Annotated in this window: 32 protein-coding genes; 8 read left to right on the top strand and 24 right to left on the bottom strand. The window is 57.2% G+C overall.

The features are described from left to right. From IHN22_RS03565 to dpaL, 10 genes are all read right to left on the bottom strand, one after another. The coding region (locus IHN22_RS03565) for a lectin-like protein (protein ID WP_300985357.1) at nucleotides 1-608 on the bottom strand (608 nt) is incomplete at its 3' end. 336 nt (nucleotides 609-944) lie between these two features. Then, entirely contained in the window at nucleotides 945-1,109 is a 165-nt protein-coding gene (locus IHN22_RS03560) for a hypothetical protein (RefSeq protein WP_191433504.1), read from the bottom strand. A 1-nt stretch (nucleotide 1,110) separates the two neighbouring features. Continuing rightward, complete coding sequence (locus IHN22_RS03555; protein WP_191433502.1) at nucleotides 1,111-2,397, bottom strand: cytosine permease; 1,287 nt, start codon at nucleotides 2,395-2,397, stop codon at nucleotides 1,111-1,113. Between the two features lie 17 nt (nucleotides 2,398-2,414). Then, nucleotides 2,415-3,719 carry an amidohydrolase family protein gene (locus IHN22_RS03550; RefSeq protein ID WP_191433500.1) on the bottom strand — a complete coding sequence of 435 codons (1,305 nt, stop codon included), beginning with the start codon at nucleotides 3,717-3,719 and terminating at the stop codon, nucleotides 2,415-2,417. Between the two features lie 3 nt (nucleotides 3,720-3,722). Continuing rightward, on the bottom strand, nucleotides 3,723-4,220 hold the full coding sequence (locus tag IHN22_RS03545; RefSeq protein WP_191433498.1) for a nucleoside deaminase: 498 nt from the start codon (nucleotides 4,218-4,220) through the stop codon (nucleotides 3,723-3,725). Nucleotides 4,221-4,411: 191 nt separating this feature from the next. After that, nucleotides 4,412-5,344, bottom strand: a complete 933-nt coding sequence (gene arcC, locus IHN22_RS03540) for a carbamate kinase (RefSeq protein ID WP_191433496.1) — start codon at nucleotides 5,342-5,344, stop codon at nucleotides 4,412-4,414. Between the two features lie 12 nt (nucleotides 5,345-5,356). Beyond that, nucleotides 5,357-6,565: a YgeY family selenium metabolism-linked hydrolase gene (locus tag IHN22_RS03535; protein ID WP_191433494.1), complete on the bottom strand. Its 1,209-nt coding sequence runs from the start codon at nucleotides 6,563-6,565 to the stop codon at nucleotides 5,357-5,359. Between the two features lie 28 nt (nucleotides 6,566-6,593). Further along, entirely contained in the window at nucleotides 6,594-7,688 is a 1,095-nt protein-coding gene (locus tag IHN22_RS03530; protein ID WP_191433493.1) for a dihydroorotate dehydrogenase, read from the bottom strand. A 17-nt stretch (nucleotides 7,689-7,705) separates the two neighbouring features. Beyond that, on the bottom strand, nucleotides 7,706-8,740 hold the full coding sequence (locus IHN22_RS03525) for an ornithine carbamoyltransferase (protein WP_087399592.1): 1,035 nt from the start codon (nucleotides 8,738-8,740) through the stop codon (nucleotides 7,706-7,708). A 175-nt stretch (nucleotides 8,741-8,915) separates the two neighbouring features. Next, nucleotides 8,916-10,130, bottom strand: coding sequence for a diaminopropionate ammonia-lyase (dpaL, locus tag IHN22_RS03520; protein ID WP_207733067.1), 1,215 nt, complete (start codon nucleotides 10,128-10,130; stop codon nucleotides 8,916-8,918). 157 nt (nucleotides 10,131-10,287) lie between these two features. Between dpaL and IHN22_RS03515 the strand changes: the two genes are divergently transcribed. Beyond that, nucleotides 10,288-10,887 carry a TetR/AcrR family transcriptional regulator gene (locus IHN22_RS03515; protein WP_158098636.1) on the top strand — a complete coding sequence of 200 codons (600 nt, stop codon included), beginning with the start codon at nucleotides 10,288-10,290 and terminating at the stop codon, nucleotides 10,885-10,887. A 57-nt stretch (nucleotides 10,888-10,944) separates the two neighbouring features. On the opposite strand, the gene IHN22_RS03510 is transcribed toward IHN22_RS03515, so the two are convergent. The 7 genes from IHN22_RS03510 to IHN22_RS03480 all read right to left on the bottom strand — a co-directional run bounded on the left by IHN22_RS03510 (nucleotide 10,945) and on the right by IHN22_RS03480 (nucleotide 26,433). Beyond that, entirely contained in the window at nucleotides 10,945-11,535 is a 591-nt protein-coding gene (locus IHN22_RS03510) for a TetR/AcrR family transcriptional regulator (RefSeq protein WP_087187474.1), read from the bottom strand. Nucleotides 11,536-11,658: 123 nt separating this feature from the next. After that, nucleotides 11,659-13,005, bottom strand: a complete 1,347-nt coding sequence (locus IHN22_RS03505; protein ID WP_191433489.1) for a transglutaminase-like domain-containing protein — start codon at nucleotides 13,003-13,005, stop codon at nucleotides 11,659-11,661. Between the two features lie 15 nt (nucleotides 13,006-13,020). Continuing rightward, nucleotides 13,021-13,512: a hypothetical protein gene (locus IHN22_RS03500; RefSeq protein ID WP_191433488.1), complete on the bottom strand. Its 492-nt coding sequence runs from the start codon at nucleotides 13,510-13,512 to the stop codon at nucleotides 13,021-13,023. Between the two features lie 148 nt (nucleotides 13,513-13,660). Continuing rightward, the gene (locus tag IHN22_RS03495) at nucleotides 13,661-18,187 is read right to left on the bottom strand and encodes a hypothetical protein (RefSeq protein ID WP_191433486.1); all 4,527 of its coding nucleotides are present in this window, start codon (nucleotides 18,185-18,187) and stop codon (nucleotides 13,661-13,663) included. Continuing rightward, entirely contained in the window at nucleotides 18,180-20,165 is a 1,986-nt protein-coding gene (locus IHN22_RS03490) for a hypothetical protein (RefSeq protein ID WP_191433485.1), read from the bottom strand. Before IHN22_RS03490 ends, IHN22_RS03495 begins: the two co-directional genes overlap by 8 nt. Nucleotides 20,166-20,220: 55 nt before the next feature. Beyond that, entirely contained in the window at nucleotides 20,221-23,772 is a 3,552-nt protein-coding gene (locus tag IHN22_RS03485; RefSeq protein ID WP_191433483.1) for a tubulin-like doman-containing protein, read from the bottom strand. 72 nt (nucleotides 23,773-23,844) lie between these two features. Further along, on the bottom strand, nucleotides 23,845-26,433 hold the full coding sequence (locus IHN22_RS03480; protein WP_191433482.1) for a vWA domain-containing protein: 2,589 nt from the start codon (nucleotides 26,431-26,433) through the stop codon (nucleotides 23,845-23,847). A gap of 341 nt (nucleotides 26,434-26,774) precedes the next feature. On the opposite strand from IHN22_RS03480, the gene IHN22_RS03475 reads away from it, so the two are divergent. From IHN22_RS03475 to IHN22_RS03460, 4 genes are all read left to right on the top strand, one after another. Next, a complete protein-coding gene (locus IHN22_RS03475) occupies nucleotides 26,775-28,133 on the top strand; it encodes an NCS2 family permease (protein WP_191433480.1) in 1,359 nt (452 codons plus the stop codon). A 96-nt stretch (nucleotides 28,134-28,229) separates the two neighbouring features. Next, nucleotides 28,230-28,859: a TetR/AcrR family transcriptional regulator gene (locus IHN22_RS03470; protein ID WP_087188728.1), complete on the top strand. Its 630-nt coding sequence runs from the start codon at nucleotides 28,230-28,232 to the stop codon at nucleotides 28,857-28,859. 148 nt (nucleotides 28,860-29,007) lie between these two features. After that, entirely contained in the window at nucleotides 29,008-29,493 is a 486-nt protein-coding gene (locus tag IHN22_RS03465; protein ID WP_191433479.1) for a hypothetical protein, read from the top strand. Between the two features lie 8 nt (nucleotides 29,494-29,501). Next, the gene (locus tag IHN22_RS03460) at nucleotides 29,502-29,684 is read left to right on the top strand and encodes a hypothetical protein (protein ID WP_087391235.1); all 183 of its coding nucleotides are present in this window, start codon (nucleotides 29,502-29,504) and stop codon (nucleotides 29,682-29,684) included. A gap of 208 nt (nucleotides 29,685-29,892) precedes the next feature. Here the strand turns inward: IHN22_RS03460 and IHN22_RS03455 are convergent, their stop codons facing one another. The 7 genes from IHN22_RS03455 to IHN22_RS03425 all read right to left on the bottom strand — a co-directional run bounded on the left by IHN22_RS03455 (nucleotide 29,893) and on the right by IHN22_RS03425 (nucleotide 35,727). Further along, a complete protein-coding gene (locus IHN22_RS03455; RefSeq protein ID WP_191433477.1) occupies nucleotides 29,893-30,726 on the bottom strand; it encodes a hypothetical protein in 834 nt (277 codons plus the stop codon). A gap of 116 nt (nucleotides 30,727-30,842) precedes the next feature. Beyond that, a complete protein-coding gene (locus IHN22_RS03450; protein WP_087188724.1) occupies nucleotides 30,843-31,493 on the bottom strand; it encodes a TIGR01906 family membrane protein in 651 nt (216 codons plus the stop codon). 4 nt (nucleotides 31,494-31,497) lie between these two features. Next, nucleotides 31,498-32,148: a lysoplasmalogenase family protein gene (locus tag IHN22_RS03445; protein ID WP_191433475.1), complete on the bottom strand. Its 651-nt coding sequence runs from the start codon at nucleotides 32,146-32,148 to the stop codon at nucleotides 31,498-31,500. Further along, complete coding sequence (locus IHN22_RS03440) at nucleotides 32,145-32,825, bottom strand: TVP38/TMEM64 family protein (protein WP_300985344.1); 681 nt, start codon at nucleotides 32,823-32,825, stop codon at nucleotides 32,145-32,147. Before IHN22_RS03440 ends, IHN22_RS03445 begins: the two co-directional genes overlap by 4 nt. A gap of 366 nt (nucleotides 32,826-33,191) precedes the next feature. Beyond that, entirely contained in the window at nucleotides 33,192-34,040 is an 849-nt protein-coding gene (locus tag IHN22_RS03435; RefSeq protein WP_087188721.1) for a metal ABC transporter permease, read from the bottom strand. After that, on the bottom strand, nucleotides 34,040-34,810 hold the full coding sequence (locus IHN22_RS03430; RefSeq protein ID WP_191433472.1) for a metal ABC transporter ATP-binding protein: 771 nt from the start codon (nucleotides 34,808-34,810) through the stop codon (nucleotides 34,040-34,042). Before IHN22_RS03430 ends, IHN22_RS03435 begins: the two co-directional genes overlap by 1 nt. Beyond that, the gene (locus tag IHN22_RS03425) at nucleotides 34,807-35,727 is read right to left on the bottom strand and encodes a metal ABC transporter substrate-binding protein (protein WP_191433470.1); all 921 of its coding nucleotides are present in this window, start codon (nucleotides 35,725-35,727) and stop codon (nucleotides 34,807-34,809) included. Before IHN22_RS03425 ends, IHN22_RS03430 begins: the two co-directional genes overlap by 4 nt. A 225-nt stretch (nucleotides 35,728-35,952) precedes the next feature. Here IHN22_RS03425 and glgB point away from each other — a divergent pair, with 225 nt between their 5' ends. The 3 genes from glgB to argH all read left to right on the top strand — a co-directional run. Then, on the top strand, nucleotides 35,953-37,728 hold the full coding sequence (glgB, locus tag IHN22_RS03420; RefSeq protein ID WP_191433469.1) for a 1,4-alpha-glucan branching protein GlgB: 1,776 nt from the start codon (nucleotides 35,953-35,955) through the stop codon (nucleotides 37,726-37,728). Nucleotides 37,729-37,869: 141 nt separating this feature from the next. Then, entirely contained in the window at nucleotides 37,870-39,090 is a 1,221-nt protein-coding gene (locus IHN22_RS03415) for an argininosuccinate synthase (protein ID WP_087188717.1), read from the top strand. A gap of 94 nt (nucleotides 39,091-39,184) precedes the next feature. Beyond that, nucleotides 39,185-40,492: argininosuccinate lyase (gene argH / locus IHN22_RS03410; protein WP_191433467.1), on the top strand; the 1,308-nt coding region annotated here is incomplete at its 3' end.

The following is a 40,492-nucleotide window of genomic DNA, read 5'->3' as shown; positions in this document are numbered from 1 at the left end:
ACAGATATTTGATATGTACCATTGTTCAATATATCGTCTACATAGTACCCGACAAATACTTCAAATGTGGTGTTTTTAGGGATACAATTAACAGTTTTATCTGATATAAACCGAAATTCCCCAGTGCTGCTGTTGTCCCATTCGCAAATAAATGTGCCATTATTAAATTTACCGTCATTCCATGTCCCATCTTTAAATTTATAGTAGAACATGGCATAGTCCTCTTTGCTGTTTTCCGCGTTAGGCTCTCCGGGGTGCCAATTTGTATAGGTGACAGATTCTCCTGTAACCCAAACCCATTCCCCCTCTTTTGCACTGTCAGTTAGTCCGAAATAGGCGCTGCTGTATCCTGAATCAATAAGAAGATTATATAAAAAGTTATTCTCATCCGCAGATGAGATTGTAGCAAGATGTCCGCCAAGAGATATGCAATACGCTTGGGCTTCTTCCCATGTTTCGCAGATCCCGTCAAAAACTTGATAGGAGTGTCCTTGAAACTCATTCTTCTGGCCCTGCAAATTGGCTGCAGCGCTGGTTGGATAAGGAATTATTAATGTCAATAGACAAAGGGAAAGAAAACTACTGAGTATCTGCTTTGCTTGCTTCATGTACATCTCTCCTTTAGTGTCATTGGTATTGGAATGCCTTCCTAAAACTATACTTCCTGTAAAAATTACCATATATTGATATATAGTTCAAGGATAATCTAAATTAAATATGGCAATAGGAAGATGCTGACTAAGATGAGTCAGAGGCTTCGATTCATAGTATGAGAGTATCCTGTGTGAAGGGTGCTAAACGTATGAGTGCCATTCCTGTCATATATGTATTACGGCAACTAAGTGCACAGTTAAATGTTTGGTAAAGAAATTCCTTCTGTTCGAAGTTTAGATGCAAAAAAGCCCAGGGGGCATTTGCACCCTGGGCTTTTTGTAATATAAGGATTAAGGCCTCCAGAAATAAAACGCATAAGACATAATGACAATGCTGATTACCAGCAAAATGCTTCCGGCCAGCAGCATATTAGAGGAAGTTCCCAGACAGGCCATGAAGGAGCTGATTCCCATCAACACGGTTCCAAAGAATGCAATCCATTTATATTTTGTCATTTTAGTTGCCCTCCTTGATTTCGGCCTTTGCAGGCTTGAGCTTCATGAGGATGACATAGAGAATCATGGAGATTACGATACCATTGACGGACGGCTGTCCAAAGGGCAGAAGGTACACAAGAGCCACGGAAATTGCCCAGGTGATCCAGGCCATGATGTTCCAGTCCTTGATGTCAGCCTTGGCCAGTTCTTCGTAATGCCCACGCTTGACAATGTAGTAATCGGCGAAGATGATGCCGGCCAGCGGAGGAACCACGTTGCCCAACACATCAAGGAAGGTGAACAGGAAGGTGATTTCATAGGGCTTCAGCATGGTCAGAAGGGCGCAGATCACCAGGATAACGGTCAGCATCTTCTTGCGGCCCATGTTGAATGCGTTGGACAGGTTCAAAGAGGTAGAATACAAATTTGCGGCGTTGGTGGTAAAGATGTTGGTGGTCATCAAAATGATGCTGGGCAGCACCAGACCCATGGAGAGCAGAGCGGAGGTCAGGTCGCTGTTGTTCAGGGCGATGGCGGTGATGGCGCCGCAGATAACCAGAAGGCTGTTGCCGCCTACCAGACCGGTGACGCCGCTGAGCACAGCCTCCTTGGTGGTGCGGGCATAGCGCATGATGTCCGCAATGCACGCGACTGTGCCGAATACCCAGGTTCCGATGATGAGGGTAACACCCTCAACAATGGTAATGGGATCTTTGGGGACGTAATTCACGATCATGGAGAAGTCGCCGGTTACCACAACGGCTTTTACCGAAGCTGCAATAGAGAGGAAGATAACCGCGGGAATGGCCACGTAGCCCAGAATGGAGATGGCGTCAAAGCCGAACAGGGCGAAAATGCCCATGACAAGGGCGCTGAGCATCATGCAGATGATCTCTCCAACGCCGCCCAAATTAAACACCTGGGCGATAAGATGACCGTAGGTGGCGGACTGAATGGTGTACCACCCGATGTTGACGATGGGAACGAAAAGCGAGGTGATCTTGGAGCCCTTCCGACCGAAGCTGTGCCGTGTCAGCAGAGCGAAGGTAAGGCCGGTGCGGCTGGCAATGATACTGACCAGAATGGCCAGAACGCTTAAAAAGACATTTCCCAGGATGGTGGCCAGAATGATTTCGCGGAAGGTCAGACCGGCAGCCAAGCCGCCGCCTGCCACCATGCTGGTGATGAGGAATACATAGCCGGTCCAAATAATGGTGATGCTGGCGAAACTCTTTCGTTTGTCCCGTGGAACCTCACACAGTTCGTAGTCGTTGTCTGCTGCCTTGACTTTTTCCTTTTCCTTCATGAATGACGCCCCTTTCATCATTTCTGCTGGGAAATACGTGCCCATACCTTCTGAGCACTTGCGCGGCTCTTTTGGCAGATCTCAGATTCATCAAACTGTACCTGGTAATTTCTCATCTTTGCTTCACCGGCACACCAGACGTCGCTGGGCCGGTAGCTGTTGAATATGCCGTCCAGGATGTGTGCCCAAACATTTTCCTGAGTGATGGGGGTAGGCGGAAGATAGGGTGCAAGGGCAAAATCGGCTTCACAGCCGGCTTCCAGCCGGCCAAGTTGGATATGCAGCAGCCGGGAGGCAAATTCATAACCGCTGCGGATGCAGTCCAGCAGCATACTGTAGTCAAACCACCAGGGATTCTTGGTACGCAGGTGCATCCCGAACATGGTGTTGCGCAGATCCGCAGCGATGTTGGTACCCAGTGTATCGTTTCCTACCATGACGGGTACGCCATACCGGCGGAAGAGGCGAAAATCAGGGATACCGTTTCCGGTGTTCAGGTTTGAGGTCACATTGATGGCTGCTGTGGCGCCGTATTCAGCCATCAGTGCCGCCTCCCGAGCATTGATGTTGACACAGTGGGCGAAGATGCTGTTGGGGGTAATCAGGCCGTGATCCGCAAAGCGCTCCACGATCCGTTTTCCGTAACGGGCTACCGACTCCTCTTCGTCCTCCAGACTTTCGCCCACATGGACGTGCAGCGGGATATTGCCGATTGCCTGAGCGACCCGGTCCAGCGTGCGTTCGCTGAGTGACAGGGAGGCGTGCATACCAAACATAGCCCCGTGCATTTCACTGCTACCTTTTTGGGCAAAGGACAGGTTTTCACGGATACAGGCCTCCACATCAAATCGATCGCTGGTTTCAAAACAGAAGAGGCCGCGCAGTCCGCTTTCGTCCACCCAGGCCTGCTTGAGTGCATCCAGCGTGCCCTCTATCTGGGTTCCGCTGGCGTGGTGGTCAAAAATGGTGGTCACGCCGCAGCGGATGTGGTCCAGAGCCAGTGTCTTTGCGCTCCAGTAGGAGCTTTCCACATCAAGAGCACCATCCACCGTCCAGTAGAGCTGCTCCAGCTGTTCCCGGAAGCAGGTGGAGCGGATGGGCGGCAGGGGACAGCCTCTCATATAGGCGCCGTACAGATGGGCGTGGCAGCTCAGCAGACCGGGCAGCAGAAACGCACCCTTTGCGTCGATCACTTCGCAGTTCTCTGGCTTATGCCACTGACTCATGGGGCTGGTTTCGGTGATTTTACGGTCAAATATGAGATAGCTGTCTGGACGGTAGGAGTAGAAGTCGTAAATATTGGCATGAATGATGGCTTTCATGGCTTAGACTCCCTCGGGCGGGATACCGGGAATCCCCAGGGAGCAGACCCAATCCCGAATGATCTTGTTTGCCGGAGGGAAGGGAGCGCCGCTTTCCGAAATCATGGGTTTGGGGCTCCGGGCTGCAAATTCCTCGCTGTGGATCTCCAGACCGCCGGGCAGGAGCTTGTTCAGATCTGCCTCGGACATGGCGTATTTGACCTTGGGGATCCCAGCCCAGAACAGAGCGCCCATACACATGACGCAGGGCTCCATCAGGGCGTAGACCGTACATTTGGCCAGAAATTCCTGCGGATATGCCTGTACCGCCCGCTGGGCCAGGACAATGGTATCGTGGGCGGTGGGATCGTTCCGGGTGTGAGCCAGATTTCCCTGTTCCATCACGATTTCTCCATTCTCATCCACCAGGATACTGGCAAAACCGTCGTCTCCCCGGTCCATGGCTTCTCGGGCAAGTTCGGCGGTTCGCTGAAAGTAAAATTCGTCCGCTTTCCACTTCATGCTGCGAAACCTCCCTTCGGAATTGCCTATATTTTATCGATTAGTCAGTCTGTGGTCAATTCACGAAGTGACCGCATTTTTGAGATAAAAATTGTGCAATATATACAATAAAGTATGATAATTATTATTGAAAACGACGAATAAACCATGCTTCATTCAGCACGGCTTATTCGTCGTCATACGATGGCTTTTTATTGGGCGATCACAGTGCCGGTCAGACCGTTCAGTGCGTCACCTGCTTTTTCCAGAAGGGTGATCAATGCTCTGCGTCCCGGTTTGGAGGCAGCAAAATCCATGGCGGCCTGTACCTTGGGCAGCATGGAACCGGCAGCAAATTCTCCGTCGGCCACGTATTTGGCAGCCTGATCCGGTGTCAGGCGATCCAGCCAGACCTGATCCGGCTTTCCAAAGTGGATGGCAACTTTTTCTACGGCGGTGAAAATAATCAGCTCGTCGGCGTCCAGGGACTTTGCCAGCACGCAGCTGGCAAAGTCCTTGTCCACAACAGCGCCCACACCCCGCAGATAACATCCCTGACGGACAACAGGGATACCGCCGCCGCCTGCTGCGACAACCACCTGTCCGGCCTGAAGAAGGGTGCGGATGGTGTCGATCTCCATGATCTCCTGGGGCTTGGGGGAGGCAACCACTCGCCGATAGCCCCGGCCGGCATCCTCCATAAAGCGATAGCCCTCTTTTTCCAGTTCTTTGGCCTCCTCCAGAGACAGAAAGCGTCCAATCGGTTTGGTGGGGTGCTGGAAGGCGGGATCGTCGGGGTCTACCCGGGTCTGGGTGATCACAGTGGTGACCGGCTTATCGATGCCCCGCTTCAGCAGTTCCGCATGGAGAAAGCTCTGAAGATCATAACCGATGTATCCCTGGCTCATGGCCACACAGACGGACATGGGAATGATGGACTGTCTGGGATCGGCCCGATGGAGTTCCGACATAGCCAGATTGATCATACCCACCTGGGGCCCGTTGCCGTGGAAAATCACGATTTCGTTTCCCTCTGCGATCAGGTCAGCCAGAATGCGGGAGGTATATTTGACCGCCTCCAGCTGTTCAGGCAGGGTATTTCCCAGGGCGTTTCCACCCAGGGCCACCACAATGCGCTTTTTCATCTGTCCAGCTCCTTACTTCAGGATGTAGGGCAGCATGGTGTAGAAGGCGCTGCAGGTGACCAGATCGTTGACGCGGGTGGTCTCATTGGGTTTGTGGCAGGCCTCCACATCACCAGGCCCCATAATAACGGTGGGAATGTGATGGCGGCCGCAGAAGGCCACGGCGTTGGTGGAGTACACACAGGGACCGGGCACCAGATCCTTGCCGTAAAGCTCCTGGAACGCCTTGCGGGAGGCTACCACCAGCTCATGGTTCTCCTCGGTCTTCCAGGTGGGGAAGTAGAGCTCCTGGGTAAAGTCGGTGTTCTTGTAGCCGCGCTTGGCATAGGAGGGCATATAGACCTTGTAGGGAGGCTCGCCCAGAGCCTTGGTGATGTAGTCCACCACCTGGCCGATGGCGATCTCCTCGTTCTCACCCCAGGTCAGGCGGCGGTCCAGATAGAGCTTGGCCTCGTCAGGAACGGAGCACTGGGAGGGGCCCTTGACCTCCATGGAGGAGACCACCACGGAGCCCTTGCCCAGGAAGTTGTCCTCATCGGGCTGCAGGTCCTCGTTCAGCTGCTCCATAGCCAGGGCGGCGCGGGCGGCCTTGTAGGCGGCGCTGACGCCGTTGTGGGGCAGGGAACCGTGAGAGGAGATGCCCTTGAGGAGGATCTCAATCTCCATACGGCCCCGCTGGCCACGGAACAGACGGCAGGCGGTAGGCTCACTGGACACGATATAGTCGGGCTTCAGACCTTCCTTCTCGATCTCATAGAGCCAGCACAGGCCGTCACAGTCCTCTTCCATAACAGTAAAGGTATAGTAGATGGTGAACTCGCCGTCGTAGCCCAGTTCCTTCAGCATCCGGGCGGAGGCGATCATGCAGGCGGCGCCGCCCAGCTGATCGGAAGCGCCCAGGCCGTACACCAGACCGTCCTCAGTGACTTCGCCGCAGAAGGGGTCCTTGTTCCACTGGGTCCGGTCACCCACCTCAACGGTGTCGATGTGGGCGTCAAAGGCCAGCTTCTTGGGACCATGGCCAACCCGGCCCACCACGCTGCCCAGACCGTCGATGTGGACCTCGTCAAAGCCGGCCTCCTGGCACAGCTGAACGATCAGCTCGCAGCGGTCCTTCTCGCGGCCGGAAAAGCCGGGGACCCGGATCATCTTGCCCAGCAGCTCCGCAGTATAGGCTCTGTACTTCTCACTGAGCTCACGAATGCGTTCGGTCGGTACCATGATAATAAATCTCCTTTACAAACAATCTTCAGATTTCGCTGATGACATTGGTAATGGCGTGAGTGGGACATCTGCTCTGACACAGGCCGCAGCCGAAGCACTTGGACTGGTCCACCACAGGTTTGCCCTGTTCCATATGGAGCGCAAAGTAGGGGCAGCAGCGCTCACACAGACAGCAGCCGGTACAGGTATCCTGATCAAAGTGGGGGAAGGATGGGGTGTTGCTGGGAGCGGTGGTAGTCAGGCAGGTGGCTTTGACATCCTCCACGCTGGTAAAATGATAGCGCTCCAGGGCGGCGGGCAGATCCGCCAGAATCTTGCCGTACAGATCCCGGCCCTTCCGCATGGCCTCGGACAACATCTGTACCGCGTCGGCTCCCGCCAGCAGGAACTCGATCACGTCCTCAGCGGTGGCGCAGCCGCCGCTGGCAATGACCGACAGGTCGGGGAAGGCCTGTTTGATCATGTGAACGTAGGCCAGCGCCAGCGGTTTGATGGCGGGGCCGGAAGTCCAGACATAGCCGTCGGCCGTACCGATCAGGGGACGGCGGTGCTCAATGTCGATGACCATATTGGGCCCCAGAGAGGTAATGGCCACGATTCCGTCTGCTCCGCTCTCCCGGCAGGAGGCGGCAAAGCCTACGGGATCAGAAATATTGGCGTTCATTTTGACCCAGACGGGCTTTTTGGTGAGGCCCCGCAGCACTGCCACGATCCGCTTGACCTCGTCGAAGTCCTTGCCCACATACCGGGGAATGTACTCATATCCGGCCACCAGCGGCTCCAGCTGAGGGACCATCTGCTTCAGGTCTTCGTCGTCGTACCCCACACTGGCAATGATGGGCGTGTCACACTGATTGCGTACCTCGGGGAGGTATTCCCCGATCCATTGGGATGCGGGATGCTCCGACCAGGCTTCGGAATTGAAGATCATGGTCCGGTTGCCTGCGATACAGGGGCGGCCCACCTCCGCTGCTTCAGGGGCAATGGTCTTTGTTACGATGGCGCCCAGTCCCTGCCGGGCCAGATAGAGAATCCGTTCGGCGTCTCCAGTCAATGGGCCCGAGCCGGGGAGCAGGGGAGAAGAGAGCTTCAGCCCGGCGGCATTCGTGGAGATATCCATGAAAACTCCTCCTTTACTCAGCGTCTGCCACCCATGGTCAGATCCATAACAGCCTTGACTGTATGCAGTCTGTTTTCGGCCTCCTGATAGATGATGGAGTGAGGACCGTCAATGACGGAGTCCTCTACCTCGTTGACCCGGTCGGCGGGCAGCGCGTGCATATAGATGCTGTTCTCAGAAGTGAGATCCATCAGCTCCTGGGTGCACTTCCAGGACTTATTCTTTGCCAGACGCTCCAGCTCCTCCTGGGTCAGGGTGGTGTTGCCCTCGCGCTTCTCATCGGTGGGAGCCTTCTTGCTGTCGGCGTACCAGCTGCCCCAGTTCTTGGGGATCACCACATCGGCCCCCTCAAAGGCCTCACGGATGTTGTGGGTGATGCGGATGGTGCCGCCGTTCTTCCGGGCGTTCTCCTCCGCCTGAGCGATCACCCAGTCGGGCAGCTCGTAGCCCTCGGGATAGGCCAGGGTGACCTCCATCCCGTAGCGGGGGAAGAGCAGCGCCTGGGTGACGGGCACAGAGATGGGCTTTTTGTGGGTAGTGGCGTAGCACCAGATGATGGAGACCTTCAGGCCCTGGGTTTTGGTGCGGCCAAAATGCTCCTGAATGGTCATCAGGTCGGCCAGACCCTGCATGGGGTGGTACAGGTCGCACTGGAGATTCAGAACGGGCACTCTGGAATACTTGGCCATCTCACGGATGTAGGCGTTGCCCACGCCCCAGCCGCAGTGACGGCAGGCAATGGCGTGACCGTAGCTGGAGAGGATCATTGCCGTATCCTTGGCGGAATCGCCGTGCTGGATCTGCATCTTGCTGGCATCCAGGAAGTGGGCGTGGGCGCCCAGCTGGGTGGCGCCGGCCTCGGTGGAGTTGCGGGTACGGGTGGACTCGTCAAAGAACATCATAAATACGGTCTCGTCCCGCAGGCTTGCGTGGGGAATCTTCCGAGCGAATTTCAGTTTCAGATCATAAGCTGTGTCCAGGCAGGTATCGATTTCTTCGTTGGTCCATTCCTGCAGAGTGATCAGGTGCTTGCCGCCCATAGAAGTTACCATAATATTTCCCTCCGTTTTAGACTGACTGATTGATCAAATTTGAGGCCATTTAAAACGAGCCTGTGGCTCGCATTAGTTTGATTAGTCAGTCAGATTTCCTGCGCTTATTATATGACAAAGCTCTTTTTGTGTCAATCTTCTATTATGGACAAAAAATCAAAAGAAATTTAGACATTCAGACGGAGATATCGGCCCCGTTCCATACGATATCGCGATAACGCTGGGGATCAGTGTCGCCCTCGGTAGAAAAGAGAAGTACGCTGGAGGTTTCATCAAGGCCGATCGCCTCCCGCAACTCGCGGTACTCCGCGTTCTCCATCAAAGTGGCCAGCAGGCCCATTCCCACTGCGCCGCTTTCTCCGGAAACCACCTGGGGATCGCCTTTGCAGGGGGCGGACAGCATTCTCATACCTTTGGCAGCCACCCAGTCCGGGCAGGAGACAAAGAAGGAAGCGTGATTGCGCAGAATGTCCCAGGAAATTGTATTAGGTTCTCCGCAGGCCAGGCCCGCCATAATGGTTTGCAGATCGCCGTCCACGGTACGTAGCTGTCCGTCACCTGCCACGGCACCCCGGTAGAGGCAGTCGGCGGCCTGGGCTTCCATGATGATGGTTTTTGGGGAATTTTCGGGAAAGAGATTGTGGAAGAAGCCTACCACTGCACCAGCCAGGGAGCCTACCCCCGCCTGCGCAAAAATGTGGGTGGGACGGGCGGCGCCAAGGGACTTGAGCTGCTCGGCGGCCTCCATAGCCATGGTTCCGTAGCCCTGCATGATCCAGGCAGGGATTTCTTCGTAGCCATCCCAGGCGGTGTCCTGCACTACGACGCCGCGCTGGGTTTCCGCAGCCTCGGCGTCGGCAATACGTACACATTCATCATAGTTGACCTCCTCAATGGTGACCTTGCCACCTTCCCGGGCAATGTTGTCAAAGCGGGACTTGCTGCTGCCCTTGGGCATATGGACAACGGCCTTTTGTCCCAGGCGGTTGGCAGCCCACGCCACACCGCGGCCATGGTTGCCGTCTGTGGCGGTAAAGAAGGTGGCCTGTCCAAATTCTTGCTTGAGCTGGTCACTGGTCAGGTAATCATAGCTCATCTCGTCTACAGATTTACCAAGCTCTTTGGCGATGTACCGGGCCATGGCAAAAGAACCGCCCAGGACTTTAAAGGCATTCAGGCCAAAGCGATAGGACTCATCCTTGACAAACACATCCTTCAGCCCCAGATGTCCGGCCATACGGGAAAGCCTGGCAAGAGGGGTAACAGCGTATTGGGGAAAACTCTGGTGAAATCTGCGGGCCCGCTGCACCTCATCCAGAGCCATGACGCTCAGCTGCTGGTCCCCGCTTTTGGGCATTTTGTTGGCGCTCCACTTGATGACTTCCATAATGATCCTCCATTTCTGACGGCTTTGTGCCGGTGTATGGCAAATATATCACATCCCAGAAAAAAATCAACTAGTCAGTCAGCTTAATGGATTTGATTTTTTACGACCGGTTTGATATACTGATGATACGAAATGGATGGCAGAAAAGAGGATGCCGATCATGGAATATAATCCTATGGAAGAAACGATCCTGGCTGCGGCGTTTGAGGTGGTAGACAGGGAAACACTCAACGGGACCCGTATGCGTTTGATCGCAGAGGAGGCCGGAGTGGTGCAGTCCAATCTCCACTACTATTTCAAGACAAAACGGGACTTGCTGCTGGCCCTGCTGCGTTATATCCAGAAAAACTTTTCAGAAAAGCGAGAGGCGGTACTCAACCAACACTCCAATACCCTGGCAGATAAGTTGGCTGGTTTCTTTGAGCAGAAAAAGCAGATTATTGAGGAAGAACCTCAATATGACAGAACACAGTTTGACTATTGGTGCATGGGACGGGTGGATCCTGAGATCAACGAGGAGTTCTATCAGTCTTATGAGATCTGGAGAAAGCATATTGCAGAAACCATTCGTCTGTATGATCCTGCAGTAGAAGCAGAAACGGCCGCCCTTCTGGCTCATATCATGGTTTCCATGATGATGGGAGAGTCCCTTCAGGTGCTGAATTCCAAGCTGACAGTAGATTTGGACCTGTATGCGTCCCTCTGCTGCGATATGCTCATGGAATACCTTCACACCGCTCCATCAACTGTACAGGCATGATAAAAAGCGCCCCCGGAAAGAATCTCTTTCCAGGGGCGCTTTCTGTGTAGGAACCAATCAACCTGCTTGATGCAGCTTGTTTAGCTCCAGAAGGATCAATTTTGTGCATACCTCAAAATAGCGATCCAAATCAAAGTCGGCACGATTCATGATCTGCATGACGGCGCCTACGAACATGGATACCATAATATAGCCCAGTGCCCGCTGGGTTTCGGCGGGAATTTCGGGATAAGCCTGCGCGATCAGGCGGATGGCCTGTTCCCGCCAGCCCTCATAACTCTCGTCAAACAACTCCTGCATCTCCGGCTCTGTATGAGCATACAGCCAGAAATCGATCTGTACCGTTTCATAGCGCCAGTCTTCGTCCAACAGGCGTCTGGGCTCCTGGAAGAAATGCGCGATCTGACTTTCAACGGGTGTGTCCGGATCCACAGCATCCTGCTTGCGACGCTCTGTAAACGTATCCTGAATCATGCAGAAGAGTGCCTTCATCAGTGCATCTTTTGTTTTAAAGTGATAGTGCAGATTGGACTGGGACATCCTAGCTTCTTCAGCGATCAGGTGCATCCTGGTTCGGCTGATGGTTTCCCTTGCTACGACCTCCAGGGCCGCGTCCAATATGGTTTTTTCCTGTGGTGTAACCTTCATCTTTCCCACGCCTTAGTTCCTTTTTTTATCATTTTATCGTTTTAGGTGAAGCCTGTCAAGGAGCGGGGCCCTGGTTACAATGGCCCGGAAGGTCGGATGAGTCCTCCGACAGTAGGATGCCTATCAGGTTTCTCCGGGCAGCAGCTCAAACTCCAGAAGCTCCTGGCTGGTCTCCCGCTCCGAGGCATCCAGTCCCCGGCCGCCCACCATCATTTCGCCTACCTGATTGTCATAGGGGTCCTGCCGCCAATCCTGCATGGGCGGTGTCAGAGGCGCCTGGAAGGCGCTGTTTGCCACCATACGCCAGGGGTCCAGACTGCCGAAGTAGTGCCGGCGGCGCTCGGTCTCTCCATTGCGCCGGGCCGAGGAGCCAAAGGAGCAGTCTGCCCACAGCCAGCCATGGGGCGCCAGATAGAACATGGCCCAGTCGTGGGGGCCAACACTGTCCGGCCGGACGGCCAGGCCGCTCTGCCAACGAGCGGGGATGCCGGAGATGCGGCACAGGGTGATAAAGAGCAGGGCAAATACGCCGCAGTCTCCCCGCAGGGTCTTGGCGCACTGGTCGGCGATACAGTCCAGTTGGAGGTAGGCGGGTTGGTAGCGGTAGTCCACTTGGCCGGTCACATAGTCATAGATAGCCCGGGCTTTTTCTGCCGGTGTGGAGCACCCCCGGCAGATGTCTTTTGCCAGTGCCCGCAGGTAGGGGGTAAAGACGATGTGGGGAGCTTGCTCCTCCAGATCGAAGGTGGGCTGAACAGGGTCCAGCGGCAGTGTCATGGGGTCGGTATACTGGGCCCGAATGAGATAGCGGTAAGTTACGGAGAATGTATCCACCCCCTGTGTCCGCCACCACATGGTGCGCTGAGGGGCACATTCCGGAGCGGCTATGCCCCCGGGTGTGTGGTCCAGAATCTGAATCTGGCTCTGCTGGGGACAGGCGGCGGGGATGGGCAGCCAGGCCTGAACCTCTTGCCCGGTTACCGGCGCCAGGGAGCGGATGGTGGCCCGCAGCGTGATGCGGGCAGTAAGGGCACCCTCAGCCTCCATCCTAGCCAACACGGCGTCCCGGGCGGAGTGATCCTGGGGCTCCTGTATGAGACCGGGGGCTTCTTTGGGGTATATACGAAGGGACTCCAGGAACCGCTCCTGACACCGCAATTCTCCGTCGATCATGCGCCAGTCAATGCGCCCGTGGTCCACCAGAGTGTCAAACTGTTCCTCCGTGCACTGGGGCCACTCTGCGCGGATCATAGCCAGGGCCTCGGCACGGGAGTAGGGGTAGTCGTGAGGCAGACGGGTCAGCCGCAGCCGCTCCGCCTCCAGGCGGAGAGCCAGAAGAGGCTGGGTGCGGCTGGCCAAACGCTGGTCGATGAGCCGGATGGCGCCTGCCACGTCGCCCATCTCCTTCCGGCGGGCGATGTCTGCCGGCAGCGGATCGTTCAGGTGCAGAAAAGCATCGTTTTTGGTCATATGACAGGCCTCCATTTACGAATCCTTGGTGAGTTCCAGACCCTGTGCTCCAATGTCTACAGAGCCGTCCTTCAAAGAGATGAAGGGGGAAAACTCTGCCGTCTCGTCCTCGTAGGTCAGACGGATGGTTGCGTCGGCGAAGATATCGCTGGCGTTGCACTGGAGGATAAAGGGCTGGCAATCCGGGTCCTGGTAGATCAGAATGGGTTGGGAGGTCTCCAGATCGTTGCGGTACAGGGACAGCTCCATACCCGTATATCTGGGGATCACCAGATAGCAGTCTCCGGCGGAGAGATAGTGAACAGGCAGGCTGTCATGATCCAGATAATGCTCCACATAGTAGTCCAGATCATCGATTTGCTGATATCCCAGGTAGGCCACGGCATAGTACTGTCCGTCCTCAAAGGGAATGGTATCCTGTTTGGAAGCCTCAGGCTGAGAGGTACAGCCGGAGAGAAGGCCCAGGCAAAGGAGAAGAGCGGAGAGGCCACAGGTCATTTTTTTCATAGCGCATCCTCCAAATCTGCCAGCTGGCGGCATCATTCTGATTGATGTGGGCAAAGCCATTATAGCAGGAAAAACAGCGCTTTACAATGATAAAGAAACACACCCCCTGTACAGCAAATTGCCGTACAGGGGGCGTATTTTCACTACCTTAAAGGGGCTTTTGCTTGTCGGTGAAAGGAGTTTGACCGGGCAGCTGCACGTCGGTGGAGAGCGGATACCGGGCCAGATATTTGTTGAAGCCGCGGCCATACTCGTCATCCCGCATACGGGTGAGCAGCTCCTCACGCTTGCCCAGAGCCCGTTCGCCGATGAGGTAGGCATATTGGATCTCGCCCCATTTTGCCATGCCCTCATAGATCTCGATTTCCTGGGCTTTGCCGTACAGTTTCAGGATGGCTTTGCTGTCCCAGTTGAGGTATTGCCAAATGTGGATCAGCTCATGGGCGATTGTCATGGTGGACTGCATCCGGGGCGCGCCGTTTTCCACCAGTATGGTATAGCCCTTTTTGTCCCGGATGGCTACGCCCAGCACCCTGCCGTCGCTCTTTCCGGTGGGAACAAAGCGTTTGCCCAGCCGCCGATGGAGCTTTTGCGCGTTGACCATCTCCACCCGGACCGACGCCGAAATTTTAGCGCCGTAGAAGATCTCCAGGTTTTGCACCACGGTTTGGTAGATGGCCCGGAATTCCTCCTCGGTTTTCACTGCCGTTCTGCTGCAGGTAATACAGCGGTCTCGGCCGTCCGAGAGGATCTCGTACTCGGTTCCGGTCAGCTCTACGCCGCAGAAGTCGCAGCAGCGGCTGCCGTCCCGCAGGATATCCTGGCCGATCCGTTCGGCGGTGTCCCGGCCCGCCCGGGCCTGCTTGAGCTCGCTGTTGCCGAAGCCCAGGGCCTCCAGATAATCTCTGGTGCCCTGTACGTCGATCTGTTCCGGCACCTGGGTGCCGCCGTAGAGCAGATAGCAGCGCAGGTGGTAGGGCTTGCGGGAAATGGGGCTTCCGCCGCCGGCCTGTACCTGCTCCGGCTCAAAGTGAAGGGTGTCCTGTTCGGTCGGGGCAGGAATTTCCTGAGCAGGAGCCGGGGTGCCGGTTTCAGCATCTTCGGCAATTTCCTCGGCAGGAACATCCTGGCCGGAACCTTCTTCGTCGGTATTCTCCTCATCGATATCAACATCAGGAGCAGTGGGTTCCTCCTCGGCGGGCGGTTCCTCTGGAAGGGGAGGGGTGGATTCCGGTTCAGCAGCAGGAACATCCTGGTCGGAAACCACTTCGTCGGAGCTCTCCTCGATGGCAGCATCAGGAACAGCGGCTTCCGCCTCGGCGGGGTGGTCAGCGGACGGCTCCTCTGGAAGGGGAGAGGTGGGTTCTGGCTGTTTTGTCACAGAGGTATCGTCGGGAGGTGGGGCTTCGGTACCCAAGCCTCCCGGAGCGGTGCTCATGAGAGGCGGCATGGTGTTTTCCTTGGGCTTGCGGTGGAACAGCTTCCGGAAGAAGTTGCCGATCTTCTGGAACAGCCGTCTGAAGAAGCCCTTTTTCGGCTGCGGCTCTTCCTCGGCGGGAGGTGCGGTAAAGTCGGGGGGCTCCTGGGCGGGAGGGGGATTCATACTCAGTTCCATTGCCTCCATGTGCCAGTCCAGATAATCGCAGAGTATGGAGAAGATACGGTTGAGGCTGCGCTGTACCGTGACCAGAAGGCCCAGGTCCAGCTGACTGTCCTCAATGATGTAGATGCACCCGTCCTCCAGCTCCGTCCCGTTTTCACCCTGAAGGCTGTAGGTGGTGGGAGCAGCAGCTTCACCGGGCATGACTGCAGCGATGTAGGGCTGATTTTCCGCGAAGAGGGTGCGGAAGATCTCGTTGAAGAGGAGCGCCACCGTGCCGCAGATCTCCTTGGTCAGCATACCATCCCGGTCCGGCAGGGTAATCCGCAGCAGCTGCTTGGCCTGATAGACCCGGTTGGGCACGCCGTTGATAGAGACCACGCTTCCCCCGGCGAAGTTGTTGTATTGATCCAGCTTCCAGTAGGCCGGGGTTTCCACCCGAATGTCGGCGTACTGCCGGACGATGTGCATCCCGGCGATGTCCATCTGGTCGCCCATGGCCTCGGAATCCACCACGTTGGAGAGGTAGTAATTCCGAATCTGGCGGTAAGCGGGACGGCCAGTGATGTGGTCGGCGGCGCGGCGTACCAGCACCTGACCGGCGCTGGTGACCCGGAGCATTTCGTAGTACTTGCCGCCGAAGGTGAAGAACTGGCCGGGCAGGTACTTTTGGAACACATGGCCCCGCAGCTCCGCGCCCAGGTAGTGCTTCTCGCCCTTTTCGTCCTCGGCGATGTAGCCGGCGTTGCGGAGATCGCCCAGCACGATGGAGATAAACTTGGGATCTGTGATGGAGTACAGCAATTCCATCCGGCCCTGCTCCAGGGAGTATTTCTTTTTGACCTGCAGGGTATCGATCCCAAAGACGGTTTCAGCCTCTCCGTGGGAGAAGACCAGACATTCGTTGCCAGCTTTGTCAGTGCGGCTGATACCGCGGCTGCCGCAGTACAGGCAGATGTTATGCCACAGGCTGTGGGGCAGTTCTCCTTGGTCCATGTCTCCCAGTATCAGCTCCTGCTGGATGTCCGCCTCTTTGACCGGCCCGGTGCTCATCCGCAGGCAGAGCCGCAGGATGATATTGCGCTGGGTGGAGGCATAGTCGGCCACCATATAGGGGATGGCCTTGGGGTCAGCGTTGAAAATGCCGTCATTCTCCAGCATATAGTCCTTGAGCAAATACTCCGGCGAGATGATGTTGACAAAGCCCTGGTTGCGGGCCCGGGTGGAGAAGAGCCGCTTCATCTCGAACATATTGTTCCCCTCATCCTCTACGGTGAGGAAGTGGTTCTCCCGGATCCGGGCATTCCACAGGTTGGGGGTGGTCTGGAAGTATTCGTCCATGGCCTCCTGGGAGGTGGGCAGCTCCGCATAGTGCAGCAGATCATAGTAGTACTGCTTGGCGATCCAGTGGATATCCACCACCGGGAAGCTGTCGCCGCCATACCACTCGGTTACAGGCACCTGGTTTTTCAGCGCGGCGAAGGACAGCTCGGTGCCTACGCCCAGATAGCGGGAGAGGTTGGGCAGCAGGCGGTGCTGCAAGTGGTCGCCATCTCCGTCCCAGCACATATAGGAGGAGACCCCCTTGTGGTGCTCTGTGGCGGACACCTCGGTGAAGCTGGACAGCAGGATATGGGACAGGGCATCTACCAGGCCGTCGCAGTTTTTATCGGTGGAGCAGAAGGTGATCTGCTTTCCGTCCTGGCGGCAGCGGCGCATGATGGAGTTCAGACCGATCTGGGCAGTGGTCACTAGCTTGGAGGGTTCCACCACCACCACGAACTCCACGTCCTGGAAGAAGGCGTCGTTGGCCTCATGGAGAGCCAGGTCGTGGACGCTGGAGCGGCTGATGATGCCCACATCCAGCGCCTGGGGGGCGTCGGAGAGCGCGCCGATGTTCCACATACCCGGAATGTTGGAGATGGAGGCCAGACCCTCCTGGCACCAGGCAATGATGTCGTCCTCCACAGAGTGGCGGCCCAAAATAATGAGTACCTTCTTGCGGCGGAGCATGACCCGGTTCATGGGGTAGAACACATAGGGGATAAGATCGTAGTAGAAGGGATTGTTGAACAGGATACTGCGCTCCTGCAGCAGCTCCAGACCGGAGGCCAGGTAGTTGTGGTCCAGCTGAAGGCCGCTGTGCACCTTCTTCCGCATAAAGCGGCCGTAGGCCTCCACCTTGGGGTCGTCGCTCTGCTCCAGCTGCTGGAGCAGGGCGTCGTTGGTCCGGGCTGCCAGCAGACCGGAGTCCACCGTGGTATTTTCCGCCCCCAGCTTGTCTCCAAACAGCTTGGAGAGCACCTTCCGGAGCAGGACATAGTTGGTAACGCTGTTGGCGTGGTCCGCCTCGCCGGTAAGGTAGCTGGTCAGCTCCTGGCGGTCCAGTCCATCCGCGAAGAAGTAGATCTCGCCCACAATGAGCAGGCCGAACACGGGATAGAAGGGGACAGAGAGCAGGTCGTTGCGATAGAGCTCGCAGGAGAAGAGCACCAGTGCGGCGGACAGGGTCATGGCGGCATAGTACATGGTTTTCAGATAGGTGCGGGCCTGGCCGAAGTGGCTGCGGACATACCAGAAGGAACTCTCCTCGTCCTGCTCATAAAAGAGCTCCGCGCACAGGTCGTGGAGACTACCGCCGGATTTGAAGACCACCTGGAAGATGGAGATCAGGATCCGTTTCAGCAGGATGTGGACCAACAGGATCAGGGTATTGCCCACAAAGAGCAGAATATAGGCGGGGTCCACCGTGTCCAGCAGGTGGGCCAGGGCCGCACCCATATTTTGCAGCAGTTCGCCCAGCCAGCTCAAGGCGCCGTCCAGAGCCTGAGTCAGCTCCGTTCCGGCGCTGCTCAGGAATCCGGCCAGCAGTTCCATCAGCGTGAGGAGCCACTGATTGATCCACCCAAGGAAGATGATAAGCAGGACGCAATATACCAGTGTCAGCACCGGCATGGGGAACTGCCGGTCCCGAACGGCACGTTTCAGATTAGCCTTTTTATTCAGAAGGGCCAGCAGGAGGAAGGGAAGCAGTACCAGCAGAAGCCATACCAGCCGAATGATGGTCTCAATCATACAGCTCCTCCCTTCTGATGGTGATGCGAGTGATAAAGTCCACCGGCACCTGGATGGTGCTGCCGGGCTGGAGGAACTCGATCTGACGGCGCATACCCTCGGTGTAGGGCACGGGATAGGAGAAATCCACCGTCCGGGTAAAGTCATAGGTATATGCGCCCACCTGCTCCGCCTCGCCGACGGTCCAGCTGTCCACGTATACGCCGAACACTTCCCGCAGCTCCTCCCGGATCCGCCGGATGTCCGTCATGTGCTTTTTCAGGACACGGACCTTCTGACTGTCCGGATCGCCGCTTTGGTTGCGGAAATTCAGGACCTGGAAGCCCCGCATCATGTTGCAGGCGTGGCTGAGATAGTGGGAGTACTGGGCCGTGGAGTGGTCCAGATCCATAGAGATCCGGCCCATCAGATCGTTGTAGTCCCGAAAACGCTTCCGGAGTGCGCTCCGCAGGCAGAACAGGCAGATCACGCCCACCACCACCAGGGCAGCGGCGGCGCCGCCCATGAGGATGAGGGTCCAGAAGCGGCTCTCATCCTCAGAGAAATTGGACAGCAGCAGGGGCAGAAAGCCCAGCAGATATAGGACCAGCACAGTCAGACCCAGCGCAACGGTGGTTCCCTTGGTCATACGGGTCTCGATCTTGCGGTGGATGGCCTTGCTGTGTTCCTCCATCTCCCCCTCATATTTGTCCATGTGGAAAAAATCTGGGGTGTCGGTGGTCACCATGTTCAGTTCCTCTTCGTGGGTGTATTCCTGAACATCCTCCACCTGAAATTCATTCAGGTTCCAGGCCCGGTCCAGATCCACCTGGTTGAGCCTGCGCAGGTCGGTCACCGCGCTCTTCAGGGCACGCCGGGGCTGCTTGAGCAGCCGCTGCAGGGTGCGCCGGGAGGTCATATAGGTGCCGGTCCATTTGCTGGCCTCGTCCTCCGGACAGTCGGTGGCCAGGCCCAGCTCCTCTGGCTTGGAATAGAGGTCGGTGCGGTCGATCTCCTGGGAGAACAGCACCGGCACGTTGATGTTGGCGCAGAAGATCTGCTTGGCGTCCCGGTCACTGAGCCGGGCCTTTTCCGTGGACTGGATCTGCTGGATGTGCTGGGTCAGCAGATCGCTGGTGTTGGCCAGCTTGGCATCGTACTGAGCCAGCAGCATCCGAAGGGCCTGTTCGTTGTTTTCACAGCCCAGGCGAAAGACCCGATTGGGCTTGAGGGCACCGGAGGGGGTCTCATTGCAGGAGAAGATCAGCAGGACATACAGGAACTTGATATACTCAAACCCGTAATCCCGGTGCTCCTTGGGCAGAATGTCAAAGAACAGGTAGCGCATTTTGTCAAAGTACAGGTTCCAGTCGTAGAACCTGGAATACTGGATGTCCTCGTTGGGCGTCCAGGCGGTGGTGATATCGCTTTCCTGAGGACAGTAGGTGCGTTTTGCGATACAGATTACTTCCTGTGGCCGGGAAAAATTCAGCTTTTCCTCTCCGATGATCTGCTGGCGCAGTTCCTGCTTGCGGATACTCTCGGCGAGATACTCGGCAAATTCAGGGTCGTCGGAGGCGTTGTTTTTTCCCCGGGTCACCAGGGGACTTTCGCACAGGTGGGTCATAAGACGGGTCAGCGGCTGCCGGGCGGCCTGTTCAAAGGCCTGGAATTTGGCCTGACGGAGCCGATCCAGATAGGTGTGCTGCGGCGCGTCCTCCTCCGGCCCGCCGGGGTCGTAGGGGGGCATCTGGAAGGGAACGATATCAAAGGGGTTTTTATGGTCCAACCCCTGCTCGTCACACACCACAACGGCGCGCCACTCCTGGTGTCCGGCCACACACTGGGCCAGTTTGGGAACGGAGTCGGCCAGCGTGGTCTCTTCCGGAAACCAGGGACAGAGCGACAGACGCGTCTCGTCGATAAACGGCTGGAGGAATACACGGCACTTTTTGATGTTGTCGATGTGCTCCTGTTCCGCGATCACGACTGTGAACAAATCCTCTCACCTCCGTTTACCAAGCTTTTGTTCAGTCGGTGTCACGCAAAAGCTGTTAACGGAGGCGGGCTCTCATTTCTTCCAGAGCCTGCTCATAGTCGTCGGGCTCGGGAGCGGTGGAGAAGCTGGCCCGCACCCGCCGGTAGATGATGTCGATTACCGGATTCTCCGACACCTTGCCGCCACGGTTCAGGGTCTCATACTGCTCAAAGTTGTCCACCATGAGCATGAACTGCTTCTTCAGCAGGTCGCAGAGCAGGAACTTGGCGTCGTTGGGGTTCTCCCACTGAGCCAGCTCGTCCTTAAAGGTCTGGATGACCGCATTGACCAAGCCGGAGATCTCATTGACAAAGCGCAGGCTGCTGGGCAGGGAGTTGTAGTAGGCGATGGGGATCTCAAAGAGGCTGGTCTCCCCATCGTGGAGAATGTCCAGATGGAACTCCGCCAGGTCCTTGGCAAAGGTGGTGCCGGCGTAGTTGGAGTTGCGCACCTTATCCCGGGCCCGCTTCTTCTCCTTGATCTTCTCCATATCCTCCACCACAGCGGGGCTGATGTACAGAGAGTCCAGGATCTCGTAGAACTCATCGCACAGGGTGCCGTTGGAGACGATCATATCCACATAGCGCTCGTCGGAGTTTTCGTACTTGTAAACCTTCTTGCCGCCGGCGGCGGTGGAGATGAAGCGATAGGTGATGACTTTGTGGATCAGACCATAGATCAGCGCCTGGTGGATCTTCATCATCTGCCGCTCCTGGAAGCCAAAGTCCAGCTCGGGCATGGCGGACAGGGAGTCCCAACGCTTGTCGATGTGGGTGGAGATGAGGGAGTTCTTGGTGGAGTCGGGGCCGATATTCCGGGAATAGGTCACATAGGCGTTGTGGTACAGTCCCGCGTTCTTCACGCCGGTCTCCGACTCGCTGTAGCAGGAGAACTTGCTCAGCTTATCGGGGGTCAGGTTGTACAGGGCGTTGAAGAAGTGCAGCTCATAGCGGGAGATGGTGTCCACCGCCGAGCCCTTGGGCAGAAGGTCAGTGATGCGGTAGGCCCGCATATCCAGCAGGGACTTGTTGTAGGCGCTGAGCTTGACCTCGCGGGCCTCCTCGTTGCGCAGACGCTGGATGCTGGGGGCGGCCAGCCGCTCGCCCATGGCGATGACCTCGCAGATATGGCGGACGTTGTCCTCGTTGGTTACCTTGTCGATGAGCTTCTTGCTGCTGTCCTGCATCTCCTCACGCATTTTCAGGCGGGACAGAAGCCGGTTCTCCAGAGCGATGGCCTCGATGATGTTCACGTCGATGGCGTCGCACCGGCGGCGTACATCCTTCTTGAAGTAGCCCAGCAGGATGTCGTCAAAAATATCGATGCTCCGGTCGTTCTCCACGATGTCGGCGTTGCGGATCTCACGATCAAAGGACACGTTGGACTTGACAGCGTCGAAGATCTGACCGTTGAGATCGGACTCCAGCATGGAGCCCTCCTCGCTCTGGTGGGCGGTGGAGCGGACCAGCTCATTGAGCAGGTCACGGGTGGCGCAGACATTGTAGGTGGAGTCGCCCTTGCGGAACTTCAGAGCGTCCACCATATCGTCCTGCCGGCGCTCCAGGGCCTGCACCTTATCGCCAAAGGAGAAGAAGAAGCTCTCATACATCTTGCACAGGTCGTCCAGGTACTCCGAACCGAAGGTATAGGCCTCCAGCTTGGCGGTGCACTCACCGAATTCCCGGATGTGCTTGTGATAGTCGGGGAAGAGTTCGTTGAGCTTTTCATAGAACTTGTTATCCCCGCCGGAGAACAGGGGGATGGCCTTGCGCTTGTCGGGGTCCTGCTCCGCCGAGCACAGATCGTCCAGGTTGGCCTCCACCCGCTTGGTCTTTTCGTGATCGAACATACCGGTGTCGTAGGCGTCGGGGGCGTACAGCTCCAGCCGGGGCAGGATCACATTGTGCAGGGTGGAGGTGGTGGTGCGCACCCGCTTGTCCATCTCGATCTTGGCCTGGTAGAGCATATAGCGGGCGGCGTTGGGGTGACACACTTCGCCGAAGGCGTTCTTCAGCAGGAACTCCAGAGTGCAGGGGCGCTTTTCGTTGATGGTCTTGTTCTCGTTCATGAACAGGGCCTCGGCGGCGTTGGCGGCCACCTTCTTGGCCCGGGAGCGCAGCATGGCCTCATAGTTGCGCAGCTTGTCCTTGTTCTCCACCGCGTGGCCCCGGTTATTTTCGTCTTCATAGTCGATCTCGGTGGCCAGGGCATTGGCGGCGTCCCGGGTGGCCCGGATGGCGGAGTCGGTGGACAGGGAGGCGATCATCTCCTCATCCACGGCCTTAAAGAAGTTTTTGATCCGCTTGTCCGCATCGCTGAGGAAACGGGCGTTCAGATCCTTGGAGAAATTGTCGGTGGCGGTACGCAGCTTGCCGGTATATACCTCGCCGCGGGTGGGAATCTCGCTCTGGGACAGGCCCTTCTTGATGGCGTCCTGCTTGGCCACATCATAGGCGTGGTCGTACTTGGACCACTTGGCCACGTCGCCCTCGCCGCCGATGCTGTCCATGGCCCAGCCGTAGGCAATGTAGTCGGCGATATCCTCATAGGGATAGCGGATCACGCCGGCGCCGATGCCGCCGAAGCGGTTGCGGCCCAGGTTGCCGGGGTTGGACATCTCCTTGATGATGTTGTCCTCCACGGAAAAGGCGTTGGCCTGCATGGGGCCGATGTTCTGCTCATAGAGGGCCTGGGCGGCCTGGGCCTTATACTGCTCCAGGTTTGCCATGGTGGTATCCTCGGCGTTCTGGCCGTCCATCAGGAAGCAGAAGTCGAAGGGCAGCAGGGACAGGCGCTTGAGCTCATTGGTGCCGGGATTGGCAAAATCAATGTGCAGATCCTTGTAGCGGCTGAGATCGCTGTCGCCCACGTCCATAAAGCCGGAGCCCTTCATCATGAAGGCGTTGATCTCCTTGATGGTGGCGTAGGCGTTGCGGCGCTGGCTCTCCCGCTCGGCGGTGGAGTCGATGACGCTGTCCAGGGTCTCGGGCAGCAGGATCACCGAGCGCACGATCAGCGAGGTGTTGGGATATTTGGTGTTAACATAATCCCGGACGATCATGGACAGCGGCAGGATGATGCCCGAGCCGGTGCCGCCGGAGGCGGTAGAGGCAATGACAATACGCATGGCCTGCTTGAGGGCCTTGCCGTCCTTGCGGAACAGGTCGTCAATGGCGTCATACAGCGGTTTCAGCTTGCCGGTCTTGATGGTGGCGTTGAGGGCCAGACGGGAGATGGCCCGCACCTGACCGGCGCCCTCGGAAACCGTCTTGTCGTACATGACGGCGTTCTTGGGGAACCAGTTTTTCAGAGCGTCCTGATCGTAGTCCAGGTAGTCGCCCACGGTCTGGGTGTTGGAGGTCTGGACATAGTAGATATGGGCGCTGCTTTTGGCAATGTCGGACAGGTCGTTGACGTTGGTGTCCAGACAGACAAAATTGATGTTTTCCTTTTCGCCGGGGCGGCACATCTCGGCCACCCGTTTGACGATGTTGCAGCCGGTGCCGCCAACACCGATAAACAAGGTGGGCGCAGCTACGACGTTTTCCTTGATGATCTCTTTGCTCATGTCATTCCCTCCTGATGATCTGGTATCATACTCCTCACTGCTGGAATGGATGTTTTACGATGAGATGGGTGCTCATTTGAACTGGAGCTGGACCGACAGGGTAAAGGATTCGCCGGTGATGGTCTCACCGATGAAGGTGCAGGTAGGTTTGCCGCCGATCTCGAAGTTTGTGGCAGCCGACGGGCTGGGGATCTGCTTGCCGTCCAGCACCCAGATGATCTCGTTGCCCTCCTCCGACTTGACCAGAGTATGGGTGCCGATGGAAAGGGAGGTAAGGGCGGCGGTATTGGAAGGGGAGATAGTCGTGACCAGCGCCCGGCGGCGGTTGGATTTGACCCGCCGGGGGGTGACGGCCTGAAGCTGAAGGGCAAAGCCGCCCTTTACCAGCGGTGAGCCGGAGTAGGCCGGGGTGGAAACCTGGATGGAACCCCGCTTTTTTCCGCCGCCGGAGTAGTTGCATTTGGCTGCGCCCTGAACCATTTCGCCGTCTACGGTGAATACGGTTTGGGCGCTGTTGACGGTGATTTTCTTGGGCAGGATCTTGCGGCTGAGGTAGAAGAGGATCAGGGCGATGATCAGCAGAATGATCAGGGCGATGATCAGGTAGCGAAGCCACAGGGGATAAGTGCTCAGCTCCACCTGCTTGGTGCCCTCTGCCGAGATTTCCCTGCCGATCTGGTCGTTGGTGACGGCGCGGACCCGGAGACCGTACTTGCCGGAGACGGCGTGTTCATCTCCTGCGATGTGCAGGGCATAGGCCGACTCTCCCGGCAGGGGTTCCTGGGCTACGGTCAGCCCGTCTGCCTCCACGATGAGGGTGGTGGCGGCCAGCTGCTCATCTGTCATGGGCTGCCCGCTGAGGGACAGTTTCACCAGAATGGGATCGCTGTTCTCCAGGTCGGCGATGACAAAATAGCCGGGACCTTCAAATTCCATGGCCAGCTGATAGCTGTCATCTTCCAGGGTAAAGTCCCAGGCGGCCTCATTGCTCTGGGCCGTGACGCCGAATTCATCGGTATAACTGGCGGACAACGTCATGTGGTAATCACCGCAGTTGGTGGCCTCCGCCGAACCGGCATAGCGCAGATAGAGGGCGCAGTTGTCGCCATCCCGGATCAGCTCGTACCCGGCGTTGCCGCCTTCCAGCGCGGCGTTGAATTTCACCTGCTCCAGAGCAGCCCCGGTAAGCTGGGCTCCTTCATAGTAGACCTGAACCTGACAGGGGGTATCCTCCAGAGTGGAGAGCGCGTAGCTGTCCTGTCTGCCGGACACCTTGAGTTCCAGAGAACCGGCGGGGCGGGGGGTGACCTGGAAGCCGCCGGAGGGCCAGCCCAGCTGACTGCTGTCCTTGGTAATGGAGTAGCCGCTGAGGTACGAGACGTGGATCTTTCCGTCCAGCACGTCCCCCTCTTTCAGTTCCAGAGCCACCTGGCCGCTCTTGTCGCTGGTGACGGTCTGCTCCTTACCGTTGATGGTGTAGGTTACCTCGTAGTTGGTGGTACCCAGAAGGGCAGAGGTGGTCATATTGCCGGTTTTGTCCACCAGCCCGTAGTTGATGTAGTACGTGCCGGGGTAAAGCTCGGAGGAAGAGGTGATGACCGCGCCGCTCTCATCGGTGAGCTGGGCCACCAGATCCACATCGGGCTCGTAGTATACGCTGACGTTGCTTACGTCGCCGGAGTAGCTCAAAGAATAGGTTCCGGCCTCCAAAGGCGTATCATAGATGGCGATATAACCGCTCAGGCTTTTGTCAATGCCGAAGGAGCCGGAGCCGATACCGCTGCCGGCGCCCTTCTCGCTGTAGCGGGGACTGTATTCCAGGCTGGGGTTGCCTACCGATACCCCGGAGGCATCCTTTAAAGTCACGCCGCTGATGTTGCTGCCCTGAACGAACAGAATGAGCTTGTTCATGGATACATCAAAGCTGATCTGATTGCCGGAGGCGGTCAGCTTGTCCCGGCCAAAGATCATGTTGCACATATTGGTCAGCTTGCTCAGTACGTCGGCACTGTTGGCGGCCTTGTCCGCGTAATACTGATACTGACCGTTGCTGGTCACTGTGGGCATGACTGCAACGGAGTCAATTCCCAGATAGAGCACATTGGCCGATTTATTGTACTCGGTGAGCACTTCGGACAGGCGGGCAGAGGTGGCGGACCCCAGACCGGCGCCATTTTCATAGAACTCCGCGCCGTCGGTGAGCACAATGAGCCACTTTTCATCGGCGGTGCTGCGCTGCAGTGCCTGATAGGCGTCTCCGATGGTCTCGATAGGGGTATCTCCCGCGTGGGGGGTGTACATATCCCGGATGGCAGAGATATCGCTGCCGCCGGATACAGTTACCGGGGACTGGCTGGTATAGCTCTTCCCGTTGGCGGTGACCTCATACATGGGGAACACCTGAAGCACATCCCCCTGATTCATCATGGAGGCAAAAACTTCAATGGCATAGGTTGCCCGGCACCAGGCCTTGTTTCCGCTCATGTACATGGAGCCGGAGTTGTCAAATACAATGGCGATGGCGCGGGAGACGGAGTTTTTGGCCGAGCCGGACGCTCCTGCCGTTCCCACTGCGGCAGAAAGCAGCAGAATCATTGCCAGCAGCCCGGATAAGATTCGTTGGACCCAGGCTTTGGGATAAAAGCGCGCAGTTTTCCCCATGGACGTGTCCTCCTCTTATGTTCAGCCCTATATCACACACATAGCAAAGGGTTTTGCATTTATCTCCAAAATTCCGCATGAAAACCCAAAATTCGACAATAATTATATCTCTTGGAATCATGATGTGTCAAGGAACTAGGTAAATCGCGCATACAAAATTTAAGCAAAATGGCAGACAGCATCGGCGACAGTGGTTGGCTAGCTTCTGGCCGGAGTATGGGCGGAGCATTCAGGGTTGTAGCAGAGGAACGGCTGGTGTATGATAAGAAGGTGTGTGGAAAAGGCAGACGGAGAGGGCCTGCCTTTCCTGCGGAGCATTGTGTGATGAAGGGGAGGAACAAATGGACAGAAGGTTTCAGATTACGGCCCGGGGCAGTACGGTGCGGCGCGAGATCGTCGGAGGTATTACCACCTTTTTTGCCATGGCCTACATCATTTTTGTCAATCCCAATACGCTGTGTGCCAACGTGGGCACTCAGGCCCAGCCCTTTTTCCCGGCCATGCCGGAGTCCCTCTGGGGACCGGTGCTGGTGGCCACCTGTGTATCGGCGGCCATCGGCTGCTTTCTGACCGGACTGCTGGCCAATCTGCCCTTTGCGCAGGCGCCGGGGATGGGCCTGAACGCCTTTTTTACCTATACGGTATGTCTGGGAATGGGCTATACCTGGCAGGAGGGACTGGCCATTGTACTGCTCAGCGGCTTGCTCTTTCTGGCCTTTACCCTTTCGCCGCTGCGGGGAAAGCTGATTCGTGCCATCCCTGACTTTATAAAGCACGCCATTTCGGCTGGAATCGGATTGTTTATCGCGCTGATCGGACTGCTCAATGTAAAGGTGATCACCCTCAGTGGCACGGTGCCCGCACTGCAGCTGTCCACCCTGGTAGACGGACAGCGGGTGTGGAATGTACAGGGGCTGCTGGCGCTGGCAGGGCTGCTGCTTACCGCTGTGCTGATGGCCTTCCGGGTCAAGGGCGCGGTGGTGCTGGGGATTGTAATCACCACTCTGGTCGGCCTGCCGTTGGGCGTGACCCAGATTCCCGAGACAGTGACCATGGAACACATTACTTTGGCGCCGGTCCTGTTCCAGATGGATCTGGGGGGTGTGCTGGAGAAAGGGCTTCTGCCGCTGCTGACGGCGGTCATCAGCTTCGCGATTGTGGACTGCTTTGATACCCTGGGGGCGCTGGTGGGCCTGTCTGCCAATGTAGGGCTGAAGGAAGGAACGGAAAAGCGGAGCGAGCGGGCTCTGGTTGCCGACGCTCTGGCTACCTGCTGCGGGGCCTGTGTGGGTACCTCCACAGTCACCACCTTTGCCGAGTCGGCGGCAGGCATTGCGGAAGGCGCACGCACCGGTCTGAGCTCCATAGTGGTAGGAGTCCTGTTCCTATGCTCGGTGTTTCTGGCGCCGGTGGCTGGGATCATCCCTGCGGCAGCCACGGCCCCTGCCCTGATCATCGTAGGCGTGCTTACCATGCGCAGCGCTGCATCTATTCCATGGGCCGATCTGGAATGCGCTGTTCCGGCCTTTCTCACCATCGCGGTCATACCCTTTGCCTATTCCATTTCTGACGGGATTGCCTTTGGCCTGATCAGCTATTGCCTCATCAAGCTGCTGCGTGGAAAGGGAAGAGAGGTTTCCGCCTTTACCTACGGTATCGCAGTGATCTTTGCGCTGAAATATGTGCTGGCAAATTTGTAAGCCGGGGCGGTGGATTCGTTTTTTCTTGTACATCCAGTTGGGATATGATAAAATAAAGATAAAGATAAAAAGTTGTTTTTATCTGGGAGGTGCGGAATGCCGAAAGTCGCCTACTCTGAGGAGGAACGAAAGCAGATTCGTCAGGCGCTGGTCACCACGGGGCTGGAGCTGATGACGAGGCAGGGAATCCAGCACACCACAGTGGAGCAGATCTATACGGCGGTGGGGATTTCCAGGACCTTTTTCTATTCCTTTTTCCCCACCAAGGAGGATCTGATTGTGGAGATGCTCTATCTCCAGCAGCCCAAGCTCATTGCCTATGCCCAAAGTCTGATGGACGATCCTGGGCTGAGCTGGCGGGAGGGTGTCCGGCAGTTCTTATACACCTGCTGCTATGGTGAAAAAAACGGCATCGCGGTGTTGTCTGTGGAGGAGCAGCGGCTGATTTTCCGGAGACTGTCGGAAGAAAGCTATCGGACCTTTCGGGACAAGCAGAGGGCGCTGTTCGGCAGCCTGTTGGAGTGTTTCGGGGTCAAAGCAGACCCGGCCAGAATCGGGCTTTTTACCAACCTGAGTCTGTCTGCCATGATCATTTGCCGGGCCATACCGGAAACGCTGCCCCTCTTTGCCCCGGAAGCGGCCCAGCAGACCATTGCGTTTCAGATCAATGCCATTGTGGACTGCCTGGAGCAATTCAAGCACGAAGCGCCGGCAGACGGTGTGTAACACCTGTCCGTCTGAGCGGAACCATTTGGCCTTCTGTTCAGGCGGACTGTTTTATAACGTAAATAAATATAAAAATATAAAAATATCTTTATTTTGCCTGGCTGACGGCGGAGCCGTCCCAAAATAAAATGTGCAGGAGGAAACAGCTATGGGATTGTTCAGCAAATTGTTCAAGGGACCCGAGGTAGATATGGAGAAGAGCAACGCCAACGCAAAAAAGATGCGGGCACTGTTTAATCAGGTGGTGGAAAACGGAGACGAGTACAGATTGATTTTCGGCTATACCGAGGATGTGAGCCGGTTCAATTACGGCTTTGTCCACGGCAGCAAGACCAAAATCGGAAACCTGATCGTGGGCTGGAACGAGGCTAGTCAGACCATCGTAGTGGTGCCTACCGTACCTGATCTGTCCGGCTGCGGGGACCCCACCTATTACCGCCGCGCTGAGATCCTGAAGGCCTACCGGAACAAGTATCCCACCGACGCCTTTATCATCTATCCGGACAAGAGAAGCTACATCGGGATCAACGCCTACGACTGGCTGGAGGATGAAAGCCTGTACGTCTATGTGTCCCAGGAGGAGGAACTGAAGGCCTTTACCGACTTCTTCCTCAACCGCTTTGCCACCAAGTGAGGCGTCCCATGCCCCTGATGGAGATTGGCGCCGTTGTATTGGTGCTTTTGGTTATCGTTATTTTGGGAAATCTGTGGTTTCACTTTGTGGAAGCCATTCTGGAGCGGATCAGGCGGCTGTTTCACCGGAAAAAGGAGCCGCCGGCGTGGCATCCCCTTCCACCAGAGCAGGAGAACCGGGAGGATCGCTGATATCCACAAAAGCCCAATCAATAAAACACCCCCTGACCTGCCCCAGTTCAACGGGCAGGTCAGGGGGTGTTTGTGCAGCGTCAGAATACCGGAATATAAGCCTCCATCATGATGGCTCTCCTCCCTCCAGTTCATCCAGACAATGGAGGCAAAACCATCCCGGACCCGGCTTGCTGGCCGGGGCTGGTACGGAGGGGTGGGGCAAAGGTCAGGAGCAGCAGCCCTTCAGCTGAGGATGGCAGTCGCCGCCGGGGGTGGGGCTGCTGGGGGGGAAGAACTCGTTGACGGGGAACTTCACATGGCGGAAGATCTCGCAGGGGTCCTCCTCGCCGCCGCCGCAGGCGCATTCCTTCTCGGGCATACAGTAGTCGTACACCGGCATAAGCAGCTGGGAATCCCGCTCCAGCCGGATGATGGAGAACTGGCCCAGGGTGACATAAATCCGCTTGCCCTGGCTGCCGCAGCACAGCTCGCTGTTGAAACAGCCACAGATACAGGGGGGCACGTCGGACAGCTCGCAGTCACAGGAGTGGCACTCGCACACATCTACCAGCTTCATGTTGAGGACGATGGGGTCCACCACCTCCACCACGGCGGTGGGCAGGTTGCTCTGGCGGAGCATCTGCTCATCCAGACCCTCCAGCGAGGTCTGAGAGGAGAAGATCTTGGCGGTGCCTTCGCTGCCGAACAGGATCACCCGCTTGTCAAAGACGCACAGGCCGCTGACCTCCACAGGCCGGGCAGCGCCCACAAAGGCGTCGGCGGTGACCCGGTAGAAGTAGCGCACGTCAACGGTGTAGAAGCCCCGGTTGAATCCAACCGGCTCCACATCGATGTACACATACAGCAGCTCGGCCTTGCCGGCCTTGATGCTGACGGCGCGCTCAATGGCCGCCTGGGAACTCTGGGTGGGATAGAAACGCAGATCTTCGATACAATCCTTATCCTTGCAGGAATCGTAGATCTTTTTCGTGTGTATGCATACGGCCTCCCGGATGCAGGCCGCATCCTGGACCGGACCGGGCATCATCTTGTCGGGCATTGCAATACCTCCTAGCAGATATTGGAGGGATAGTTCCCTTCCGCTCCATTCTATGTTTGCCCGGCCGGTTGGTGCGGAGCAAAAGGCCCGCCGTTTACACGCGGCGGGCCTGTACCTTATTTCTTTCTGCGCAGAAGGTCGGTGAGGATCAGGACGGTACAGCAGGTCAGGAGTACCACCCCAATAAGGATGGCGCAGTTGCAGAAAAACTCCTCCGGCATAACCAGGATGATCTGGTCGGTGGCGGAATCGAAGATCCAGTTGTCCTTGCCGGGGAAGAAAATGGCGTGGAAGATCACAAAGGCCCGGTTAAAATCCAGAGCGGCCAGTCCGGCCAGTATCAGCACAAGCCCACCGGCGGTTACGCCGGCCCAAAAGCCGGGGCCGTGCCCCAGCAGCGGTTTGTAGACCCATTGTTTTCCAAGCCGGAGAATCAAAAGGAGCAGGCAGGCGGCGGCGCTGATGCCCAGTACCCAGAAGTCCAGCAGGAACAGCTCCCGTACATCGGCAAAATGACTGTAGCCGGATTGGGACCAGGCCAGCTGACCGGTGCCGAAGGGCTTGCCAAAAACGCAGAAATCCAGTACCTCATCATAGGCCTCACGGATGGTTTCCTCCGACCAGCCGGTACGTTCAGGCAGATCCAGCATATCGATCTGGATGTAGTAGAACGGACGGAACAGAATGGGGACCGCGATGGAAAAACTGAGAATCAGCAGGGCCAGCAGCAGAGCGGCCAGAGCGGTAACTGCTTTGGGCAGCCGCATGGGATCACTTCCTTTTGACAGACAGAGAGATCAAAACCTGGGAGGGCAGATAGAACAGCCACATCCCCACACGGGCAAACTCCACCAGGGGACCGCCTGCCGCCGGGAACCAGGCGGACAGATTTTGCAGACCCACGCAGAGATCGCACCCTAAAAAGAGAAACAGCCCCAGGGAAAAGCCCCGGAAGGGGATACCCAGACTGAGACTTTCCAGGGCATTACAGATAAGTTGAGAGAAGTAGAAAAGGGAGAGGGCAGTTAAGCCGTCCAGCGCTCCCAGCCGCCAGGCTGTTATCAGGGCGGCGACGACCAGCAAGCCCCGCAGGGCTAGCCGCAGAGGCAGCTTTTCCGGTCGCAGTTTGGCGATGCGGGTCAAATAGAGCAGCTGCACGACGCAGAAGCAGGCTACCCCTGCCAGATACCAACGGTCCAGTACCAGCAGGAACAGGTCGGCCAGCAGGGTAAAGCCCAGGGCTGTTTTCATCAGCAGGCTGCCCCGGCCCTCTCCGTTCCCGAGGACAAAACAAAAGCACAGCAGGATGGAGAGATATTTGATTGGAATATCCCATCCGCTGTCCGGCCGGAACAGGTCCAGACTGAGGAAGGCCAGATAGAGGCAGCCCTCCAGAAGCGGAAACCACAGTATACGCTTCATTTCTTAAAGCGCTCCAGCAGCTTCTGTTCCCAGCGGTCGCCGTATTTCATACAGACCAGGAAAACGGCCAGGCCCGCCGCCCCCAGCAGGGCCATGGCCCAATAGGGGATGGCCAACACCGAGCCCCCCACCAGACAGGATGCCAGAAGGCCCCAAGGCCGGGCTATCAGCACCAGAATGCAGAACCGCTTCAGGGGGATATCGGTGAGGCCGGCCAGGATGCACAGCAGATCGTCGGGGAAGAAGGGGAAGAGAAAGGCCAGAAAGAGGAATACATCCCGCTTGCGGCGGATGATGTCCAGATATTTTTCCGACACCTTCTGGCTGACCAGCCGGTCCACAAACCGCTGCCCCAGCACCCGGGCCAGCCAAAAGACCAGGACGGAGCCCACAACTACGGCGGCCCAGGTGAGGAGAAAGGCGGGCCAGGTGCCGAAGAGCAGGGCGCCGGCCAGAGCGGTGATGTTGCTGGGAATGGGAGCCACCACCACGCCCAGCAGCTGGATCACAAAATAGAACAGATGAGAAAAAGGTGCAAAACGGGCGATGTAAGCCCGCATGGCGTCCAGAGAGCCCAGCGAGGAGAAAAAGCCGGTTTTCCAGAGCAGCAGTCCGCTGCCCCCCAGCAGGAGAATGGCAAGCAGAAGAGCCGGGAGCCATTTTGGGGAATTCTTCAAAGCGCGTCGCCTCGTCTTTCTGTGTTCTGTTCTATAGGCTACCATATGTTACGGCAGACTGTCATTAAAATTTCTTAAATTTTCCCGCAAAACGCAAAAATCCACACCCGAAGGTGTGGTTCTTGTCCGTTGGTGGAAAGGACTTATCGCTCGCTGGAGACAACTTGCTCATTGCTGCCAAAAATCAGCTCATCCACATCATTGTACATAATATTGCTTCACCTCCCGGTCTGTTGTTTGATCTGTGCTCAGTATACGCGCAAGTCTGGTAAAGAACAAGAGGAGGGAGGTAAAGCTTTAATCAAGTTTGGGGATGGATTTGGTCAAAAGCTCCGGAGAGGGGGGCCTCTCCGGAGCCCAAAACCGTTACATTCGCTTTTTCCGCAGCAGGAAGGTGATGGCAAACCACAGGGCCAGGTACAGAGTGATGGAGGCGCCTGCGGAGGAGCTGAGCTCATAGGAGGTCATGAGTCCGGCGATCCCGGCCACCACCGCAGCCAGAATGGAGATCAGATGGAACTGGCGCATATTGCGGGCCAGATTGCGGGCGGCGGCGGCAGGCAGGACCAGCAGAGAGTTGATGACCAGCAGGCCCACCCAGGTCATGGACACGGTGACCACCACGGCAATGGCCATGGAGAAGATGGCCTCCTGCCAGAACACCTTGACGCCCCGGCTGTCAGCCAGGGTGGGGTGGATGGAGGAGAGCATCAGTCCGTTGAAGGAGCACAGCCACAGCACTACCACGACCAGAAGGATGACCGCCAGCAGGGCGATCTTTCCCGGTTCCACACTGAGGATATCACCAATGAGCAGACTGTTGAATTTGGTAAAGCTGCCGCTGTCAAAGGTGGCGATAAAGATGCCGAGAGCCACGGCGGTGGAGGAGAACACACCAATCACCGTATCGCTGGCCATGTTGGACTTGCGCTGAACGTAGGTAAAGAGCAGGGCAAAGGCGGCGGCCAGCAGAATGGCGGCCCACATGGGGTCGGCCATACCGCACAGAGTACCGATGGCAATGCCGGTAAAGGCGGAGTGGCCCAGAGCGTCAGAGAAGAAGCTCATTCGGTTGGTGACCACCATGGTGGACAGCAGGCCGAACAGGGGAGAGATCACCAGCACTGCCAGCAGCGCGTTTTTCATAAAGTACATGGTGCCGGGGGCCGCCCACTCGAAGGGGAGCAGCTCCACCAGGGAATACCACAGTTCCATCAGCTGCGGCCCCCTTTCCCCAGCGCCAGATGAAAGACCTCCTGAAATTCAGGAGAGGAGAGAACCAGGTCCGGCGGCCCCACTTTGAGCACCTGGCTTTTCAGCAGAATTACCTTGTCGGCGTACTGGTCCAGGGTGGCAAAGTCGTGGGTGGACAACAGAATGGACAGGTCAAACCGGGTGCGGATCTCATCCAGCATATCCAGCAGTTGCTTCTCGCCGTCCACGTCCACACCGGAGAGTGGCTCGTCCAGGATCAGGATATGGGGCAGGGGTTCCAGCGCCAGAGCCAGCAGCACCCGCTGAAGCTCGCCGCCGGACAGGGCGCCCATCCGCCGGTCCAGCAGCCCTTCGCCGTGGACCCGTGCCAGACACTGGGATACCCGCTCCCGCAGCTTTTTGGGGGAGGGCAGGAATACCGGCCACTTGGAGATGGCGGCGGAGAAGAAATCAAATACGCTTACCGGGTCCCCACGGTCGAAGCTGGGGGACTGGGGCACATAGCCGATAAGGGGCCGGGTCTTATCGCCGCCGGCTCGCTGAAACTCAATGACGCCGGAGTGAGGGATCTGCCCCAGAATGGTGCGGAACAGGGAACTCTTACCTGCTCCGTTAGGGCCGATGAGGGCCACGATCTCCCCGCAGTGGAGGTGGAAAGATACGTCGTGGAGGACCTCTTCATTGCCAAAGTTGACCCCCAGGTCGGCCACCTTCAGGCAGCAGGAGCCGGCACAGCCGGGGCCGGAAGTTCCGTGTTTGTGTACGCTCATCCAAACGCCTCCACAATGGTATCAATGTTCTTCTGCATGGCATCCAAATAGGGCTGGATGCCCGTGCCTTTGCCGCTCATGATCATATCCAGCTGATAGACCTGACAGCCCACCTCCCGGGCGATGGTGTCGGCGGAGGCGGTAGAACCATTGACCTCGGTAAAGATGGGCATGGTCCCCAGGTCGTATTTCTGGGCAAGCTTGATGGCGTCCACGATCTCGGCCAGCTCCTGAGCGGAGGCGGTAGAACCTTCCTCTTCTTCAATGGCCTTAAAGATGGTCAGGCCCATGGCGTTGGCAAAGTATTGGAATCCATCGTGGAAGGTGACAATGGAGCGGCCCTTGTAGGGCGCCAGCGCCTCCCGCCAGCTGAGGTTTGCCTCCGTCAGCGCGGTCTGGGCGGCGCTCTCGTTCTGAGTGTAAAGGTCGCCATTGGCGCTGTCCAGCTCGGTCAGAGACTGGGAGATCTGACTCAACATGAGACTGGCATAGGTGGCGTCCATCCAGATATGGGGATCGTATTCGGCGTCGTGGTCATGGCCCTCATGGCCCTGGGCAGGCAGCAGATCCATCCCCTCTGAGCAGTCGATGACCTGAGCGGAGGAGGTGGACAGGGCGTCGTCCATAAAATTTTCCAGTCCGGCGCCGTTCATGACGATGACATCGGCCCCCTCAATGGCCTTCATGTCGGCAACGGTGAGGGTGTAATCGTGGAGGCAGGAGGTCTGCTGGTTCACCAGCAGGCTCACCTCTACACCCTCCGCGCCCTCCGTCACTGCGGTGGTGAAGAGGTAGACCGGGTAGGTGGTGGCCACGATATGGAGGATATTTTCATCCTGGGGCTGGGAGGCGGCGGGCTGTCCGCAGGCGGAGAGCAGCAGGCCAAAAGCGCACAGGGGCGCAAGCAGTTTTTTCATGTGGTTCCCCTTACAGTTGAGTAGTTTTATCATAACATCTTATTATATCGCTTTTTTCTGCCGGTGTAAAATAAAATCTTTATGGACGATTTCAAAAAAATAAACATAACAGCGTTAAAATTACTCTGTTAAGTTAATGCCGGGTGTGATATGATGGAAGTAACAGGCACCGGCGGTTTTTGAGGAACTTGTCGGAGTACATCCAAAGGAAAAGGAGTCCACAGGATGGATTATTACGCGTTTTATACCGGACAGTGCTTTGACGCATACCGCTATCTGGGGGCCCATCGGTCGGGAGAGGAGTGGGTGTTCCGCACCTTTGCACCCTCCGCTGCGGGGGTGGTGCTCCTTCATGGAGGCCGGGAGCTGCCCATGGAGCGAATCCACGACGGCAATTTTTATGAGGTGCGGGCGGAGGGCGTCCAGCCGGGGGACTGTTATCAGTACCGCATCTACCGCCGGGATGGGGGTTATACCGACCACTGCGACCCTTATGGATACGGTATGGAGCTGCGGCCGGACCATTGCTCGGTGGTGAGGGATCTGGGAGCGTATACCTTCCAGGATGAGAAGTGGATGGCAGGACGGACCGACCATCGGGAGGACCCGCTGAATATCTACGAGCTTCACCTGGGTTCCTGGCGGCGGAAACCGGACGGGAGCTGGTACCGCTATGACGAATTGGCCCAGCCTCTCATCGACTATGTGAAGGAGTGCGGCTACAACTATGTGGAGTTCCTTCCCCTCAGCGAGCATCCCTGCGATGAGAGCTGGGGCTACCAGATTACCGGCTTTTACGCCCCCACCAGCCGGTACGGCACCGCAAGGGAGCTGATGATGCTCATTGACCGGCTCCACCAGGCCGGGATCGGGGTTATTTTGGATTTTGTACCCGCCCACTTTGCGGTGGACGACTACGGCCTGGCCAAGTACGATGGTACCGCCCTCTATGAGTATCCCCACCGGGATGTGGAGGTCAGCGAGTGGGGGAGCCACAATTTCATGCACTCCCGGGGAGAGGTGCGTTCCTTCCTCCAGTCCTGCGCCCGGTACTGGCTGGAGGAGTTCCACTTTGACGGCCTGCGGATGGACGCCATCAGCCGGATTCTATACTGGCAGGGGGATGAGGCCCGTGGAGTGAACGGGGACGGCGTAGCCTTCCTGAGTACCATGAACCAGGGGCTGAAGCGCCTGTGTCCCGGCTGCATTCTGGCGGCGGAGGACTCCACCAACTTCCCCAAGGTCACCGCTCCGGCGGAGCAGGGGGGACTGGGCTTCGACTACAAGTGGGACATGGGGTGGATGCACGACACCTTGTCCTATTTCCAGACGCCGCCCGATCAACGGCCTGCCCGGCGCCACCAGCTTACTTTCTCCATGCACTATTTTCCCCAGGAGCGCTACCTGCTCCCCCTGTCCCACGACGAGGTGGTCCACGGCAAGGCCACCATTTTGCAGAAGATGTATGGTGATTATGACGGCAAGTTCCCCCAGGCCAGGGCGCTATACCTTTATATGATGGTCCATCCGGGAAAGAAGCTTAACTTCATGGGCAACGAGATCGGCCATTTCCGGGAGTGGGACGAAAAGCGGGAGCAGGACTGGCTGCTGCGGAACTTTCCCATTCACGACGCCTTCTACCACTACATGGCCGAACTAAACCACATCTATCTGGACTACCCCGCTCTGTCCCGGTGGGACTATCGGCCTGAGGGCTTTGCCTGGCTGGACTGCGGCCGGGAGGACCCCTGTGTTTTTGCCATCCAGCGTCAGGGAGACGGGGAGCGGCTGGTTGCCCTCTTTAACTTGAGTGACCAGGCCCGGCAGTACCAACTGCCCGCTACGGCAGGAGTAAAGCTGCTTTTCCATACCGATTGGCAGCGCTTCGGCGGTTCTACGCCGGAGGAAGAACAGCATAAACCCACCGGCGGTGTGCTGACGGTATGCCTGCCGCCCTATTCCGGACAGCTATATTGCATGGAATCATACAAATATTCGTAAATAAATGAATATTATACACAATACCCAAAATAATACCCAAGGAGCAAGGGAAAAATACGCATATTTATGCGATATAACACTTGCAATTTTATTTAGGCTGTGGTACACTGTGTCCAACATAAACAAACGGAGGTTTTTACCATGGCTGACATTAAAAAAGTGGTACTCGCCTATTCCGGCGGTCTGGATACATCCATCATCATCCCCTGGCTGAAGGAGAACTACGGTAATCCCGAGATCATCGCCGTGGCCGGCGACGTGGGCCAGAACGACGAGCTGGAGGGCCTGGAGGAGAAGGCCATCAAGACCGGCGCTTCCAAGCTGTACGTGATGGACCTGGTGGACGAGATGGTGGACGACGTCATCATCCCCTCCATGCAGATGGGCGCCAAGTACGAGGACTATCTGCTGGGCACCGCCTTTGCCCGGCCCGTCATCGCCAAGGGCCTGGTGGACATTGCCAAGAAGGAAGGGGCCGACGCCATCGCCCACGGCTGCACCGGCAAGGGCAACGACCAGATCCGCTTCGAGCTGGCCATCAAGCGCTTTGCTCCTGAGATGAAGATCATCGCCCCCTGGCGTGAGTGGGACATCAAGAGCCGGAACGAGGAAATCGACTACGCCGAGGCCCACAACGTGCCTCTGAAGATCAGCCGGGAGACCAGCTACTCCAAGGATAAGAACCTGTGGCACCTGTCCCACGAGGGCCTGGATCTGGAGGACCCCGCCAGCGAGCCTCAGTACGACAAGCCCGGCTTCCTGGAGATGGGCGTGTCCCCCGTGAAGGCCCCCGACGCCCCCACCTATGTGACCATCGACTTTGAGAAGGGCTGGCCTGTGGCCGTGGACGGCGAGAAGATGAAGGCCTCCGACATCATCCGCAAGCTGAACAAGCTGGGCGGCGAGAACGGCATCGGCCTGCTGGACATCGTGGAGAACCGGATGACCGGCATGAAGGACCGCGGCGTGTACGAAACTCCCGGCGGCGCCATCCTGTACCGGGCCCACGAGGTGCTGGAGATGATCACCATCGACAAGGACACTGCCCACATGAAGAGCAAGCTGGCGGTGGACTTCGCCGATCTGGTATACAACGGCAAGTGGTTCACCCCCCTGCGGGAGGCCCTGTCCGCCTTTGCTACCGAGACCCAGAAGCACGTTACCGGCCAGGTGAAGCTGAAGCTGTACAAGGGCAACATCATCACCTCCGGCGTTACCTCTCCCGAGACCCTCTACTCTGAGGACATCGTTACCTTCCAGGAGAGCGACTACAACCAGAACGACGCCACCGGCTTCATCAACCTGTGGGGCCTGCCGGATACCGTCCTCGCCCTCCGCGACCAGGGCAAGCTGAATAAGTAATTTGACATTTTCTGCGGGCGGCCGCAGGCCGTTCCTACCATTACCGTAGGGGCGGCCTGTGGTCGCCCGCAATCCAGATAGGGAGCGATCAATTATGAAATTATGGGCCGGACGGTTCCAGAAAGAGACCGATACACTGGTCAACGACTTTAACTCTTCCATCACCTTTGACGCCCGGATGTACAAAGAGGATATCGCCGGATCCATTGCCCATGCCACCATGCTGGGCAAGCAGGGCATCATTGAGGAGCATGAGGCGGAAAAGATCATCGAGGGTCTGAAGGTCATCCTGGCGGATATCGATGCCGGGCAGGTGGAGTTCTCTCTGGAGAACGAGGACATCCACATGAACATTGAGACCATGCTCACCCAGCGCATCGGAGATACCGGTAAGCGGCTGCACACCGGCCGGTCCCGTAACGACCAGGTGGCGGTGGATTTCCGGCTGTATGTCAAGCAGGAGATCCCCAAGATCATCGACATGGTGCTGGATCTGGAGAAGGTGCTCATCAAGAAGGCGGAGGCCAACCTGGAGACCGTCATGCCGGGCTACACCCATATGCAGCGGGCTCAACCCACCACCTTCGCCCACTACATGATGGCCTATGCCAATATGCTCCGCCGGGACGTGACCCGGCTGGAGGATTGCCTGGAGCGTATGGACGAGTGCCCCCTGGGTGCCGGTGCCCTGGCCACCTCCACCTATCCGGTGGACCGGTTCCAGACTGCCGCCGCCCTGGGCTTCCAGAAGCCCACCGACAACTCCATGGACTCGGTGTCCGACCGTGACTTTGCCATTGAGTTCCTGTCCGCCTGCTCCATTATGATGATGCACCTGTCCCGGTTTTCCGAGGAGATCATCCTGTGGTGTTCCTGGGAGTTTAAGTATGTGGAGCTGGACGACGCCTATTCCACCGGCTCCTCCATCATGCCCCAGAAGAAAAACCCCGACGTGGCCGAGCTGGTCCGGGGCAAGACCGGCCGAGTTTATGGCTCCCTCATCACCTTGCTCACTGTTATGAAGGGCCTGCCCCTGGCCTACAACAAGGATATGCAGGAGGATAAGGAGCCGGTGTTCGACGCCATCGACACCGTGGAGATGTGCCTGCCTGTCTTTACCGCCATGCTGGACACCCTCACCGTCCTGCCCAAGAATATGAGAAACGCGGCCTCCGGCGGCTTCATCAACGCCACCGACTGCGCCGACTACCTGACCAAGAAGGGAATGCCCTTCCGGGAGGCTTACATGATCGTGGGCCGGCTGGTCAACCTGTGCATCAAGGCAGGCGAGACTTTGGATACCCTGCCTCTGAAGGACTTCCGCTCTATCTCCAACCTGTTTGACGCCGATGTGTACCAGGCCCTGGAGCTCAAGACTTGCGTCAACGGCCGCAAGGTCTAC

Origin of the sequence: Flavonifractor sp. An112 (genome assembly GCF_904377885.1) — a bacterium.
Lineage (GTDB): Bacteria > Bacillota > Clostridia > Oscillospirales > Oscillospiraceae > Flavonifractor > Flavonifractor avicola.
This window is presented reverse-complemented; position numbering and strand designations above follow the sequence as displayed.

Coding starts and splice junctions, on each gene's coding strand:
- IHN22_RS03560 (WP_191433504.1), bottom strand. CDS start 1,109: ATGACAAAATATAAATGGATTGCATTCTTTGGAACCGTGTTGATGGGA.
- IHN22_RS03555 (WP_191433502.1), bottom strand. CDS start 2,397: ATGAAGGAAAAGGAAAAAGTCAAGGCAGCAGACAACGACTACGAACTG.
- IHN22_RS03550 (WP_191433500.1), bottom strand. CDS start 3,719: ATGAAAGCCATCATTCATGCCAATATTTACGACTTCTACTCCTACCGT.
- IHN22_RS03545 (WP_191433498.1), bottom strand. CDS start 4,220: ATGAAGTGGAAAGCGGACGAATTTTACTTTCAGCGAACCGCCGAACTT.
- arcC (WP_191433496.1), bottom strand. CDS start 5,344: ATGAAAAAGCGCATTGTGGTGGCCCTGGGTGGAAACGCCCTGGGAAAT.
- IHN22_RS03535 (WP_191433494.1), bottom strand. CDS start 6,565: ATGGTACCGACCGAACGCATTCGTGAGCTCAGTGAGAAGTACAGAGCC.
- IHN22_RS03530 (WP_191433493.1), bottom strand. CDS start 7,688: ATGGATATCTCCACGAATGCCGCCGGGCTGAAGCTCTCTTCTCCCCTG.
- IHN22_RS03525 (WP_087399592.1), bottom strand. CDS start 8,740: ATGGTAACTTCTATGGGCGGCAAGCACCTGATCACTCTGCAGGAATGG.
- IHN22_RS03515 (WP_158098636.1), top strand. CDS start 10,288: ATGGAATATAATCCTATGGAAGAAACGATCCTGGCTGCGGCGTTTGAG.
- IHN22_RS03510 (WP_087187474.1), bottom strand. CDS start 11,535: ATGAAGGTTACACCACAGGAAAAAACCATATTGGACGCGGCCCTGGAG.
- IHN22_RS03505 (WP_191433489.1), bottom strand. CDS start 13,005: ATGACCAAAAACGATGCTTTTCTGCACCTGAACGATCCGCTGCCGGCA.
- IHN22_RS03500 (WP_191433488.1), bottom strand. CDS start 13,512: ATGAAAAAAATGACCTGTGGCCTCTCCGCTCTTCTCCTTTGCCTGGGC.
- IHN22_RS03495 (WP_191433486.1), bottom strand. CDS start 18,187: ATGATTGAGACCATCATTCGGCTGGTATGGCTTCTGCTGGTACTGCTT.
- IHN22_RS03485 (WP_191433483.1), bottom strand. CDS start 23,772: ATGAGCAAAGAGATCATCAAGGAAAACGTCGTAGCTGCGCCCACCTTG.
- IHN22_RS03480 (WP_191433482.1), bottom strand. CDS start 26,433: ATGGGGAAAACTGCGCGCTTTTATCCCAAAGCCTGGGTCCAACGAATC.
- IHN22_RS03475 (WP_191433480.1), top strand. CDS start 26,775: ATGGACAGAAGGTTTCAGATTACGGCCCGGGGCAGTACGGTGCGGCGC.
- IHN22_RS03470 (WP_087188728.1), top strand. CDS start 28,230: ATGCCGAAAGTCGCCTACTCTGAGGAGGAACGAAAGCAGATTCGTCAG.
- IHN22_RS03465 (WP_191433479.1), top strand. CDS start 29,008: ATGGGATTGTTCAGCAAATTGTTCAAGGGACCCGAGGTAGATATGGAG.
- IHN22_RS03460 (WP_087391235.1), top strand. CDS start 29,502: ATGCCCCTGATGGAGATTGGCGCCGTTGTATTGGTGCTTTTGGTTATC.
- IHN22_RS03455 (WP_191433477.1), bottom strand. CDS start 30,726: ATGCCCGACAAGATGATGCCCGGTCCGGTCCAGGATGCGGCCTGCATC.
- IHN22_RS03450 (WP_087188724.1), bottom strand. CDS start 31,493: ATGCGGCTGCCCAAAGCAGTTACCGCTCTGGCCGCTCTGCTGCTGGCC.
- IHN22_RS03445 (WP_191433475.1), bottom strand. CDS start 32,148: ATGAAGCGTATACTGTGGTTTCCGCTTCTGGAGGGCTGCCTCTATCTG.
- IHN22_RS03435 (WP_087188721.1), bottom strand. CDS start 34,040: ATGGAACTGTGGTATTCCCTGGTGGAGCTGCTCCCCTTCGAGTGGGCG.
- IHN22_RS03430 (WP_191433472.1), bottom strand. CDS start 34,810: ATGAGCGTACACAAACACGGAACTTCCGGCCCCGGCTGTGCCGGCTCC.
- IHN22_RS03425 (WP_191433470.1), bottom strand. CDS start 35,727: ATGAAAAAACTGCTTGCGCCCCTGTGCGCTTTTGGCCTGCTGCTCTCC.
- glgB (WP_191433469.1), top strand. CDS start 35,953: ATGGATTATTACGCGTTTTATACCGGACAGTGCTTTGACGCATACCGC.
- IHN22_RS03415 (WP_087188717.1), top strand. CDS start 37,870: ATGGCTGACATTAAAAAAGTGGTACTCGCCTATTCCGGCGGTCTGGAT.